Raw genomic sequence first — 57,671 nt, forward strand, 5'->3', positions numbered from 1 at the left:
ACAGCGAGAAGGAGGTGTTGCGCACCATAGAGCCCATCGACAGGTTCTCGACGCTCAGCACCTTTTTGCCCGGCTTGCGCGCGCCGTCTTCGGAGTGTTTGTGATAGAACAGCTCGTCCGAGAGGCTGCGCCCGACCATATGGCCGATGATGCTGTCGCGGTCGAATTTTTCGGTGGTGTCTGAGGCCACCAATTCGCCGTCGCGCAAGATGGTGATCCGGTCGGAAATCGCCAGCGCCTCTTCCAGTGCGTGGCTGATGAAGACGATGGACACACCGCGTTTACGCAGCCGTTCGATGAGCGAGAAGAAATAGTGTTTCTCCTCCGGCGTCAGCGTCGCGGTGGGTTCGTCGAAGATGATGACACGGGCGTTGAGACGCACCGCGCGGGCGATCTCGACCAGTTGTTTCTGCGCCGCGCCAAGCATCGAGACATTGGCCCAAGGGTCGACGTTGAAGTTCAAAGACGACAGGAATTGCTGCGCCGCAATATAAAGCCCGCGCAGACGGTTGAAGAGTTTTTCTTCGCCCAAGTAAAGGTTCTGCGCCACCGTCATCGAGGGCACGAGGCTGGTTTCCTGAAACACCATGGCGATGCCGTTGTCCAAGGCCTCGGCGGGGGTCGCGAAGTTGATCGACTTGCCGTCCAAAAGGATCTCGCCCTCAGAGCGTTGCGTCACCCCGGCGATCATTTTGGTCAGCGTCGATTTTCCCGCGCCATTCTCGCCCAGAAGGGCGTGGATTTCCCCCGCATGCAGGTTGAAATCGACATTGCGCACGGCAAAGACGCCTCGATAATCCTTCGAGACATTCTGCATTTCAATCAAAGGGGCGCTCATGATTGCTCTCCTTTTCGGGCTTCATCTGGCAGGGTCAACACCACGTCGCCGCCATAGGAGGTGACGAGCAGGCCCTGTTCCGTGGCGCAGGCGCTGGTGATGCCGTGGCGGGTGCCATCGGCGCGGCTGTGGAAGCTGCGACGCGGCAGAAAACTCTGGTCCAGCGCGACCAAAAGCCCGTAGGAGCGCGTCGGCGCCCAGGGTTTGAGGATGCCAAGCTGTTTGACCGCCCCGCCCTGAAGCGGTTCGCGGTAACTGTCGCCGGAGCGCAGCGCGGGCGCGACCCAGAATTGCGGCGGCACCTCCGCCATCATCCGCGTGCGATACGCCGGTTCGCGCAGCACGAATTCAATCAACTGGCTGCGCGGCGCGAAACAACAGAGGTAGGCGCCAGCGTCGGAGGCGATCAAACGCCCCGGATAGGCCGGAAGGTTGTCGAGCACCACATCGGGCACACCGCCGACCATCGGAAGCGCGATAAGACGATTGCGCCAGGCCTCGGACACGATGACACGGCCCCTGTCCTCCTGACACATGAGACCCGCAGGCCAGGCCAGCCCCTCCGCCAGACGGCGCGGCGCCTCGCCGGGTTTCACCGCCCAGACGGCGCCGTCGTGGCGGCGTTCCATCAGGTTGCGCGCCCAGTCTTCAGGGCTGTGACGCGTCGAGCCGCTGGCCAGAATAAGAGTGCCGTCTTTGGCAAAACTCATCGCGGTGAGGCATCCGGCACCATTGAAGGCCGTCGCAGAAACCAGTTCCGTCTCGCCCATCTCAGAGCGCAGCATCACGCCCTGCCCCGCGACGGCCACGGCCAGTGTGTCCCCCGCCGCCAGCGCCGTGATCGCGGCCCCATAACGTGCCACTTCGGTCAACGTACCCGCCGTGTCACTGCGGTACAGAACCGGCCCGCTCGACAGATACACATCACCCCGCCAAAGCGTGAGATTGTCCGGGGTCGGGATTTCCGCCCACACGGGCGCGTTCTCCAGCGCCATGTTGGCCTTGAACGCCCCGTCCATCGGCGGCACGGTGACCGCCGCCTCGCCCGCGCCGGTCACCCGGTCAAATACGCGCTTGAATGCCGTGATCATGTGCGCCCCCAATAGTCGTTCTGACTGGTCCATGTTTGGTCCGCCTCGGGCAGTTCATAGCGCCCGATCCGGTTGTTGTTGATGCCGCCCAAATAGAGCGCGCCCTTATGTTCGCGGATCGAGGTGATCTGCGGATGCGCCTCGCCGCTCAGGTCCCAAAGCGACTCCGTCACTGTGCCGTCCAAGGTCATCTTGAGCACGCAGCCGGTGTTGAGATTCGGGTAGAGCCATTCGTCCATGGCGACACGTTGCGCCATACGTTTGCGAAAGCCCGGCATCTTGAGGCTGAGATCGAAGGCCGGCGAGCGCATGCCCGCGAGCGCGACCCAATAGGTGCCGTCAGAGGCGCGGTTGATGTTGTCCGGGTAGCCGGGGATGTCTTCGATCACCGGTTCGACCTGACCCTTGCGGGGGCCTGCGAACCAGAACCGGCTGATGCGGCAGGCCCAGGTTTCGGCGAACAGCAGGGATTCCCCGTCATCGACCATGCAGATACCGTTCGGGAACACGCGGCCCGAAAGCACCGTGCGGGTCGAGCCGTCTTTCGGATCATAGGCCAGAATGCGCCCGTTGCCGCGCGCTTCCAAAGCGTCCACGGCCCAGTCGCTGACCCCGTAACGGATGGTGGCCTCGGAGAAATAGACCCGACCATCGGCGGCGATGTCGAGATCGTCGGCCATGCGAATGCGCGAGTCGTCGATGATCGAGAACAGGCTGCGGTTGGTCTCATCCGAAAGACATTTGATCTCGCGCGCGGGCGTGACCATGTAGAGGCCCATGCCCGCGACACAGGCGTGCAGATTGTCCTCCTTGTCCATCGCGAGGCCAAGCGGGAAGCCGCCCAAATGTACGAAGACCTCCGAACGGGTGTAATCGGGGGCAAAGAAGCGCACGATGTCGCCTTGGCGCCCGCCGGTGTAGAGGTTGTCCTGCGAGTCGAAGATCATGTCTTCCGGCCCGTCGAGATCGCCCAGACCGATCGCCGTCACATCGCGGAACTTGTCGTTCACCGCATAAGATGAGGTGGCGTCGACATTGGCAGAGGGGTCTTCCGGCAGGTCGAAATAGGTCGGCGAGACATAGACCCGCGACAGGAGTTTGTGACGGTTCTTGACCCAGCGGATGTCGACGGCCACGGCGAGCAACAAAAGCATGCCAAGGACGAGCGGCGTCGAGCCGGAGGGCATATTGAGGCGGATGAGACTATTGGTGACCATGAGCACGATGACCGTGCCGATGAAGGCCTTGAACACCGAGCCGCGCCCACCGCCGAGGCTGATCCCGCCCAGGACGCAGGCGGTCAGCACGGTGACTTCGAGGCCGATGCCAGTGTCCGGTCCGACGCTGCCCAGACGCGCGGCGTAGAAAATACCCGCCATCGCCGCCATCACACCGGAGATCACATAGGTCGCGCAGACCGTGCGGCGCACCGAAATCCCGGCATTATAGGCCGAGCGGCGCGAGCCGCCGACGGCGAGAATGTGCCAGCCAAAGCGCATCCGCGACAGCACGAGGTGCACGAGAATGGCCACCGCCACCAGCAACAGGAAGTTGACCGGAATGCCGAGGATAAAGCCTTCGCCCAAGTAGAACCAGGCCTCCGACAGGGTCATGCTCATCGCCACTTCGCGGGCATAGCTCAGGATCAGAAGATCGACCATGGCGCGCACGATGATCAGCGTCGCGAGCGTAGTGAGAAAGGCCCGGAGCCGCAAATAGCCGATTAGGATACCGTTCATCAGACCGATAAGCGCGCCCACGCAGAGCACAGCGGGCACCACGGCCCAGACCGGCCAACCGAGAGAATTGATCAGCGCCAGAGAGACGAAATTCGCCATGGCAAAGGTCGAGCCCACGCTGAGATCAATCCCGCCGGCGAGCATCACAAGCCCCAGCCCGATGGAAATCAGCGCCACTTCGCCCAGTTGCCGTGCCAGATCGGAAAAGCCAGCGGGGCTGAGAAAGCCGGGGATCAGCGAGCCGAACAGGGCCACGACGATCAAAAGGAAAGCAAAGGGGATCGCATTGTCGATCCAGTTCTTGGACAGCACCTCGCCCAGGAGATGATCCGGCACGGTGCGATAACGCCACTTTGCATAGGTGTCGGAGACGGACATATCGGAAAGCCTCTCGAAATGAGGTGCGCCCTTGCGCGGCCCCGAAGGGCCGCACGTCAGACGTCATGTGAGTGGAAAATCGCGGATCAGAACGGCGCCTTGGCGACGTCGTCCATGGTCCAGCAGGAATCGTCGCGCATCGTGTCTTTGGTCAGATCGCGGATCGGGGTGTAGAGCGCATAGGGTGCCTCGCCCGGTTTGAGATCGGACTGCATGACCTGCGCAATCGCATTGGTGAGATCGCGGGCCTGCCCGAAGGCGTCGTAGCTGACGTAGCCGGTGAAAGCGCCATTGGCGAGGCTGTCACAGGCCGGTTTCTGACCGCCGCCATTGGTGAAAAGCTTGATCTCGCCCACTTTGTCCGCCTCGCGGATCGCGGCGGACACACCGGCGTCCATGACCTCCCACAGGCCGATATAGCCGCAGAGGTCTGGGTTCTGTTTGATCACGGTCGAGGCCACGGAATGCGCCTTGGTCGCGTCCCAGTCGGCGGACTGGCTGGAGACCACTTCGATCTCCGGGTGCTCGGCCAGAACGTCCTCGATCGCGCTCATGGTGATGGCGTTATTGGGGTTCGTGGGCGTGCCCTGCATGATCGCGATCTTGCCGCTGCCGCCTGCATCGGGCGCACAGGCTGCGATCGCCATATTGGCCTGATGCACGCCCACCTCATACCAGTTCACACCGACATAGGCGTCCGTGGTGGCGACCGATTTCAGGTTGATCTGAATGACCTTGATCCCGGCCTTTTGCGCGCGGGCCAGAAGGCGGGCATAAACCTGCATGTCCGGGTTGTGCACGACCATGAGATCGGGCTTTTCGCTGATCAGCGTGGTCAATGCCTGCGCACCCACGTCACTGGACCAGTTCGGGTCACGGATCGACAGCTCATAGCCAAGGCGGTCGGCCTGTGTCTGCATCCCCTGCGCCCAGACCTGCGGCAGATCAAAGCTCATGGCAAGGGGCAGGAAGACCACTTTCTTATCCTTGAGCGCGTTGTAATATTGCGGCGCGAGACCGTCGTCGAATTGTTCGGCCTGCGCGACCTGTGCGGCTCCCCCCGCCAGTGTCAGCGCCATCAGCGCGCCTTTCAAAATGCCCTTCATGAGTTCCTCCCTCGTGTCCTAGAGCGTCATTTAAGTCTTTGAAGTGTGGTCAGATGTCCCCTTGCTGCGCGGTCTGTTCGTCGCGCGGGTTCACGAAACTGTCGACGATGATCGCCACCAGAAGCACCGCGCCTTTCACAAGGTTCTGAAGCGTGAAAGACAGGTCCATGATGGTCATGCCATTGAGCAGAATGCCGATCAGAACCGTGCCAACGATGACATTGCGCACGCCGCCCTTGCCCCCGCTCAGACCAATCCCGCCCAGCACGACCACAAGGATCACGTCGTAAACCATGGTCGATTGCGCAACACGGATGTTCACGGTCGCCAGAAGCGAGGCGGTGATGATCCCGGCGCCAAAGGCAATCACGGAGGACAGCAGATATTGCAGCACCGTCATCGGGCGCACCGGAATGCCGGTGATGCGCGCGGCTTCATAATTGTCGCCCATGGCGTAGATGTAGCGCCCGCGCCGGGTGAACCGCAGAAAGGCATAGGCCAAAAGCGCCACAAGCCCGAACCAGATCACCGGAAGTGGCACACCGCTCACGGAGCCGGAAATCGCGCGCAGCCAGTCGGCGTCTTCGGGCACGTAAATCACATCGAGATCGACAAGCGCGAGGCGGCCAAAGCCGTAGATCACCGTCGACATCGCGAGTGTGGCGAAGATCGCCGGAATTTCCACGTAGGCGATCAAAATGCCCATGACGATGCCGATCACGGCGGCAAATCCCAGCCCCAAAAGCACGGCGCTCACCGCATCCGTACCAGCATTCATCAGAGAAATCGTCCAGGCCGTGGACATCGCCATCGTGGCCACCATGGCAAGGTCGATCCCCCGCCCGATCACGACGATCCCCATCGCCACGCCCAGAATCCCCAAAACAGAGACGTTCTGCAGCAAAGACAACAGATTGTCCGAAGCCATAAAGCCCGGCAGCGTCACGGCGAAGACAGCAAAGAACGCAATGGCGATGAAAAATACGATGGTTTCCTGGGTCAACCCAAGGCGCGGCCACGCGGGCCCCGTCGCTTTGCGAGCGGCGGTCTCAGTCATGATATGTCCTCCCTGATGCGAATGACCGATCTCCCGTCGGTCGCCTCGCATGACGTTACGTTACAAAACGCAAATTTGTCTGACAAGCTGATAAGTTGAAAAACTTACAACCAACTTGCCTTCCTCCGTAGCTCCACCCTAAATTGCCAAGACCCGCAGCGAACCAACGGATGTCTGATGCCCCCTTCGACAGGTCAGAGACTCTCTGGCCAGAAAACCTCTGGCCCCAAACATAAACTCACCCCACCCCGCAGCTATGCCAGTAAGGTGGCGGATATTTTGCGCCGCGAGATCGAACAGAATGTCTTTCGCCCGGGTGAGCGCCTGCCGACCGAAGCGGTGTTGGGCGAAACCTTCGGGGTCAGCCGCGCAGTGATCCGCGAGGCGATTTTTGCGCTCAAGCAAGACGGTATCGTGCAAAGCTATCAAGGCCGCGGCATCTTCGTGGTCGATGAATTGCCGGAGGCCTCGTTTTGCCTTGCCCGCACAGAGCTGGACGACAAGGAAGAGATTGAGCGGGTATTCGAGTTTCTGCTCGCCCATGAGGCCTCCGCCGCCGCATTGGCCGCACAACGGCGCAGTCCGGCGGATCTCGACGCCATCGGCGCTGCTCTTGGTGCCATCGACGCCGCCATTGCGCGCGGCGAAAACGGCATCGAACAGGACATGGCCTTTCACTCTGAAATCCTGAAGGCGACCGGCAATCACCTGTTCATCTCTTTCGGCGCGTTTCTGGAAAATCGCGTGCGGCATCTGATCCGACAGGCCCGCACCAACAGCTCGCGCAAGGGGCTGACCGACCTTGTGCAGGACGAGCATCGCGCCATTTTCGCGGCCATCGAGGCCGGAGATGCCGAGCGCGCGCGTGAGGCGGCGGCGTCCCATCTCAAGAACGCGGCCAAACGCCTGACGCTTTATATGCAAGACGCCTGACACCCTCCTCCCTTCAAATATGCAGCGCCCGACCGTAAGCCGCCAACACCGCCTCATGCATCATTTCCGACATGGTCGGGTGCGGGAAGACCGTGTTCATCAGCTCTTCTTCCGTCGTCTCCAACGTCCGCCCGATCACATAGCCCTGGATCATTTCCGTCACCTCGGCGCCCACCATATGCGCGCCCAAAAGCTCGCCCGTCTTGGCGTCGAACACGGTTTTCACCAGACCCTCGGCCTCCCCCATCGCGACCGCTTTGCCGTTGCCGATAAAGGGAAATTTGCCGACCTTGATCTCGTAACCCGCCTCTTTCGCCTTGTCTTCCGTCAGCCCCACAGAGGCCACTTGCGGGTGGCAATAGGTGCAGCCCGCGATCGAGTTCGGCTTGATCGGATGCGGGTGGAGGCCCGCGATCAGCTCGGCCACCATGACGCCTTCGTGGGAGGCTTTATGCGCCAGCCAGGGCGCGCCCGCGATGTCGCCGATGGCGAACAAACCGTCGACGCCCGTGCGGCAGAATTCGTCGGTCACGACATGCGTGCGGTCGATTTTCACGCCCGCTTCTTCGAGGCCCAGGCCCTCGACATTGCCGACGATGCCGACCGCAGAAATCACCGTGTCGAACTCTTCGGTGGTGACTTTTCCGTCGGCTTCGAAATGCGCGGTGACCTTGCCTTTTGCGCGGTCGAGCTTCTTCACGGTCGTCTTTTGCAGGATCTTCATCCCCTGCTTTTCAAACTGCTTTTTGGCGAAGGCGGAGATGTCTTTGTCCTCGACCGGCAGCACGCGATCCATCACTTCGACGACCGTCGTGTCGGCGCCTAGAGTGTTGTAAAAGCTCGCGAATTCAATGCCGATGGCGCCCGATCCGATAACCAGCAACTTCTTCGGCATCCGCGTCGGCACCAGAGCGTGGCGGTAGGTCCAGACCAGATCGCCGTCGGCCTCCAGCCCCGGCAGCTCACGCGCCCGCGCGCCGGTGGCGACGATGATGTTTTTGGCGGTCAAAGTCTCGGTGCCCTTGTCGGTTTTGACCTCGACCTTGCCCTTACCGGCCAGCTTGGCCTCGCCCATGATCGCGGTGACTTTGTTCTTTTTAAACAAGCCCTTGATCCCGCCATTCATCTGCGCCGCAACCCCGCGCGAGCGCTTGACGATGGCGTCGAGATCAAAGCCGATGTCGCCCGCCGACAAGCCGAATTCCTTGGCGCGGTGCATCTGGTGATAGACCTCGGCCGAGCGCAGCAACGCCTTGGTCGGAATGCAGCCCCAGTTCAGACAAATCCCGCCCAGGTTTTCGCGCTCGACACAGGCGACCTTGAGGCCAAGCTGCGCCGCACGAATGGCCGCAACATAGCCACCAGGGCCGGCGCCGATCACGATGAGGTCGAAGTTTTGATCCGTCCCGCTCATGCGATGCCTCCCAAACACACGTATTTCAATTCAAGGAAATCTTCGATGCCGTGGCGCGAACCTTCGCGGCCCAAACCCGACATTTTGACCCCGCCAAAGGGCGCTTCGGCGGTCGAAATCAGCCCGGTGTTGACCCCGACCATGCCGTATTCCAGCCCTTCCGAGACCCGGAAAATCCGCGCCACATCTTGAGCGTAGAAATAGGAGGCGAGACCGAATTCGGTGTCATTGGCGGCCTGGATTGCCTCCGCCTCTTCCGTGAAACGAAACAGCGGCGCGACAGGACCAAAGGTTTCCTCACGCGCAACGGCCATATCGGAGGTCACATCGGCCAGAACCGTCGGCTCATAGAAGGTGCCGCCCAGAGCATGGGGTTTGCCACCGGCAAGCACGCGGCCGCCTTTTTCCACCACATCGGTGACGTGGCTTTGCACTTTTTCCAACGCGCTCTCATCAATCAGCGGGCCAAGCTCGACGCCACTCTCCATACCGTTGCCGGTGCGCAGGTTTGAGACCGCCTTGGCGAGTTTCTCGGAGAAGGCATCATAGACCGCGTCCTGCACATAGATGCGGTTGGCGCAAACACAGGTCTGTCCATTGTTGCGGAATTTCGCGATCAATGCGCCCTCGACAGCAGCGTCGAGATCGGCGTCATCGAAGACGATAAACGGCGCGTTGCCGCCCAGTTCCAGCCCGAGTTTCTTGATCGTCGGCGCCGATTGCGCATAGAGCATCGCGCCAATTTCCGTTGATCCTGTGAAGGTCAGTTTGCGCACCACCGGGTTCTCGGTCAGCTCCGCACCGATCTGCGCGGCGGAACCGGTGATGACGCTGAAGAGACCTTTGGGCAGTCCCGCGCGCTCGGCCAAAATCGCAAGAGCGATGGCGGAATAGGGCGTCTGAGAGGCAGGTTTCAACACCATGCCACAGCCCGCAGCAAAGGCAGGCCCGGCCTTGCGCGTGATCATCGCATTGGGGAAATTCCACGGCGTGATCGCGGCGACGACGCCGATAGGTTGCTTCATCACGAGGATGCGTTTGTCGGGCTGATGGCCGGGAATGGTCTCGCCATAGACACGACGCGCCTCTTCGGCAAACCATTCGACAAAACTGGCGCCGTAGGTGATCTCACCTGCCGCTTCCGCCAAAGGTTTGCCCTGTTCCAGCGTCAGGATTTGCGCCAATGCCTCGCGATGCGCGATCATCAGATCGAACCATGCGCGCAGCACGTTTGCCCGGTCTTTCGCGGTACGCGCAGCCCAGGTCTTTTGCGCCTCTTCCGCCGCCTTGACCGCCTTGGCGACCTCGGCCCGGCCCAGTTTCGGGACGTAGCCGATCAGTGACCCGTCGGCGGGATTGTGCACGGCAATGCCGGTCTCAGGGTCGGCCTCGATCCAGTCTCCGGCCACCAGATTGGCATCGCGCAAAAGCCCGGTGGCGCGCAGATCTTGCAAACTCAAACTCATTGTTCGTCCTCCTCATGCGTCAGAAACCGCAGCATCTCCGTCAACTGCGCCTCCAACATGTGATGCCCCGGATGGATCATGAGCCCGCGCGCCTCGGCGGCGTGCAAAAGCGGCGTGATCTCCGGCTGCATGATGACCTCGGCGACCAATGTGCCGGGGTCGAGTGTGTCGGGATTGAAGGGCAGTGCATCCTCGGGTTTGAGACCCAAAGAGGTGCCGTTGATCGCGATGTCATGCCCGACGGGGTCGGTGGCGGCAGCAAACGCCACATCGGGAAAATGCTCTGCCAGACGGGCGATCAGGGCCTCTGCCTTTTCAACGGAGCGGTTCGCGACGGTCAGCGCCTCGACGCCCCGTTCCGCCAGAGCAAATGCGATGGCACTCGCCGCGCCCCCTGCCCCCGCGAGGAACACCCGCTTGCCAAAAAGCGTCACGCCCGCCTGTTCCAACCCGCGCGCAAAGCCTTCGCCGTCGAGGATGTCGCCGTAGAACGAGCCGTCAGTTTCGCGCCGGATAACATTGACGCTTTGCGCCGCCGCCGCGCGCGCACTCAGCGCATCGCAGAGCGCAGGCACAGCGGTTTTATGCGGCACGGTAATCACGGCGCCCGCGAAATTGCGCACACCTGCGAGACCTTTGAGCATCGGCTCCAAGGCCTCGGGCGGCACTTCGAGCGGAACCAGAACGGCGTCCACGCCCTCCGCCTCAAACCGCGCGTTGAGCGCCTGCGGCGTGCGCACATGGGTGACCGGATCGGCGAGGATCGCCAGCGTTTTGGTGTGCCCCGTGATCATGTTACACCAACAGGCTCATCGGATTTTCAATACCGGCTTTGAAGACCGCCAACCACTGCGCGCCCACGGCCCCATCGACCGTCCGGTGATCGACAGAAAGCGTCACGCTCATGACCGGTGCCAGCACGATCTGATCGCCGCGCCCGACGGGGCGTTTTTCGGCGGCTCCGACGGCGAGGATACAGCTCTGCGGCGGGTTGATGATCGCGGAAAAGCTCTTGACCCCATACATCCCAAGGTTCGACAGCGAGAACCCGCCGCCTTGGTATTCATCCGGTTTCAGACGGCCCTCACGGGCCTTGGCAGCCAGCGCTTTCATCTCGGAGGACAGCGTGCCGAGGCTCTTTTGATCGGCATTGCGCAGAACCGGCGTGATCAGCCCGCCGTCAGTCGCGACCGCCACGGAAATGTCGATGGATTTGAGCTGCAACACCGCCTCATCGGTCCAGATCGCATTGGCGGCGGGTACTTTGGCCAGTGCGTTTGCGACGGCTTTGACGATGAAATCATTGACCGAAATTCGGTCCGCTTTCTCGCGCCCCTCGTTGATCTGGGACCGGAGCGCCATGAGCGCCTCGATGTCACAATCGGCTTCAAGATAGAAATGGGGCACGGTGGTTTTCGACTCGAGCAGCCGCCGCGCGATGGTGCGACGCATGCCGGTGTGGGGGATTTCCTCGTAGTCGCCGATGCCCACAAGGTTGGGCGCAGCGGTGGCCTTTACAGCAGCCGCCACCAGAGCGACAGCCCCGGCCTCGGCAGCGCGCTCGACGTCGATACGCACGATGCGGCCGCGCGGGCCGGACCCGGAAAGCCCCGACAGATCAACGCCTTTCTGTGCCGCGATCCGGCGCGCGAGCGGCGAGGCCGCAATCTTGTCGGAGGATTTCGCCACCGGGGCTGCTTCGACCGGCGCTTCGACCGTCTCCGCAGGCGCCGCCCCACCCGGTGTATAGCCGTCCAGCACAGAGGCGTCTTCGCCCTCCAACAGCAGAACCGCGATCACCGCATTCACATCGGCGCGCTCACCGGCGGGAGTGAGGATCTTGCCCAACACCCCGTCCGCGTCGGCCTCGAATTCCATCGTCGCCTTGTCGGTTTCGACCTCGGCCAATGTGTCCCCGGCCTTCACGGCCTCGCCTTCGGCCTTGAGCCAGTTGGCGATCACCGCATCTTCCATTCCGGCGGAGAGCGAGGGCAGTATGATTTCCTTGGGCATGTCTTCTCTCCTTATTCCGCAGCCTCTGCCGCGAGGGGCAGACCCTGATCGGCCATAACCTCGCGCAGGCCCGCTTCGATGTCTTGCGGACGGGCACAGGCCGCCGCCTCAAGGACTTTGGAAATGCTGGGCGAGGCTTCCGCGCCATGCACCCGTTTGATCGGCTGATCGAGCGCGTCGAAACAGCGGCGCTGAATCTCGTCAGAAAGCCAGCCTCCATAGGACGTGCCAGAGGCCCCCTGTTCGACGATCAGCACATTGCCGGTCTTCTCGATGGAGGCCTCGATGGTTTCCCAATCAAGCCCGGCGCGGTCGAGGCTGCGCAGGTCGATGATTTCGGCATCAATGCCCAGACGCTCGACCACCTCGCGGGTCTTTTCGACCATGGCGAGATAGGTCAGCACGGTGACGCGCGCGCCCTCGCGAACGACTTTGGCCTTACCAAGCGGGATCATGTAGTCGAGATCATCGGCCGGACCGACGCCTTTGGATGCGTAGAGATCGACATGTTCGATCACCAGAACCGGATCCTCGCATTGAAGCGCCGCATTCATCAACCCGACATAGTCATAAGGCGTCGAGGGCGCGACGATGCGCCAGCCGGGGGCGGTCGCGAAAATCCCCGCCGGGTCCATCGAGTGCTGCGAGCCATAGCCCGTGCCCATCGCCACTTTCGTGCGCAACACCAAAGGCATGGCATTGTCACCGCCGAACATGTGACGCGCCTTGCCGATCTGGTTGAACACCTGATCCGCGGCCACCCACATGAAATCCGGGTACATGAATTCGATCACCGGACGCACACGCCCGTCGGCGGCCATACCTGCGGCGAGACCCGTAAAGGCGTTCTCCGCAATCGGCGTGCCGAGGCAGCGATCCGGGAACCTGTCCGAGAGGCCTTTGGTCGCGCCATTGGTGCCGCCTTTGAGACGGTGCACATCCTCGCCCATGACGACGACACGCTCGTCCGTCTCCATCCGACGCATCATGACATCGGCGACGGCGTCGATGAATTTCACATTGTCTTTGAGCGTACCGGAAAACGCGTCTTGTTCCTCAAAACGCGCGCCGTCGAATTCCGACAGATCGCCGCGCAGTCCGAAATCGCGGAAGCTTTCTTCGGGCCAAAGCGCCGGTTTGATGCGGCGCTTGCCGTCGACCTCTTCGATCAGCTCGCCCGCGATCTCTTCCATCATCTCTTGCGCCTGGCTGCGCAGGTCTTCGACGGCTTGCGCGCCGATGATCTGACGCTCCATCAGGTCGCGCGCCATGGCGTCGAGCGGATCGCGGCCGCGCCATTCCTGCTCTTCTTCCTTCGTGCGATAGCCGAAGGCAGAGCCCGGAAGCGCGCCGTTCTGGTGGAAATAGCGGTAGACATCGGCCTCGATCACCACCGGACCTTCGCCCGCGCGCATGATCTTATTGGCTTCCTCGGCGGCCAGATAAACCGACAGCGTGTCCATGCCGTCCACCTTGAAGGCCGGGATGCCAAAGGCCAGACCGCGCGCAGAAAGCCGCGTCTCTGCGGTGACCTCTTCGACATGGGTCGACACGGCGTAGCGGTTGTTTTCAATGAAGAAACAGATCGGCAGCTTCCACGCGGCGGCGATGTTCATGGTCTCAAGCACAGAGCCGATATTGACCGCGCCATCGCCGAAATAGGTGTAGACGACATCGCCCGTGCCCGCCTGTTTGTGCGCCCAGGCCGCGCCCGCCGCCATGGGGACACCGCCGCCGACGATGGCATTGGTGCCAAGGTTGCCGCTTTCGGCCCAACGCAGGTGCATCGAACCACCGCGGCCTTTGCAGAAGCCTTCGGAGAGACCGAGAATTTCCGACAGGGTGCGTTTTGACAGGTGCCGCAGCGCCTCGCCAAAGCTCTTCTCCGGATCGATCCCCTCGGGCGCGGCATAGGCCAGCGCCTTGGCGAGGAACTGATGGTGCGCGCGGTGCGAGCCGTTCACCTGATCGGAGCCACGCATCGCTATGGCGGAGCCGACAGCACCGCCCTCTTGGCCAATCGCGGAGTGCGCAGGCCCGTGCACAAGCCCCTGCCCCGCAAGGTCCAACACCTTTTCTTCGAACGCGCGAATGAGGTGCAATTGGCTCAGCATGGTGCGCCCGACGGTGGGGTCAAGTTCGGTGCGATCCTCTTTGGAGGCTTTGATGTCACGCCAGAAGGCTTTCGGCGTCAGATCGTCATAGATCGGCATGAGAGATGTCCTTTACAAATAGCTGTAGGAGGACCAGCCACCATCGGCGACCAGCGTCTGGCCGGTCACATAGGCGGAGGCGTCCGAAGCGAGAAACAGGGAAGCGGAAGCGATTTCCTCGGGCGTACCGAGACGCCCCGCGGGCACCCGCGCGTTGAGCGCGTCAAGGTCCAGACGGCCTTGCGCAGCAAGATTTTCGGTCAGTGCGGTGCGCACATAGCCGGGCGCGATGGCGTTGACGCGGATGTTGCGGTCGGCCCATTCGATGGCCAGAACCTTGGTGAGCGCCACAACCCCCGCCTTGGCGGCGCAATAGGCGGCACGTTCCGGCGCCGCGACGACGCCATACATCGAGGCGGTGTTGACGATGCTGCCGCCGCCTTGTTCGGCCATGACGCGTCCGGCGGCCTGAGCCACGAAAAACGCACCGTTGAGATTGATGTCGATGCCCCGACGCCACGTCGCCTCGTCCAATTCAAGAGACGGCGCATTGCCGGAAATGCCTGCATTGTTCATCACCACATCGAGCCGCCCGCCAAAGGCCACTGCCGCCTCACAGGCCGCTTCCACCGCCGCAGGATCGGTGATCGAGCCCGCAAGGGCGGTGACCTGTCCGGGGTGATCCGCGTTCAACGCATCCGCCGCCGCCCGCACGCCGTCCTCATCCAGATCGAAAAGGACGGTCTTGGCGCCCGCGCCCACGAAAGCGCGCGCCATGGCAAGGCCGAGGCCCGAAGCGGCACCTGTCACAAGCGCGGTGCGTCCAGCGAAATCGAACGTGGTGGTCATGATAATTCTCCTCCGGTCCCGGAAACGCCCTCCTCGGGTCGCCGGGTTGAAAACAGTTAAATGTCTGCGCGTTGCGCTGGCTCAGCTCATGTAGAGCCCGCCGTTGACGTGAAGGGTCTCGCCGTTCACAAAACTTGCTGCCTCGCTGCACAGGAAGGCGATGACACTGGCAATCTCGGACGCCTGTCCGGTCCGCCCCATCGGCGTATGGCGCAGCGTGTCGTCGCCCCGTGTCGCGATCAACTCGCGCGTCATCGGCGTGTCGATCACACCGGGCGCCACGACATTGACCCGCGTTTTCGGCGCCAATTCATTGGCGAGCGCGCGGGTCATGGCGCTAATGGCGCCTTTCGACGCGCCGTAATGCGCGTTGGTCTTGGCGCCACGGTGAGCGGCGAGCGAGCTGAGGTTGACGATGGACGATCCGGCTTTCAAATGGTCGACCGAGCGGCGGGTGAGGTAGAAGACGCCATCGAGATTGATGGACAGGGTGCGGCGCCATTGATCGTCGGTCATCTCGGCGAAAGGCTCCGCCATATAGATGCCGGCGGAGGGCACGAGAAAGTCGATGCCGCCGAGTTTGGCCGCGACTGCGACGATCCGGTCGGCGTCATCGGGATTGGCGGCGTCCACGGCGAGCGTTTCAATCGTGCCGCCTTTTGGAGAGGTCAGCGTGGCGGCAAAGTCCGCCAGCGCGGCACCATCGAGATCGGCCAGCACCAGATTGGCGCCTGCCGCGTGGAACAGCTCGGCCACGGCGCGACCGATGCCGCCATTGGCCCCCGTGAGAACAAGCGTGCGGTTGGTGAAATCGAACATCATGCCGACACCTCCGCAAGGTCCGCGCGATACGCGGTGACGTCGGCATATTCGACGATCTCTACGATATGCCCCTCCGGGTCACGCAGGAAGGCGAGGAAGGTGCCGGGGCGCACCTCGACCGGCTCATCGCCCGTCATCAAAGTGCCGCCCGCCGCGACCACGCGGGCCACAACGGCGCGCAGATCGTCGACGATGAAGGTCAGGTACATCGCTTCGTGGCGGTCCAAAATGTGGTCCGTTTGCTCAGGGCGCTCGGCCGGGGCGATCTCGGGCGCGAGCAATTTGATCCGCTCGCCCCAAGGCGTTTGCAGCCGCACGACACGGTAGGCGCCTCGGCTCAGCGCCGCGACATTCGCTTTTTCGGCGGGGACGGTCACATCGGCGGCAATCGTGAAGCCGAAGGCCTGTTGATAAAACTCAAGCATCCCGGGCAGATCACGCACGGTCAGCCCCATTTCCATCGGTGCGGTCATGTTCATCGCAGATGTCATCACGCGTTCCTCCCTTACACCGCGAGCCATTCGTCGGTGATCTCCGGCTTGGCGTTCAATTCCTCGGGCGTGCCTTCGAACACGATCTGGCCGTGGCCCATGACACAGACCCGATGCGAGACCTGCATGGCGATGGTGAGTTTTTGCTCGACCAACACCACGGAGACGCCGTGTTTGTTGATGTCTTCGATCACCTCGCCGACGACCGTCACGATCTTGGGCGCGAGGCCTTCGGTCGGCTCGTCGATCAGCATCACAAGCGGGTTGCCCAGAAGCGAGCGGCACATGGTGAGCATTTGTTGCTCGCCGCCCGAGAGGCTTCCGGCACGGGTGTTGCGGCGTTCCTTGAGGCGCGGGAAATAGGTGAACATCTGATCGACGTCCCATTTCGGCGCGCCCTCCGGCCCGTTTTGGCGACCCATTTCGAGGTTCTCATCGACGCTGAGGTTCAAAAAAATCTCGCGCTCTTCCGGCACGTAACCGATGCCCCGCCGACAGATCGCAAAGCTGCGCTGTCCGGCCAGATCGACACCATCGAGACGCACGTGGCCCTCAGACGGCGGCACCAGCCCCATGATGGATTTCATCGTGGTCGAGCGCCCGGAGCCGTTGCGGCCCAGAAGGCTCACGACCTCGCCGCGCGCCACATCAAAGGTGACGCCGTGCAGGATATGGCTTTTGCCGTAATGGGCGTGCAGCCCCTCGACGGACAGAATGGTGTCGTTCACGTTGTCCATCACGCCGCCTCCTCGCCCAGATAGGCTTCTTTCACACGGGCATTGCCGCGAATTTCTTCGGGCGTGCCGGTGGCGATGATCTCGCCGTAGACCAGCACGCTGATGCGATGCGCCAGAGAGAAGACAACGCTCATATCGTGTTCGACGATCAAAAGCGTGCGGCCTTCGGTGATCTCGCGGATCAGGCCGGCGGTGTAATCGGTTTCCTCATGCGACATGCCCGCCATGGGTTCATCGAGCAAAATCACCTGCGGATCGGAAGCCAGCGTCATGCCGATCTCAAGCGAGCGTTGCTCGGAATACGACAGCTGGCTGGCGAGCGTCTGCGCGCGGTCCGTCAGGCGGATTTTGGTCAGAAGGTCATCGACCTCCTCATTGACCAGCCGCAGTCGCGCGGCCGAACGCCAGAATACGAATTGCAGGTTGTGCTTGCGCATGACCGCAAGACGCAGGTTCTCGAAGACCGTCACACCGGGGAAGATGTTGGTGATCTGGAACGAGCGCGCCAGACCGCGACGGTTGACCTCCGCCGGTTTCAGCCCGGCGATGTTCTTGCCGTTCAAAAGGATCTTGCCCTCGGAGGGCGCGAACTGGCCGGAGCAGAGGTGGAACAGTGTCGATTTGCCCGCCCCGTTCGGCCCGATCACCGCATGGCGTTCGCCGGGGATCACATCGAGATTGGCATCCCGGATGATATGGGCCTCGCCAAAGGACTTGTGAACATGTTGCAAAGACAGAATTGGATCGCTCATGCCTGTGCCTCCTTGCGCGCCGCGACGCGGCGGTTGACCATGGTGACCAAAGCGATGCCGATGCCGAAGAGACCGAGGCCAAAGGCCCAGGGCAGAACGGAGAGCGGCGCCCAGTCATAAGAGAAAAGCGCGATGTCGGGCCAGTTGCCGTCGGTGACACCCGCGCGATATTCCGGCGACAGCACGCGTTGCAGGAACTCGATCAGGAAGACGGCGCCGAAAGCGGCAATCGCGAGGCTCACAAGGCGCGCCAGCAAGGTGCTGAGCGTGCGGGCCAGGCCTTCGCCGCTGGGGTTGCGGATGCGTTCGACCAGCTCGCCCACGAGACCGCGCGGCAGGAACATCATGACGAGCACGAAGATGATGCCTTGGTACAAAAGCCAGACACGGGTCAGATCGGAGGTGACATGGCCGAAGAAGGTCATCACCGCACCACCGATCGCCGGGCCGAGGAAGACGCGCACACCGCCGATGAAGCTGTTAAGCACCACGGCCGTGGAGATGTGGGATTCGAGCACGACGTAGTTCGCGGCTTCGATGTTCATCGACTGAAGCGCGCCTGCGATGCCCGCGAACATGGCGGAGACAGCAAAGATCAACGTGCCAAGCGCATGGGTGTTGTAACCCAGAAAGCGCAGACGGTGCGCGTTTTCACGCAGGCCCAGAGCCAGACGCCCAAGCGGGGTTTTGCTGAAGAGAAAGAGCAAACCGATGCACAGAAGCGTCCAAACGAGCGTCAGGAAATAGACGTCATTGAGCGACCCGAAACCGATACCCCAAGCGGGCATACGGAAAGAGGACACGCCCGCCTCGCCGCCAAAGACGGTTTTGAGGTGCGGCGCCAAAGCGTGCAGCAACTCGGCCAGCGCCAGCGTGATCATGGCGAAGTAGACGCCCGTCCGCTTGGTGGAAAAATAGCCCGCCAGAAGCCCGCTCACGAGGCCCGTCGCGCCACCGACCAGCGGCAAAAGCGGCGTCGGCAAAAGCCCTTCGCCCCCAAAGGCGTTCATCGCATGGACGGCGGCAAAGGCGCCGACACCGAAGTAAGCGGCATGGCCAAAGCTCAGCATCCCAGCCTGCCCGCACAACAGACCAAAGGCCATGGCGAACAGAGCGGAGATCAGCATCTGCACGGCGGCGTTGAGCATGGAGCCGGAGACCAGCCACGGCAGGGCGATCAGCACGGCAACCGTGACCAAAAGAAGTAGAGGTGCGTATTTCATAGTCTTATTCCTTCTCGCCCATCAGCCCGGAGGGGCGCAGCACCAGCACCAGAAGCATGATGAAGAACGGCAGGGTGGCGGCGAGGCTGGACATGCGCATGGTCAAAAGCCCGCCGATCTCCTCGGCCCAACCGCCCATGCCGATGAGGATCAGAATATCCGCGATACGGAAATCGCTGCCGACCGCGAGCGAGTTGGTGATGCCGATCAACAAAGATGCCGCCATCGCGCCGCCCATGGAGCCAAGCCCGCCGACCACGACGACCACGAAGACCATGACACCAAGCTCCAGAGCCATGTTGGGATTGGTGGTGTAGAAGGCGCCAGCGACAGCGCCCGCAAGACCCGCCAGAGCCGCACCGATGCCAAAGACGCCCATGAAGACCATGGGAACGTTATGGCCCAGCGCCTCGACCATCTGCGGACGGTAAATGGCGGAGCGCACGACGATGCCCACACGGGTTTTCGTCAGCAAAAGATAGATCGCGATGAACATGACGACGGCGATGCCGCCCATGAACAGGCGATAGAACGGATAGTCGATGCCCGACAAAGAGAAGGCCGCAAAGTTCAGCTCGGCAGGCACACGGTAGTCCACCGCGAATTTGCCGTAGACCATCTTGATCATCTCGGCGATCACCACCGACAGACCGAAGGTCACAAGCAATTCATGCGCATGGCCGTGTTCGTGCACGTGGCGCAGGATAAAGCGCTCGACCAGAATTCCGACCCCCATCACAAGGATCGGCGCCAGAATGATCGCCAGCCAAAACCCGGTCAGGGGCTGAAGCGTGTAGGCGAAATAGGCGCCCAGCATGTAAAAGGATGCGTGGGCAAAGTTCAAAACCCCCATCATCCCGAAGATGAGCGTCAAACCGGCGGAAACCATGAAGAGCAAAAGCCCGTAAATGGTGCCGTTGAGCAAAGCGAAGAGTATCTGGTCCACCCTGACCTCCGTAGGCATCGGTATAGCTGTGCCATGGCCGGGGCGCGCTGGCCCCGATCACAACATGCGTTTCGTGTGTCGTGGAATGTCCGGAGCGTCAGCCCGGACGCTTCATTTTGCAGCTGTCCTGCACCGGCTGTTCGGCGTCTTCGGCTGCAATCACCTTGATCGGCACAAAGCCGAATTCGGTGTCATCGGATTTGTATTTCGCGTCGCGGCTGACTTCCTGAACGATCATCGACTGAACGATCTGGTGATCTTCCGCACGGATATAAACCGGCCCCATCGGGGTTTCGACACGCGCATTCTCCAGCGCCACGGCCAGATCGGCGGCGTTCAGCCCGTCTTCCGTCGGTTCAACCGATTTCAGCGCTTCTCCCAGAAGCATCATGCCGAACACGGCGGTCGGTTCAACATAGCTCGGATAATGCCCGGTGAAAGCTTTGTAATCCTCCATGAACACGGCGCTTTCCTCCGGATTGACCTCCGGATTGAACGTCGTCGAAAGGAAATGCCCCTCCGCCACGGCGCCCGCATTGCCGATATTGCCCGGCTGGTCGAGGAAGGCCGTGCCGAACCGCACGTCCAGCCCTGCCCCGCTTGTCGCCTTCATCAGCAAAAGCAGGTCATTCGACCAGTTTCCGGTGATAACCGTATCGGCATCAGCGGCCTGGATGCGTTGCACATAGGGCGAGAAGTCCTGGATTTTATTGACGTCGTGCAGCGTCGTTTCCACCACTTCGACGCCGAGGCGCCCGGCGGCTTCAACGGTGTTGTCCTGAACATCAATACCCCAGGAATAGTTCTGGTTCATCGCGTAGATACGTTCGCCCAGAACCCCCGCTTCCTGCATGCCGTCCATGATCGTGTTGACACGGATCGCGGCATTCGGCGTGGTGCGGAAATGGTAGTAATGACACTTGGCGCCGGTCAATTCCATCGCCTCGCCACCGAGGTTCACATAGAGCACCTCATTGCCGGCGTTGCGCAGGTTGTATTTGCGCACGTCTTCAGTCACCTGACCGGCCACAGCCGAGGACGAGCCCTGAAGAATAATGTCCGCGCCCTCGGAAATCGCCGCGCGCACCCGGTCGGCGGCGCCCACCGGACCGCCCTGGTTGTCGAATTCGAGCAGCTCGATCGGCGCCCCACCGAACCCGCCCGCCTCGTTGATTTTGCTGAGCTGGTATTTCACAGCATCGCGGTAGAGCAAACCGGTCGAGGCCTGCGGACCCGACAGGGTCTCCACAAGGGCGATCTTCAAAGGCTCGGCCTGTGCGGCCGTGGCCGCCCCCAAGACGAGCGCCATGGCCGCCGTTCCGCGTGCGAATTTCTGGAATCCCATACTGTCCTCCCTGACATATCTGATGCGAAGAGATCCTCCACCCCTTCGGCTTTTCATGTGATGACACAAAATGGTCTTACCAGTCAACAACCTAACTGACCAATTTTTCAAAACGAAAAAAACTGGGTAAAAAATCAAAATTCACAAATTATAATATTGAATTTATATGATAATTTTTTCTTTAACCTGTCAGACCAGTGATATATCATGACGGGGTAAAGGGGAAAAAATGTCCGTATCCAGTCAAATCACATCAGATCAATCGCGCAATGGTACAGGGTCCCGCAACGGGCATCTGCCCGACGAGATCGCACAGGACCTGAGCGCAAAAATTGCCTCGGGTGCCTTGTCTGTCGGGGATCGGCTTCCCTCCGAACGCGACCTTTGCACGCAATATGCGGTCAGCCGCGCCGTGGTGCGCGAAGCTCTGTCGCAACTCAAATCCGACGGTCTGGTCGCGGCGCGTGCGGGCAGCGGCGTCTACGTGACCCAACGCGATTCGACCAATGCATTCCGCTTTCAGAACTTTTCCGTCTCCGATCTGAGCCGGCTCGAAGAGGCGATGGAACTGCTCGTCACCATCGAAGTTGCCGCCACGCGCATCGCCGCGAAACGCCGCACGCCCGAGGATTTGAAAAGGATCAAACGGGCATTGATTGGCATGGAATATGCCATCGCCAGCGACCGGCTGGGCGACGAAGAGGACTATCAGTTCCACCAGGCCATCGTCGAAGCCACGCACAACCAGCATTTCATTTCTCTGTGCCAGCATCTCGAGGCCAGCGCGCGCAACATCATTCGTCAGGCCCGGAGCAACACAAGAACCAATCACGCCGAGCTTCTGGATGCGGTGCAGGATGAGCACAAGGCCATCTTCAAAGCGCTCGAAGACGGCGACGAGGAGGCCGCGGCGGAGGCTGCCGCGCGCCATCTTCGCAACGCCTCCCAGCGCATCCGCATCTATCTCGCGTCGTCATTCTGACCGGAGAGCCTGTCGCTGACAGACGCATCCGGGCACGTCCCGGTCTCGACCTCTGATGCCGTACAAGGACCGTTCGACAAGAGTGGTCGCGCGGTTTTGCCGAAGTGTCTCATTTGGAAAGGTTGCCGGTGAGGCCGCGATCCTGATGAAAGGCGGCCTCAGCCCAGTTTACGACAAGCCGCTTTGCAGGAACGGAAACGATCCGCGACACCTCTGGCAATGCAAAGCCGACAGAAGAGACCCGTTCTCGATTGCCCCCCTTCCCGGACCGCCAAACGTCCTGTGCCCGCAGTCGAGAGCACAGGCATCCGTTATCGTATTGTCCGCATCCCTTCAGACCGATGTCGGATTTACCCGACGATTTTCGCCTCGGTCGCGGCGCGCAGCTCTGCCTCAGACACGCCTTCGGCCAGTTCGACGATCTTCAACCCGCCCTCGACCACATCCAGCACGCCGAGATTGGTGATCACCCGATCCACCACGCCCTGACCGGTGAGCGGCAGGGTGCATTGGTGCAGAAGTTTGCTCTCGCCGTGTTTGTTGGTGTGATCCATCACCACCACCACACGGCCCACGCCCGCCACGAGATCCATCGCGCCGCCCATGCCTTTGACCAGCTTGCCGGGGATCATCCAGTTCGCCAGATCGCCCTTCTCGTCGACCTCCATCGCCCCCAAAATTGCCATGGCGATCTTGCCGCCCCGGATCATACCGAAGGAAAACGAGCTGTCGAAATAGGCGGTGTTGGGCAGTTCCGTGATGGTCTGCTTGCCGGCGTTAATCAGGTCCGGGTCCTCGTCGCCCTCATAGGGAAACGGGCCCATGCCGAGCATGCCGTTCTCCGACTGAAGCGTCACGGTGACGCCTTCGGGGATGAAATTCGGCACCAGTGTAGGGATGCCGATCCCGAGGTTTACATAGGTGCCGTCCTGAAGCTCCTGCGCCGCGCGCGCGGCCATTTGATTGCGGTCCCACATGATTATGCCCCCGCTCTCTGCCGTGTGGTGCGCTGTTCAATACGCTTTTCATGCGTGCCCTGAACCAGACGATGCACATAAACCCCCGGCAGGTGGATGCAATCCGGATCGAGCGAGCCGGTCGGTACGATCTCCTCGACCTCCATGATGCAGATCTTGCCGCACATCGCCGCCGGCGGGTTGAAATTGCGCGCGGTCTTGCGGAACACGGCATTGCCCGTCTCGTCCGCCTTCCACGCCTTCACGATGGAAATATCGGCGAAAATCCCCTCTTCGAGGATATAGGTCTCGCCATTGAAGTCCTTGTGCTCTTTCCCCTCGGCGATCACCGTGCCCACACCCGTCTTGGTGTAAAACCCCGGAATGCCCGCCCCGCCGGCGCGCATGCGTTCGGCCAAAGTGCCCTGCGGATTGAACTCCAATTCCAGCTCGCCCGAGAGGTATTGGCGCATGAATTCGGCGTTTTCGCCCACGTAAGACGACATCATTTTCCGGATCTGGCGGGTCTCCAGCAGCTTGCCGAGCCCGAACCCGTCGACGCCCGCATTGTTCGAAGCCACGGTCAGATCCTTGACGCCGCTCTCGACGATGGCGTCGATCAAAAGCTCGGGAATGCCACACAGCCCGAACCCGCCCGCAGCGATCAGCATGCCGTCCGTCAAAAGCCCGTCAAGGGCATCGGGGGCACTTGCATATGTCTTGTTCACTCTTCTCTCCCTTTTGAAGTCAGTCTTTGGGCCGCCCCGGGGAACCCGGCCATGCGGCGCCGGTTCGACACCGTGCGGCGCGACACGCGCAGGCCCGCCTCCGCCAGACGGGTGGCGAGTTCCTGATCGGTCAGCGGCTTGTCCGGGCGTTCCGCCGCGATCAACCCGGCGATGCGGGCCGAGATCGCTTCGGCGGGAACATGCGAGCCATCCCGGTGCCCTGCCCCGCCGCGGGCGAAAAAGGCGCGCAGAGGCATCATGCCCCGCGGCGTCTGGATCAAGAGCCCGTTGCGCACCCGGTTGATCGTCGTTTCATGCACCCCGAGGTTTGCGGCCACATCCGCACAGTTCAGGGGGTTGAGATACGCGGGCCCCTGTTCGAGGGCCTCGTACTGGACGCCGAGCACATGGGCTGCGACATCCAGCACGAGGCTGTTGCGACGCGACACCGTCCGCTCCAGCCAGCGGGCCTCTTTCAGCGCCGCGCGATGTTCGGCTCCCGCAACCGGGGTCACTGCGATGCGCGGCGCGCTGGCTGCGTTCAGTTCGACATGCCATTGTCCCAACTCATCGCGTTCGGCGATCAGATCCGGCGCCCGGCGCAGCTCCGGCGCGTCGTCGAAATGCGCCCCCGGTTTCGGGTCGAGCCGCCGCAACCGTGTCACCAGCGCGGCCAATTCTTCGGCATCAACCTCGCAGCGGGCGAGCAGCGCGGCGGTGTCGCCCTTGGCCAGAAGCGGCAGGGCGTCAAGCAGGCGCGCCATCGGCGGCGTCAGATCGCCCGCCTCTTCGAGTTGCAAGCGCAGGCATTCCGAGAGAGAGCGGGCAAACAGGCCCGCGGGTTCGACCTCATACAGACGGGTGAGCACCGCCTCGGCCTCTGCTGCCGGACACCCGGCCTGTCGCGCAATGTCTTCGAGCGGCGCACCGAGCCAGCCGCTGGGTTCCAGATGCTCCAGAAAGACCATCGCGATCTCCCGCGCCCGCGTGTCGCGAAAGATCAGGCCGATTTGCCGTGCCACATGCGCATGTAAGCCGTCGGCATGCGCCCGCAGCGTCTCGATCTCATCGCCGCTGCCGAGAAACGCCGGGCGCCACGGGCCGGGCACGCTCCGGCGCTCCGCCCCGGCAGGCTCGGGGGCGGCGCTGTCCGCATCGCCCTGTGGCAGGGTGAGCGTCAGACAGGGGTTCTCCGCCGCCTCTTCAATCAGCAGCCCGGCCAGTTCGGCATGATCCATCTGCAACAGCCCGATGGCGCGCTGCATCACCTGTGTGAGGCGCTGAGACGTGCTCTGGTGCAGATGAAGCCCGGTCATCTTGCAGCTCCTTTGCTGTGGCCCGGCTGCGGCTCAGCCATGACGCCCGCCCTCGCGCAGGAAACGCGGCTGGATGAGGAAGGCCTCCGAGGTCAGGCCCTCCTGCGGGGTGAAGGGCGCGCGTTCCAACAGCCAGTTGCGGGTGGGCAGACCCGGCGTCGCGGCGGAGCGACGTAGCGCTTCGCGATCTCCGGGCAGATGGGCCAGACGATCGCGAATGGTGGCTTCGTCCTGTTCGCTGAGGTTTTCACCGATGATCACCAAACGCCCGATGCCATCGGCCAGCGGACCGCTGGAGGGCCAGGCGCCGAGCTTGACCGGCGCATAGGCGACATCCTCAACACATTGCAGCGCCATCGGCACATCGAGCCCCGGCAGCGCCACGAGACCTTTCACCCGGAGCAGCTTTCCGGCGTATTTCGACAGGATTTCGCCCAGAACCACCGAAAGACCGCGCCATCTCGGTGCCGTGTCGAAGCGGACGACAAAACTGCGCACCTGACCGGAGTGCAACCCTGTCGGGGCATGCCCCTGTCCATGGCTCAGCCCAAAGCCCTGCCCGAAACCCTGTGTCGGCAGAGGCGCGTGCCCCCCGCCCGCCAGCAGGGCAGTCTTGTCGGGCGTCAACGCCGGTCCCAGCCAGTCATCGAGGCTCAGCGGCGCATCTTCCACGGCATAGAGACCGCTGGAAAACAAATCCGCCGGAGCACATGCCCCGTGGTCGAGGACCACATGCGGTGCCGTCGGGTTCAACGCGTTCAGCGTCCGGATCATGGCCTCCTGTTCGACCCGTCCGGCCAAATCGCATTTCGACAGCAACAGACGGTCGGCCATGGCAATCTGCGCCGTGGCTTCGCGGTGCCGGACAAGCTGATCGCGGATGCGGGTGGCATCGACCACGGTCAGCACCCCGTCGCAGCGAAAACGGGCCGAGACCTGACGGTCCTCCATCAACGCCCGGACCACCGGGCTGGGATCGGCCAGTCCCGTGGTCTCGATCACCACACGCTGCACGGGGGCGATCTCGCGCCGGGCCATTTGCCCGTGCAGGCGCATCAGAGCCGCGATCAGATCGCCCTGCACGGTACAGCACAGACAGCCGCTGTCGAGAATCACCAAGGCATCATCGATTCGCTCCACGAGGTGGTGATCTATGCCGATATCGCCCAATTCGTTGATGAACACCGCCACATCGGCCATATCCGACCGGGTCACCAGCCGGTTCAGCATCGTGGTTTTTCCCGCGCCCAGAAACCCGGTCAGGATCGTGACCGGGATGCGCCCGCCCGCCCCCTGCGCGAGGGCGCGTGCGAGGGGATGTGTGACCGTTTCCGTCTTCGTTTTCATCATGTCCTCCCTGTTCCTGCCCAAGGAGAAGCAGGTTTCTTACCGTGCCTTCCCTTGCCTCCTCACTCAAGGCGTTAGCGCAAGGCGGCGTGGCAGATCTTCCGCGTGCCCGACCGCCGGGCGTTCGAAATCCGGACACCCGGCGGTCGGGCACGCGTCGCCCCGGCAGAGCGGGACAAGCCGTCACGCGGTCCCTCCGACCGGCGCTTTCCGCAACGGGATCTGCCCTTGCAGATCACACCGCAGTCGCCCCGGCCGCCATGCCGTCACAGTTTCGAAACCGCCAGGTTTTTGGGCAAACTGTTTGGCCTGCCGGAAAATAATGCTAGGCTTCCGGCCTGATCATGTCGTGCCCACCAAACGGGCAGCGATCGCGGCCACGGTTCCGGGGAGGGAACCGCCGTGACGGTGCGGAGCAGAAACCGCCGACAGAATATGGGAGGAGACACCGAATGCCTGTCACGGCTTTGCGGCAAAGATTTTCGCAACCCGAAAACGAGCGTCAGGTTCAGTCCACATGGGAAAAGTTCCTGTCCGGACAAGACTGCGGCTCGGATGCCGTGCGACGGCTCATCGACGATTCCTGGAGGCGCTGCCATGGCGCGGTCGACCCCGGGCGCGGCAGTGCTCCGCCCCCGGCACAAGGCGATGCGCTTTACGATCTTCTGACCGACAGCAAGGATCTTGTGCGGGCCAGCAGCAAGGTCATCGCCTCCGCGCGGGACTTCCTGTTCGAAACCGGCACGGTGATGGTGCTGACGGATGCGTCCGGCATGGTGCTCAGCGTCGAGGGGGATGGCAACCTGCGCGATGGCCGCGAGGCGATCAATCTGATGCCCGGCGCGAACTGGAGCGAAGACACCTGCGGCACCAATGCCATCGGCACGGCGATTGAAATCGGACAACCGATCCAGATCCATTCCTATGAACACTATTGCTCCGGCATCCAGAACTGGTCCTGCTCTGCCAGCGTGATCCGCGACCCGGTGAGCGGCGGCATTGTCGGGGCTCTGGACATTTCCGGGCTGAGTGGAAGCTACAGCCGTCACAGCCTGTCCCTGGCGATCACCGCAGCGGGACGGATTGAAAACCGGCTGGCCCAGCGGGAAATGGATCTGCGTTACCGGTTGCTCGATCACTGTCTCGACCGGATGCAGCAGGCCGACCGGGACGGAATCATTCTGTTCGACCGCTCCGGCGTTCCGATCAAGACCAACGAACGCGCTGCGGCGGTGATGACGGAATGGGCCAAGAGCCGGGCCGCGAGCGACCCCGTGCTGCGGGATGTCACGATGCCCTGGCGCAATGGCCGGATTTCACCGGAGAACCTGCCGCACTGGGTGGATCGTGACTGGATCAAGCCGATCGAGATCGACGGCGAGCGGCTGGGCTCGGTGCTGGTGCTGCCGGATCGCTCGGCGGTGGTGCGGCGCACGCCCAAACGGGAGACCGCCCCGATCGGCGAGACGGGCACGGCAAATGCCTTTGCCCGGTTGAGCGGGTCGGCCCCGGCCTATCGCGACGCCCTGCAGCGGGCCTCCCTTCTGGCCAAAAGCCCGGCACCGGTTCTGCTGCTCGGCGAAACCGGGGTCGGCAAGGATGCCTTTGCCCAGGCGCTGCACGAAAGCGGACCGCAGGCCAGAGGGCCGTTCGTGGCGGTCAACTGCGGCGGCTTCTCGCGCGAGCTTCTCACGAGCGAATTGTTCGGCTATGCCGAAGGCGCCTTTACCGGCGCGCGGCGCGGCGGCATGAAGGGCAAAATCGAAGCGGCCGACGGCGGCACGCTGTTCCTCGACGAAATCGGTGAGATGCCGCTCGATCTGCAACCGCATCTGTTGCGGGTTCTGGAAAGCGGCGAAGTCTACCGGCTTGGCGAAAACACCCCGCGCAAGGTCAAGCTGCGCCTGCTCTCGGCCACCAACCGCGACCTGAAATCGGACGCCGCCGAAGGCCGGTTCCGCATGGATCTGTTCTACCGGATTGCCGTCACATCGCTGCGCCTGCCCGCGCTCCGCGAACGTCTGACGGATCTGCCGGACCTGTCGGAACATCTCCTGAGCCAGATCGCGAAACGGTACGAGACGACGCCCCCTGGCATTGCCCCGGCCCTCTATGAGCACTTCGCCGACTATGACTGGCCGGGCAATATTCGCGAGCTGCGCAATGTGCTCGAAGGCATGTTCCTCGAAAGCGGTGGCGGCGACTTAACCCCCGATCATCTGCCGTTCGACTGGTCGGTCCCGGCGCGAGGCCCTGCGTCCGAAACGGAAGGGCTGACCCCGCTGCAACAGGCCGAACGCAAAGCCATCGTCGCCGCCATCGAGCGCCACCGCGGCAATCTGACCTCGGTGGCCCGCGAACTCGGCATCGCCAAGAGCACATTGTATATCCGTCTGGACAAACTGGACCTGAAGGACACGCTTGAGCGGTTGCGGCCCTGACCGCGCCCCTCCCTGTCCCGCTCCAGCGGTCTCCAAAAACGCAAAACGGCCCCCCGGATTTCCGGGGGGCCGTTGCCGTCAGGACGTGCCGTTACGATTCAGGGCGATCAGACCGGCACTCCCTGCAGCCGTGCAACCGCGTCGAGCACGGCCTCCGGCGGATGGTCCACGGGCACCTGCGCATAGAGGAATTGCACAGATGTCGTCTTGGGCAGGTCCATCCCGCCGAACAGGGCCGCACTCACATCGCGGCCTTGCACCTTGTCGTCCGTTCCGATCACCGCATCGAACGGCGCGTCCTGACCGGCGGCAACGCCACGTCCGACCACGGCCCAACGGTAATGTCTGGCCGCATTGAACAATGGCGTATAAGCGGACACCTCGCCGGGTGCCTCGCCCTCTTCGAGCAACAGCCCGCCCACCGGGCGTTGCGCAACGCAGCGCATGAAATCGGCGATATACATGGCCGCATCTTCGGTCGTATCCGCATCCACCTCGGGCGCACGGCCCACAAGTTCCTGCGCCTCGGCCAGCCAGGCCCCCGGCGCGGGCATGGCGAGCACCAGAGGGGTCTGGCCCTGAAGATGCGCGCCGACCGCCTCGACCACCTCGTCGAGCAGCGCGCGCGGCCCCGCCTCTTCGAGCATCCGGCGCAGCGGATAGGTCGCGCGTGTCTTCGATCCCATCTCGGCGACGAGGCCCGGGTGACGTGCCATCCACGACCGGAACAGATCGCCAACATTCACCACCGCCACATCCGAGCGCAACAATCCCCGAGCCTGAGTGAAGAAAGACAGGTATTTCGCCGCCCCTTCCGCCCAGGGATCGCCCTCCCGACCCAGCAGAAGCCGCCGGGCATAGCCCGACGACTCCAGCCAGACCCGCAGCGCCTTCGTGCCCGTTGCATCGGGCAGATCATCTGCGAGATATTGGCTCATTGCAGTTCGCCTCCGTCGATCCCCGCATTGGCCAGACGGGCTTCGAGCTCGGCGATACGCACGTCTTTCGGATGCGGCATGTAATTGGGCTTCGGCGTATCGGCCCTGCGCGTCACATCCGGCGCGCCCATGTAGAGCGTGTCGATATCGTCCCCCCAGCAGCCGAAGTATTTCAGATGCGAAGGCGGTTTGGGTTGGGTCCAGTCCTTGACGAATTCGGCATAGGGCATCGAGCGGGCGATCCGCGCCTGCCGTTCCTCTTCCCGGGCGGCCTCGGTGGCGTCGAAGTCGATCGCCAGCGTCGCCGGATCGAACACCACCTTGTAGAGCCGGGCTGCGACTTCCGCCGAGATCAGCCCCTCTTCGATGTCCTTCACGACACCGACCGGATCGCGCTCCAGCAGGTCGCCATAACCGGCGCCCGCGCCCTGGCTGATCATGAACAGCTCACCGCGCTTCGAGATTTCAAAGCCCATGCCCATATGGTGCGTGGTGTAGCTCGCCTCTTCGAAAGGCCGCTCATTCATGATTTCCTCGATCGAGTGACGGAATTTCTCCGGCTCGCTCTGAAGGATCTCGTAGACATCGACATCCTTGACCTTGGACAGCGGATAGGTGCCACAGGCATAGCCGCCGAACAGACCCTGGATCGGCGGGATCTTCGCCCCCTGAGCCGTGGTCATGAAGCCCCATTGCTCCGAGTCCTTGGTCGCCACCATCATGGTGTAGCCCTGACCGCCCCGGTACTTGCCCGGCGCGATGGCGTCCCGCGTCATCTTCTTGGACACCAGTTGCAGGAAGGGCACGTCTTCCTCGTTCACCTCCTGCTCGCCGATGTCGGCCATGGTGGCGAAGATCGGTGCCAGCGCATGTTCGCCGTCACGGTTCGAGGTCGCCCCCGCGCCCATGCCGTTCAGGTCGGCGCAGAGGTTGCCGAGCGTCTCGCCATGCTGGCTGACCCCGCCCCAGATGAAGGTGTTGATCATGTTGAAGGTGGGCGCATGCACCTTGGTGTATTTCTCCGGGCAGGAGTAAAGGAACTTCGCCACCGCATGCTGACCCGCGGTGAAGCCGGTGAAGATCGACATCAGCGATTGCGAGTTCGGCGCATCGTAGGAACAGTTCAGGATCGAATGCGGATCGGTGATCACCTCGATCGGTGCCATCGCCGCCTGACCGCGCGGCAGGTCGGGCCAGATGTAGCACAGGAAGAGTTGCGACAGCATCCCTTTGAGCCCGCCGAGAATAGTGTTGGTGGCACGGTTGGTGAATTCCGGGCTCGATCCCCGGAAATCGAAGATCAGCCGGTCGCCCTTCTTGGTCAGCTTGCAGTTCACCTTGACCACACAGTTCTCGCGCAGGGTCGAATCCTGGATGATATAGGTCTGCACCGACATGTCCGGCCATTCCGTCAGACGACGTTTCACTTCGGTGCGCACATCCTCCATCGTCAGCCGCAGCATGGCGACCAGCGCCTCCGGGCCTTCGGTGTTCAGCGTTTCCTCGATACGCTGCTTGATGCGCAGACAGGCGAAGAGTTTGACCTTCATGTCCTCGAGTTGCAGCTTCGGCTCACGCACCGAGTTTTGCAGGAAGGTCAGCAGGTCGCGCTTGATCTGGTAGTTTTCGACCACCTTGAAGGGCGACATCTTCAGCCCCTCGTCAGACGGGCTTTCCGCCATCGACGGCATGCCGCCCGGCTCGATGGCGCCGTTTTCGCCCTCATGCACGGTCGAGGCGACCCAACACACCAGACGCCCTTCGTGGAAGATCGGCAGGATCATCGACTGGTCGGTGTTGTGCACATTGCCATAACGCGAGTCGTTGTGGATGAAACCGTCGCCGTCACGCACGCCGACGGTCGGTTCGTTCATCCAGTTCTTGACGATGAACTTGATCGGATGGTGCACCACCGACGAGAACAGCAGCACGCCGCCCGCAGAGGCCAGCGCCAGATCGCCGCTGGCCGTATAGATGCCGGTGATCACATCGCCCCATTTCGCGCCCGGGGCGGCGCCCATCTGTTCGACCATCTCATAGCCTTCGTCGCACCCCGATTGCAGCCGGTCGCGGATACGGGCGATCATGTGATGATCGAAATTCTGACCGATGGCGAGCTCCTCGTCGGGGCTGCGCTCCATCAGGTCGTGGTTCTGCATGATCTCGGGATCGGGCCCGAGAAACAGCGTGGTGTCTTCGAGAAACTGCTTGATCAGTTTCATGTCCTCGGCCGAGCGGGCCGGGCCGGTGGTGTTCAGGTCTTTCATGGTTTTCTCCTCCTGTCGGATCATGGGCCCCGGCGCTCCACTCGCCGGGGCTGCCGTTTTCAGTGCCTGATGGCCGGGGTTTCGTTCCGCAGGAACCAAGAGGCCCCCTGTTTCGCGGTCACGAAGGTCCAGCCCGGGTTCACGAGATAGGTCGTGACCTCGGAGGCGACGATTGCCGGTCCTTCGATCTCGACCCCCGGAACCAGGTCCTTGCGCGCCCAGACCGGAGTGTCGATGGCCCCGTCCTGCCCCACGAAGTGGCAGCTACGGGTGCTGGACGGGGACGGCGGCGTCTGGCGCGCGGCCTTGTCGACCGGCTTGATGTCCTCGAACTTGACCGTCTCGTGCCTGACATAGCTGGACACCCGAATGGTGTTGATCCGGATCCCGGCTTCGGGAGCCTGGCTGCCTTCGCCGAAGCGCTTGCCGTAATCGTTGGAGAACTGGGTGATCACCTGCAGCACATCGGCCGGGCTGTGAAGCTCATGGAACGGGATGACGGCGGTGGTCTGCACCAACTGGTTGCCATAGCGCATGTCCAGTTCCAGATCGAACAGGATCTGGTCATCGGGCACGCCCTGACGCCGCAGGTCCTGACGTCCGCGTTCCTTCAGCTCCGCCACGATGCCGTTGAAACGGTCGTAATCGCTGAACAGCTCGCGGGTGTTGCTGTCATAGAGCACCATGTAGAGCGATTGCTCATGGATATGAAGCTGATGCATGTTGCCCGCGCCGACCGCCGAGAACACCGAGCTGAGGGGCGGCGCCAGGATCTTGTCGATGGACAGGTTCTGGGCGATGCCGCAGCAATGCAGCGGGCCGTTGCCGCCATAGGCCAGCATGGTGAAATCCTTCGGATCATAACCGCGGGCCCGCAGTTCGGTGAACAGCCCGTTGGCCATGCTGTCATCGACCTTTTCGCGGATCAGCTTGGCCGCTTCGATCACATCGCAATCAAGCTCATCGCAGATCGTGTCCTCGATGACCGCCCTGGCCCGGCGCGGGTTGAGCGGAATGGAACCGCCGGCATAGTTCTCCGCATCCAGATAGCCCAGCAGAAGATCGGCATCGGTGACGGTGGCCTTCATGCCGCCACGGTCGTAGCAGGCCGGCCCCGGATCGGAGCCCGCGCTTTCGGGGCCGCATTTCACGGTCTTGTACATCCGGTCATAGGACGCGACCGAGCCCCCGCCCGCGCCGAGCGTCACCAGATGCACCATCGGCACCGACACCAGCCAGCGGTCGATGACCGGGTTGAAATCGTAGTGCTTGATGCCGCCCTCGACGACGATACCGATGTCATAGGAGGTGCCGCCCATGTCGGTCGCCACCACATTGCCAAGCTCGGCCTGCAGCGACAGGTGCTCCGAGGCGCCGATGCCGGAAACCGGGCCCGAGTGGATGGTCTGCAACGCGTCGGTCGAGTTGAGCTGCGCCATGCCACCGGAATTGTGGATCACCAGCATCGGCTTTTCATAGGTATGGGCGCGCAGGTTCTGTTCGAGCTGAGACAGCGCGTGATACATGGTCGAGTGCAGGTAGCCATCGACAATGGCCGAGGTGGAGCGGACATATTCGCCCTTCCGCCCGGCCACCTGATGCGACAGGATCACCGGGATCGCGCCCAGAAGATGCGAGGGGTATTCCTCAAGCAGGATCTCTTCGATGCGCTGTTCATGCACCGGGTTGACCACCGCATTCACCAGCGCGACGACGATGATCTGGGCACCGCGGTCGACCAGCTCGCGCAATTGCCGACGCAGATCCGGCTCATCCAGCGCCATCACCTCCTTGCCCTGGAAATCCAGCCGCTCCCGCACGCCGCGGATCATATGGGCTTCGACCAGCGGATCGGGGCGCTGCGCATTCGGCAGATCCTGCTGCCCCAGATTGTCGAGCCCTTCGCCATAGCCCCGCGCACGGCTGAGCGGCACGGTGGCCTCATAGCCTGCGGTGACCAGCATGCCGATCTTCGGCCCCTTGTGTTCTATCAGCGCATTGGTGCCGAGCGTGGTGGCGTAGCGGACGCTGTCCACCTCGGTCAGGACCTGTTCGAGATCGACGTCCAGCTCACTACAGGCCTTGCCCAGCGCTTCGTTGAACCCCATGGCGAGGTTGTGGTGCGTCGTGAGCGCCTTGGTCTCGATATACTGATCGCCCCAGACGACGAAACAGTCGGTGAAAGTCCCACCGATATCAACGGATACACGTTTCATTCTCTCTCCCTATCGTGCCCGGGATGCCGTCCTCCTCGACGGGCCGTCCCGGCACTGTTCTCTTGAAGATGTCGGATCGTCCGCCCGGGGCCGTGCCACGGGCCGACAGGATGATCTGGCTTAGTGGCTGTGCGCCCGGCCCGGGGCCACCACGGGCCCGGCGTCCGGCAGCATCTCCGAACCGCGCGCGGCCCATTGGGCTTTCAGCGCGGGCACATCGACCTGCATGTCCCACAGCGGCGGGTGGCCCGGGATCGCGTATTCCGTCTCGACCTGCGTGCCGCATTTCGGACAGCAGAATTCGAGGATGCGCACCCAGTCCGGGTCCGGCGCGAAAGTGTAGCGATACATCTTCGGGTCGATCACCGGCGGGTGGATCTCCTGCGGGTTGCGATTGTGAACCAGCAGGCCTTCCTTGTAGTTGCCGTCCGCCGGCGCGATCACATGATCGCAGACACGGCACTCCCATTTCTCCGTTTCAAGGTCGATCCGCAGATACTCAGTCATAGGAATTTTCATCGGCCTTACTCCTCCCGATCCAGAATGACATCACCGGCTTCGGAGACGGTGAAGGTCCAACCCGCAGGAATGCGGGCAGTGAAATAATCCTCTTCGAGGATCGCGGGCCCGGCGGCGAAATCGCCCGGCTGCATCGTGTTCAGGCGATAGACCGGCAAGTCGATCCGGCCCTGTTCCGGCACCAACACATTGCGCGTGCCATCGGCCTTGGCCGCGGCCTTGCGCGACACGGCGACCTGTTTGGCCTCGCCCTTGCGCAGCGATTTGACGGCGGAGAGTTCCAGTTCGACCGCATCCGCCCCGGCCATCTCCGCCGGGAAGCTTTCCGATCCGTTCAGTTCATGAACCGTCTCCCTGTCGCCGGACTGGGCCACCAGCCGCGCCGAGACCGCGTAGCTGCCTTCTTCGAAGCCTTCGGCGAACATGTCGCGGGCGGCTTTCTGCCTGAGACTGTCGAGCGTCGATTTGAGGGCTTCGCTGGTGTGTTCGGCCAGATCGACCGCATAGTTCTGCGAGACGTTGCACGAGCCGATGCCATAGGCCGAGAAGACCGCCGCCATCGCCGGAATGGCGACCCGCTTGATCCCGGCCTTGTCGGCCACGCCACAGGCATTGAGCGGACCGGCACCGCCGAAGGCCATCAGTACGGTATCTGCGGAAATCGTCGTGAACCGGTGCAATTCCGCTGCGATCTTGGTCTCGAACGCATCCGACATCGCCTGAACGGTCTGGTCGAGGTCGAGCCCCAGAGGTGTGCCGACATTGGCCATTACGGCGGCTTCCGCCCGCGCTGCATCGAGCCCCATGCCGCCGCCGAAATACGACCCCGGATCGAGCAGCCCCGAGAGCAGGCTGGCATCGGTGATCGTCGCCTCCTTGCCGCCACGGCCGAAACAGGCCGGTCCCGGCAGGGCGCCGACGCTTTCCGGACCGATCGCAATCGCACCGTCCTTCGCCTTGAACACAGAACTGCCCCCGGCCCCGGCACTGGAAATCTCGCACAGCGGGAAGGACACAGAGATGCCTTCGACATGGCCGCGCCGGATCTCGGCAACTTTGCCATCGGTGCATTGACCGATGTCGGTGGTGGTGCCGCCGACATCAATTGAGACCGCATCGCGGAACCCGTACATGTTGGCAAAGCCACGCATCCCCTCCATGCCGCCGCGCGGACCAGAGGAATAGGTCTTGATCGCCACGGTCTTGGCCACCCGCGAGGCATCGCCATCGTTGCGGAAGATCAGCAGCGGATTCTTGGTGCGATAATCGCGCAGCCGGTTTTCCGCCTGAAACAGGAACGCCTCCATCGAGGTGTGCAGGAAGGCGTTGATCAGCGCCGACCAGGCCCGGCGCTCGGGCGCGCGGTCCACGGTCAGATCTGAGGCATAGAGCACCGGCACCGCACCCAGAAGGTGGCGCGGATATTTGCGCAGCACGACCTTCTTGACCTTGTCCTCATTGGCATGGAACCCGGTGCCGCCGAACGACACGACCAGACGATTGGCGCCTTTGGCGGTAAGTTCGTTGATCGTCTTGACGATTTCGACCTCGGCCTCCGGTGCATCGAGAATGGCGGCGTCGATATAGGCCACCCGGTCCCCGACCAGAGCGTCATAAACATCCGGGTCATGGGCGCGCAGCGCCTCGGCCAGGTCCGTCGCCGCCTGGTCGAGAATGAGACCCAGTTTCGGCCCTTTGCGCTCGCAAATTGCATTGGTGCCCTGTGTCGTCGAATAGCGGATCAACTCCACCTCTTCGAGCAGACGTTTGACATCTTCGGCCCCGTAAAGGGTCTCCGATGCCTTTTGCAGACCTTCGAAAAAACATTTCGACAGATCGTAGGGCGTGGTCAGAACCTTGGTCTTCTTCACGCCCTCGTCGGACATGATGCAAACATCGGTCAGCGTCCCGCCGTTATCGATATTGATCTGAAATGCCATCGTGCATTTCTCCTCCCGTTTTTGATGCCTGGGGCAAACCGGCCCCTGCGGGCGCAGAACCTGCACCCGGCGTATCGAGACGGATCGACGCTCTCCTCTGTGTCGATCCGTTGAAACACGCCTGCCATTCGGTGAAGCAGAAACACTTCCGAACCCGGGAGACAGGTCGGAGAAACGGATCTTCACTCTGAAATATAAGGTTTTTTTATTTCACACAGTCGGACGGGCACGCCTCAATGAGGAGACCCCCGTCCATAATTCGAACGTTCGCGTCCGCAGTAGGCATTCTGTCCGGATGAATGTCCTGCGGGTCTAAGGCCGCTGCCGGGCGTAGCCACAGCCGCTCCCCCCAAAAATAATGTCGAGGAAACGGCCCTTGCTGGCCATCGAGATCCGCACGCCGGATCGGCAGCAAGTCATCCTCTCCGTGATCCCGAAGCGTTTGCGCATGACCATGGATTCGGTGAAAGCGACCTCTGCAAATGTTTTGCACACCGTCACGCCGCCCCTCCTCGCAAATCCGCATAGATGGGAGCGATCGAGGCGCCGTATGAGACAGTCGACGACGTTTCACAATTTGTAGCACAAACATGCGCACACAAATCACTCAAGTCATTGATTTAACTTGTGATGAGAAGGGAGTGGCGGACAGGAAGGGATTCGAACCCTCGAGACGGTTCCCCGCCTACACACTTTCCAGGCGTGCGCCTTCGACCACTCGGCCACCTGTCCGAGGCCGTCTATAGTGGAGGTGCCAAGGGGGATGCAACCCCCGGAATGACAGAAAATGAATGTTTTTTGACGCGCGCGGCGGAAGGCCTTTTTTCCATGGCTCCGGCGAAGATCAAACGCACCGATCGCATCGGGCCGGTCCCCGGTCAGTCGAGATGAATCGTCACGCGCCGGTTGTCGCGGCCCTTCTTCTCGACCTTGCCAAAGCGAATGCGGCCGATTTCCGAGGTCCGTGCCACATGGGTGCCACCACAGGGCTGCAAATCGACCTGATCCGCCGCCAGCCCGATCCGTACGAGCCGCACCCGGCCCTGCCCGGTCGGCGGCATGACCGACATGGTCTTGACGATCGCCGGATTGGCCAGCAATTCCTCATCGGTGATCCAGTCGTCCGAGATCACCAGATCGCGCTCGATCAAGGCGTTGAGCGCATCCTCAAGCCCCTGCTTGTCGGCGGGCGGCGCGTCCATCTTGAAATCCAGACGTCCCTTCTCCGACCCGATGGAGCCCCCGGTCACCGGCAGGGGGATCACCACGGACAGGAGATGCAGCGCCGTGTGCACCCGCATGTGGCGGTGGCGGCGCATCCAGTCGAGCCGCTGTGTGATCTCTGCACCAAGGGGCGGCAAGGCAGCAGGTTCGGCGGGCACGAGAACAATCGCATCGCCCTCCCCCTTGATCGCTGTCGCAATCGGAAGACTGCCCCCCGACCAGTCGAGCCAACCGCTGTCCCCGGGCTGGCCGCCCCCCGTGGCATAGAAGATCGTCCGGTCGAGAATCACGCCGCCCTCGGGCGTGTGGCCCGTCACCGTGCCGTAAGTCTCCTGCAGATAGGCATCCTCACGGAACAAGGGCTCGGTCATGTGCTTTCTCCCTCGCCATCCTCGACGGCCTCCCCTGTGCCCTCCTCGAGATCCGACGGTTCGATCATCGCCCGCTCGGGCACTGCGGCTTCCGGAACCGCAGACTGCGCCGGTTTCGGCTGCAAGGCTTCCGGGTTGCGCAGCCAGATGTCGCGCTGCGCGAACGGGATCTCGATGCCCTCTTCGGCAAAACGCTTGGCAATGGCATGGTTGATGTCGTTCTTCACCGCCAGAACATAGGTCACATCGCGCAGAATCGCGCGGATCTCGAACTCAAGCGCATCGGCGCCGAAATTCAGGAACAGCACCTGCGGCTTGGGATTGACCGCCACCATCGCATGATCCTCGGCGATCTCGCGCAGAATCGCCTCCACCTTGCGTGTGTCCGTGCCATAGGCGACGCCCACCGGAATGATCACCCGCCCGATCAGGTTGCCACGGGTGTAGTTGGTCACCTGATTGGAAATCAGATCGGCGTTGGGCACGATCAGGTCGGTCTTGTCAAAGGTCTCCACCCGCGTCGAGCGCACGGAAATATCCTTGACGATGCCCATCGAACCATTGCCGAGGTCGATCCAGTCGCCTTCCGAAATCGGACGTTCGATCAGAAGGATGATGCCGGAGACAAAGTTCTGCACGATGTTCTGAAGACCGAACCCGATCCCGACCGACAAGGCGCCTGCGACAATCGCCAGAGCCGAAAGGTCGATCCCGGCGGCAACGATCGCCATGATAGCCGAGAGCACCACGCCGACATAGCCAGCCCCCGCGACAATCGCGTTCTGACCGCCCTTGTCGATCTTCGTCTTCGGCAACACGGTCGAGGTCAGCGCCGTCTTCAACAGCCGCGTCAACCCCATGCCGATCATGAAGACCACGACAAGCGTGATGAAACTGGTCGGCGAGATGGTCACGCCACCGAAACTGATCCCCTCGCGCAGCCGTGCCCAAAGCTCCCAGAGCTGATCCTCCCGCATCCCCCAGAGAAGTGCGAAGAACGGCAGCGAGGCGAGCACGATCACGAAGGACAGAAGCACCGGCACCAGCGCGTCCTTCGCCCCGCCCGGCTGCCGGGTCACCAGCGCATAGAGGTCGTACCCCAACCGGGAGAGAATCGCGACGAAGCCCAGAAGGCCGATCGAGCGCAGCAGCGGAAAGACGATGCCCTTGCCCGCATTCATATAGCCCGCCGCCGCCAGCAAAAGTGCAGCAACCGAAGCCAGAAAGACCACGCGCGCTAGGGTGCGCAGGATGAGCTGGGCGAACCCGTGTTCCGTCTCCGGCTCATCCTTGTCCTCCTCGCCGCCCCGCGTCTCGCCCGGGGTCAGGATGCCCGCCAGCCGGATGAGCGCCAGACAGGCAATCGCCACCAGCGGAAAGGTCAGAACGGCAAGTGTCGCCTCGGAAAAATCGTCGATGTCCGCAAGCTGGATGAGCGCATCGTTGAGCACCGCCATGACGCCCGCGAGCGTCCCCATGGTCGTCGCCTCGGCGCGGCGCACCGCGCCCAGATCGAGGATCGGCTCCCCCGCCCCTGTCGGATAGAACAGCCGTCCGGCGATCCAGCGCCAGAAGAAATAGGCCAGACCGATTTGCGGAATGGAGCCGAAGACGATGATCCCGCGCGGCCCCAGAAGCCCCGAGGCGCCGGCGGCCAATGTGATGGCGATAAGACCGGCGAGCGGCACCACGATCTGGCCGATCGAGGCAAGAAACCCGGTAACCCCCTTGCCCGCATCGCCCGAAACGCGTTTGCGCACCCAATCGGTCATCCGCTCCGACCACAAGCGCCCTCGCGCCACCAGCACCAGCGCGATCACGAGGTAGAAAACGATGGAGGCAGTGTTGCTGCGCAGAATCTTCTGTCCGCTCTCCGAGCGTGCCGCCTCCGACACCGTGGTCCAGGCCGCCCCCGCGGTTTGCCCCAGCGCCTTGACCGCCGTCGGCCAGAGCGTCGGGTTGAGCGGGCTCGGCGCGCGCTGCATCAGCACATCGGCCTGCCGCTCCGTCAACACCTGATCAATCTCGGCAATAAGCCCGTTGGCCCGCGTATAGGCCTCTTCGGCGGTCTTCACAGGGGCCTGAGCCGCTTCGAGCTGCTTGTTCAGCTCTTTGCGCCGCTGCGCGATTTCCGCGCTTTCGGTCTCACCTTCGGCAGGCGCCACCCCAAGAGCTTCGATCTGGGCCTTGAGCGTGTCGATCCGTGTGCCGTTGGAATTCTCGGCCGCCAGAAAGCTTTCGCGCCAGACCACGAGATCGTCGCGCAATTGCTCTAGATCGGCATTGCTCGTGTCACTGTCGCCAATCCGGGTCTCGGCCGCGCTCGCGGCCTTGTCCCATTGGGTGTAATCTGGCGACACCCCATCCTGCGCCCGGGCCGCAAGCGGCAGCGCAAGACAGAGGATCAGGAAAAAGCGGGTCAGAAACTGTGCGATCATACTCCTTCATATACGTCAGGCAGAACGCGCGGTCCACGGTCTAGCCATTCGGGCACAGGAAGTTGTTTTTCCTTGAGGAACTCGGGGTTGAAGAGCTTAGACTGGTAGCGCGTGCCATAGTCGCAGAGGATGGTGACGATGGTGTGCCCCGGCCCCATTTCCTTCGCCATGCGCATCGCGCCCGCGACATTGATGCCGGACGAGCCGCCGACGCAGAGGCCTTCGTGCTCCAGAAGATCGAACACCACCGGAAGCGCCTCCTCGTCGGGGATCTGATAGGCGAAATCCGGGGTGAAGCCTTCGAGGTTTGCGGTGATCCGCCCCTGCCCGATGCCTTCGGTGATCGAGCCGCCCTCCGATTTCAGCTCCCCCGTGGTGTAATAGCTGTAAAGCGCAGCCCCCATCGGATCGGCGAGGCCGATTTTCACGCCCTTGGGCTGAAGCGCCATGCCGGTGCCCGCGAAGGTGCCGCCGGAGCCGACCGAGCAGATGAAGCCGTCGACCTTGCCGCCGGTCTGTTCCCAGATCTCCGGCCCGGTGGTTTCGATATGCGCCTGACGGTTCGCCGTATTGTCGAACTGATTGGCCCAGATCACGCCGTTCGGTTCGATTTGTGCAAGTTTAGCGGCCAGACGTTCGGAATAGCGGACGTAATTGTTCGGATTGGAATAGGGGGCGGCGGGCACCTGCACCAGCTCCGCACCCGCGAGACGGATCATGTCCTTCTTTTCCTGGCTCTGCGTCTCGGGAATCACGATCACCGTGCGAAAGCCCAGAGCGGAGCCGACGAGCGCCAGACCGATGCCGGTGTTGCCCGCCGTGCCCTCGACAATCGTGCCGCCGGGTTTCAGCGCGCCGCTCTTCAACGCATCCTGAATGATGAACAGGGCCGCGCGGTCCTTGACCGACTGGCCGGGGTTCATGAACTCCGCCTTGCCATAAATCTCGCAGCCCGTGGCCTCTGACGGGCCTTTCAGCCGGATCAGGGGCGTGTTGCCGATGCTGTCGATCATATCGCGTTTCAGGGCCGAAGGAGCAGACATAGCTATATCCTTTAAATCTCGCAGTCCCTGAATGTGTAGGACGCACATCCCGCGAACTCAAGAGAGCGGCAAACAGAGAGGGAGGGCGTTCCGGTTTTTCGCTCCATCCCGGAACGGGTGTTTTATCTTCACCCGTGGCGCCATGAGTATTTCCACCATCGGAAGGCCGCATCAGCGCGGCGCAAGACGGAGCCAGATTCCATCTCGCGCGCGCACAGTGAGATGGGCGACGGGCACCGGGGTTTTATCGGGGACAGTCTCAAGCCGGAAAGCGCGCAGGATCAGCGCGAGGAACAACGGCCCCTCAACCATGGCGAACCCGGCCCCGGTGCAAACACGCGGCCCAGAGGAAAACGGGATGAAGGCGTCGCGCAGGCAGGCCTTGCCATTCTCGGTTTTGAACCGGTCCGGGTCAAAGGCGTCGGGCCGTTCCCAGAAAATTTCATGCCGCCCGAGATGCCAGGGCGAGAGCACAATCTGCGCGCCCTTCGGCACGTCGCGTTCGCGAAACCGCACCGGGCATTTCGCCTCGCGCACCATCATCGGCACCGGCGGATAGAGCCGCAGGGTCTCACGGAACACATCCTTGATGAAGCGGAGTTTCGACAGATCGGAGAAGGTCGGCGTGCCCGGCAGGCTCAGCGCCTCCTCGGCCGCGCGGGCCTGAATGTCCGGGTTTGCGGCCAAAAGCCAAAGCGCCCAGCCAAGCGCCGTGGCCGAGGTTTCATGCCCCGCGAGGAAGAAGATCGCCACCTGATCGACCATCTCCTCGGTGTCGAACCGATCCCCGGTGACCGGGTCCGCTGTGGTCATGATCTTGGTCGCCAGATCGTCCGGGGCGGTACCCGCCGCGATCTCCGACATGCGTGCGCGCGTCAGATCGGTGATCAGCTTGCGGATCGCTTTCGCCCCCTCGCGGGTTTTCTTGCGATGAAACCGGGGCAGCCATTTCGGCAGTGGGATGAAAGCGGCGATGTTGAGAATGGGCTGCGCGCGTTGATAGCCTTGGAACTCGTCGAACACCTTCGCCGCCGCCTCATGGGTGATCGGGATCGAAAACAACGTGCGGAAAATCACATCCGCCGCGCCCTCCGAGGCGAAGGGTTCGATGTCGAAGGCGTTTTGCTGAGTTTTGAGCCTCGCCACCATCGCCTGCCCGGCCCCGAGCATCGCCGGAAACGTGTCCTTGAGCCGCCCGCCCTCAAAAGCCGGGTCGATGATGCGGCGTTGTTTCAACCATGTCTCGCCATTGGTGAGGAAGACCGAATTGCCCAGAAGCGGCCGAAGCCCCTCCGCCACGCGACCGGATTTCGGAAACTCCATCGGCTCTTCATTGAGCACGCGTTTTACGAGCGAGGGCTGATTGACCAGAAAACTGCGGAAAAACGGCGTTTTATATTCGGCCATCCAGGCGCGATAAAGCTTGGCCGGTTGCGCCGACAGGATGTCTTTGCGGAAAAGTTTGACGTAATTGCGCAGGCTGGTTTTCTCGGGGCGCGGCGTTGGTTTCGGCGGGATCACAGTTTTCCCTCCTCTGCCATTTCCGTGAACCGATTGGCCGGTGTGTCGATCCGCGAGGGGCTTGGCACGGCCCCGGCAAAGCGCGCTGCCAATGTCTCGCCGCCCGCTGTGATTTTGAAATAGTCATACTCTCCGGGGCGGTCGAAAGCGCAAAGATACTGAAAATGCAGGCGGAAGAAGCGGCGTTTCAGTCTGGCCTGTTTCTCCGGGCTGAGCGTCTGGGTGAAAGCCGCCGAGATCACGAGGGGCCATTTCTGATCTGCGGGCGCGACGCCCGACACCTTGATCGGATCGCAAAGCGCGAAAGAGCACGGATCGCCCGGTGCCGTCACATCGAGCCAGAACAGCTCATCACGGGTCGACAGATAGGCCAGATCGCGGCGCAACACCTTGGCTTCCGGCAGGAAGGAGACCATCGGGACGACATGACCGAGGCTGAGGAAGGACAGCACCGGCCCACGCTCCGGCACCTCGCCCGCGCGGATCAGATCGGCCAGAATCTGAATGCCGAGATGCGCACCAGAACTGTGACCGACCACCAGAACCTCGTCCCAATCCTCTCGCAAAGCCTCCGCAATCTCGGCGCGGAATTCGTCCATCCGCGCACGCAGAGCGGGCGGATCGGCCCCGCGCCAACGGGCCGAAAACCCGTAGTCATGCATCAGGTAATAGGCGAAAATCCTGTCATCTTTCGCTTTGAACCAGCGCAAGAGCAGAAAGGCCGCGAGGAGGCCCGGAACCAACCCGATCCATGCAGCCCCGAGGAGGCGTCCGCTCCAAGTGATCAGAGCGAGCAGCAAGACCGCGATCAGAAGCTGCGCCAGAAGCACGCCGATCGGGTAAAGCGCCGCAATCATCGGCCCGCGCCGGAGCTTCATCAGCCGAAACAGAGCGCCGGTGGAAACATAGGTCCATGCGGTGCGCGCAAGTATCAGATAGGTGCGGAAAATCCCCGCCGCCATGCTCTGCTGCACGATGTCGGACCAGACCAGCACGTCGATGTCGCTGCGGGTCTGCGCGCCCTCGATTTCACCCGCCACGGACCAGCCGAAATTGCGACCTTTTTTCGGAGCGAGGCCGAGCGTATAGCCGGACATCTCGGCCTGCGCCGCACCTTCTTTGCGGTAAAGCTCGCGGTAACGGCGCGGCGGAATCGGATCGTAGCCCGGGATGTAGAACACCCGGCGCCGCGTCACCTCTTTGCCCTGCTCGCTCATACCGAAAACCTTCAATGTTTCCGATAACCTAGCGCGGGTTTTGGGCGAAATTAAGCCCTATTAACCCAATTGGCTGAGCGCCGGGAAGGTTTCCAAAAGCCAATAGGACAGGCGCGAGAAAGCGCCCGTGACCATCATCAAACCCACGAGCAACAAAAGCCCCCCCATGATCTTCTCGATCAGCCCCATGTGGCGCTTGAGACGGTTCATCACACCGACAGCGCGGGTGATGAAAATCGCCGACAGAAGGAACGGCAGACCGAGCCCCACGGCATAGGTCGCCAACAACGTCGTGCCACGCGACACGGAGCCTTCAGACGCCGCCATAGAGAGGATCGCCCCCAGTTGCGGCCCGATGCAGGGCGTCCAGCCGAAAGCAAAGGCAAGCCCGAGGATATAGGCCCCGAATGCCGTGCCGCCCTTGTCGCCCGCATCCAGCCGTGCCTCGCGGTCAAGGATGGAAATGCGGAACACCGAGAGGAAATGCAGGCCCAGAATGATGATCACAACACCGGAGATACGCGAGAAAAGCACCTGATTTTTCAGGAAAAACATCCCAAACGCCGAGGCTGTGAAGCCCATGAACAGGAACACGGTCGAGAGGCCCAGAACGAACATCAGCGCGGGCAGGATCGCCTTGCGCGAGCCTTTGCCGCCGCCCGTGAGCTCATTCATGGAAATCCCGGACATATAGGCGAGATAGGGCGGCACGATGGGCAGAACGCAGGGGCTCAGAAACGACACCATGCCCGCGGCGAGGGCCACGAGCATCGAAGGCAGGAGCGTTGCGTCAAAAAGATCAATTCCGAACATGTGAGCCTCATGCCAGAAAACCGCCGCCCCGCCTAGCGCCTCCTGTGTCGCGGCACCTCACATTCCCGTTGGGGGATGTTTCAGAGCGGCACAGGGCCCCAAAGAGACGGCCAAACGAAAAACGGCCGGGACTGACCCGGCCGCTTTCTTAACTCTCTGCCTTAACTCTCTGAGCGGTGCTCAGCGGCTCCACCAGCCGCGGCGCTTCGGTTTGTCATCGTCCTCCGCGGCCTCCGGTTCGCCCACCTCCGCAAGCTCCGGCTCGGGCGTCGCGTCCTCGGCAACCACTTCGATCACCGGCGCGGCCACGACCGCCTCCACGACAGGCTCAGCTCTCACCGCCTCAGCCACAGGCTCGGCAGGCGCTTCGCTGACCGGCTTGGCTTCCGCGACAGGCTCAGAAACCGGTGCCTCCGTCTCAGACGCGGCCTCGACGGGCGCTTCCGCCTGCGGCTCGACCGGTGCTTCTGCCGCAGCCTCAGCCTCGGCGGCGGCTTTCGCGGCCTTCTCGGCCTCGATCTCCGCCTTGGTACGACGTTTGCGACGCGGCTTCGGTTTCTCCTCGGCAACGGCATCCGCAGCCTCACCCGTCTCCGCCGATGCCTCTCCTTCGGCAGCTTTCGCGGCCTTCTCGGCCTCGATCTCCGCCTTGGTACGACGTTTGCGACGCGGCTTCGGTTTCTCCTCGGCCTCGACCGGCGCGACTTCTTCGCTCACCGTCCCGGGGGCCTCACCCTCGGCGCTGTCCTCCTCGTCGGAGGCATCCTCGGCCCCGTTGTCCTGAGCCTCGTCCTGCCCGTCCACCGTATCGGTTTTCTTGCGACGACGACGACGGCGGCGGCGTTTCTTCGGCTTCTGGTCGTCGCCATTGGTCTCTTCCGAAACCTCTTCGGACACGGCTTCCGTGGCTTCTGCCTCGTCTTCCGTCAGATCCTCGTCCTCGATCTCCTCGTCGTAATCCGCCATCAGATCGGCAGAGGCGGAAATCACGGGAGCGACCACTTCGGGCACCACGCGGGTTGCCGTCTTGAACCGCTCCATGGAGAAGTCCGGCGAGATCAGGAACGGATCGGCCTCGATCCGCACTGCCATGCCATAGCGCGTCTCGATCTGTGCGATCTTTTCGCGCTTCATGTTCATCAGGTAGTTGACGATGGCGACCGGCGCCTTGAGCAGCACCTCACGGGAGCGTTTGCGCGTGCCCTCTTCCTCGAGCTGACGCAGGATCGTGAGCGCCATGTTGTCGTCGGAGCGGATCAGCCCGGTGCCGTGACAATGCGGGCACGGCTGTGTCGTCGCCTCGAGCATGCCGGGACGCAGACGTTGACGCGACATCTCCAACAGGCCAAAGCCCGAGATACGGCCCACCTGAATGCGCGCACGGTCGGTTTTCAGTTTGTCTTTCAGACGCTTCTCGACCGCCGTGTTGTTACGGCGCTCTTCCATGTCGATGAAGTCGATGACGATCAGACCGGCCAGGTCGCGCAGACGCGCCTGACGCGCCACCTCTTCGGCGGCCTCAAGGTTGGTCTTGAGCGCGGTTTCCTCGATCGAGCCCTCTTTCGTGGCCCGGCCCGAGTTGACGTCGACGGCGACCAGCGCCTCGGTCACGTCGATCACGATGTAACCGCCGGATTTGAGCTGCACCACCGGGTTGAACATCCCGGCGAGGTAGCTTTCCACCTGATAACGCGCAAACAGCGGCAGGCTCTCGGCATAGGGTTTCACGTTCTTGGCGTGGGACGGCATGATCATTTTCATGAAGTCCTTGGCCTCGCGATAGCCGCCATCGCCCTCGACGATCACCTCGTCGATGTCTTTCGAGTAGAGATCGCGGATCGACCGTTTGATCAGGTCGCCCTCTTCGTAGATCTTCGCGGGCGCCACCGATTTCAGCGTCAGCTCGCGGATCTGTTCCCACATCCGCTTGAGATAGTCGTAGTCGCGTTTGATCTCCGTCTTGGTGCGCTGTGCGCCCGCCGTGCGGATGATCAGACCGGCGCCCTGCGGCACTTCAAGTTCGCCTGCGATCTCTTTGAGTTTCTTGCGGTCTGCGGCATTGGTGATCTTGCGGGAGATGCCACCACCACGCGCGGTGTTCGGCATCAGCACACAATAGCGACCGGCCAGCGACAGGTAGGTGGTGAGAGCGGCGCCCTTGTTGCCGCGCTCTTCCTTGACGACCTGCACCAGCATGATCTGGCGCACTTTGATGACTTCCTGGATCTTGTACTTGCGCGGACGCGGTTTGCGACGCGGGCGGATTTCCTCGGTGGTGTCATCGTCGGCGACGCTTTCGATGCCGTCGTCGGCCTCGGCGGCGTCCGCCTCGTCCTCGTCATCGCCCTCATCAGCCTCTTCATCGTCACCCTCGGAGGTCTCGTCTTCAGACGTTTCCTCTTCGGAAACAGACTCTTCCGCGACGGTGTCCGACTCAGCCTCGCCCGCAACTTCGTCCGGCTCTTCGACCGGCGTATCCTGCACGGTGAACGCAGGCGACGTGCCCTCTTCGACAGAGCCATTCTCATCCGCATTCGCGTCGTCCGCGATCATCGCATCGGCCTCGGAGGCCTCCGGTTCGATCACATCCATCCCGGCGACAGAGGCGCCATCCTGTTCGTCGCCCTGTTCCGCCTCGTCGAGCGTGACCTCACGGGTCTCGACCGCATCCGCAGATTTGACCTCTTCGGCACGGGTTTTGGAACGCGAACGCGACCGCGAGCGGCGGGACCGCTTGGGCTTTTCCTCTTCCTCTTCCTGAGCCTTGGCATATTCCATTTCCTCTGCCAGCAGGGCTTCACGGTCGGCCAGCGGGATCTGGTAATAATCCGGATGAATCTCGGAGAAGGCGAGGAACCCATGACGGTTTCCGCCGTAATCCACGAACGCCGCCTGCAGGGACGGTTCGACGCGGGTTACCTTTGCGAGATAGATGTTGCCAGCGAGCTGGCGTTTGTTTTCCGATTCAAAGTCGAATTCCTCGACCTTGTTTCCGTCGACCACCACAACGCGGGTTTCCTCCGCGTGGGTGGCGTCGATGAGCATTTTCTTTGCCATTGAATTTGTCTTCCGGCACCCGAAACGGGCGCACCTCCGTATCCGAAGGTGACGCGTTGATCCGGGTGATATTTTGGGGCGAGCAGTGCGGGCAAGACGGCGGGGGCGCTGGCGCCCGCTCTGTGCTCTGATCTTGCCTCTGCGCGTTGCATCGCGGTTCTTCTCCGGCGCTTAGCGAGGCATCTGCCCCTCGGCGCCCGTTCAAATCCCTCTGACCTATGGATAAGGCTTCGGGCGGTTCGTGCCGGAGGTTTTGTCATGCCGCCCGGCGGTATCGGTCTGCTCTGCGGGGAAGCCTCGGGAATGGCCCTGAGTTCCAACACACGCATGCAGCGAATCTGTCTCACGCGGTTTCCGGGACGGCCAAGCGCCCGACGGACCTGCGTTTCTATATCAGTAGTGATGCCTGTGCCTTTAGACAACACGCAAATTCATCGAAACGCCATTTTCGCACCTTTGGCGGCCCTATCCGGCGGATTCGCCTCAAATTAACGGCATAATGGTTAACACTCCCTTGCGCATCCCCGGCGCACCGTCTGCGTCCCTCGCCGCAGCTCCCCGCCCCGTCCCCGGCCTCTCATATCCCGTCCTGTGCAGCAAAACAGAGACAGGGTGCCACGTCGCACACAAGTCGTTCTGTTCATTTTCGATCAAAAGTAATATTTTGATTTATGAAATAAGCAAAAACGCGCATATCCAGATGCGCCACCCGAAAGGACATATCATGACCCGTATCGCTCTTCTGGTCGGCTCGCTCCGCAAGGACTCCCAGACCCTGAAACTCGCCAAAGCCCTCACCAAACTCGCCCCCGAAAGCATGGAATTCGATTTCGTTGAGATCGGCGATCTGCCGTTCTTCAACGAGGATCTGGACACCGACACCCCGCCCGCAAGCTGGACCCGGTTCCGCAACGAGATCAAAGCCGCCGACGGCGTGCTTTTCGTAACGCCGGAATACAACCGCTCCCTGCCCGCCGCGATCAAGAACGCCCTCGACGTCGGCTCGCGCCCCTATGGCGCCAGCGTCTGGGGCGGCAAACCGGCGGGCATCGTGACCGCAAGCCCGTCCGGCATCGGCGGGTTCGGCGCCAACCACCACCTGCGTCAGCCGCTGGTGTTCCTCGACATGCCCGCCATGCAACAGCCCGAAGCCTATATCGGCAACCTGTGGAACCTGTTCGACGAGGAGGGCAAAATCGTCACCGAAGGCACCGAGGATTTCCTCAAATCCTGGATGGAAGCCTATGCGGCCTGGGTCAAAGCCCACATCTAAAGACTTTCCCGCCCCTAAAGCAGAAAGGCGCCCATGACCGGGCGCCTTTTTCCATTCAATATCCCGAGCAGTATGGATTGGCATCATCCCCGCAGATGAAACGATTGCGCCTCAGATTCATTTCATCGCCATCGGGAAAATAAACATAGTCTCCGAACATCCATACGATGCCATAGTTCAACTGTGCCTGCCCGTCTGCAAACTGTGCCACGGGACCCGCTTTTTGCGTTTTATCGAACACTTGAACAAACCGGACATGAAGATTTCGCGGCATGCGCTCTTTACGCTCCGCTTTTCGGTGCGGCCAAAATTCCCGGATCACAACGTCGAACTGTTCCGGCTTTACCTTCAGCTCTATCGGCGTCTGAACGACATTCGTAATCTCATGTTCATAGAACATTTTCGTCTCAACAGTCAGACGTTCAACCCTCTGATACGTGGTTTCCAAGTCGCCTGTATCATCGACGTCATCGGAAACCTGAACATGGATCATCTCGGAGGGCGCACGGTATTCGAGGAGATTTTTACAGACCGATGGCACGCCTTCACTCTCAGAAATACAAAGAACACTGCGCCCTTCCACGGTGAGTGGCGTCTCAGGCACCGCCCACTGCGACAAAGTGTAGGAGCGCATCGTCAGATACTGTACGCCAGCAATAACATTTGGGATGAGATAATACCCAATCGGAAGAACGACAAAGGCATAACCGATGCCCTTCTGACCACGCCGGATCAACCTAATCCCCCATAGGAAAAGAGCAACCGGCCCCAGAAAAACCAGCACGCCCATCAATAAAACAACAATCACGTCCCAAGTGCTAAAATTTATCATTTACGACCTTTCTGACTCTTGAGGCTTTGACACTGCCCCCTCCAAGACTGCAAAATCACAGGAGAAACGCCCAGACATTGGCAGACATCTGCCCGGAGCGCGGGATTTTCTCGACATCCCCGATGAACCAGAACCAACCTTTATGAACCTTCACATCACCTGTGACAAAACGAGCGACAGGCAGGTCTTTCACAGACAGATCATAGGCCTCGATTTTTTGGGAGGATGTCAGATGCAGCCTGTCGTTCTCCTCGGGTGCCAATGTCGACAGCCGCAGGATCACCTCGAACTCCCTCCCCATACCCTGTCCGGTCTCCGGATCGGACACGATCTCCTGATAAGCCCGCCCATCAGGCAACTGCCGCGCCTCAGTACGCAGCCTCTCCACCTGCACCCCGTTCAGATCGAGCGTCCCCGGCGTCATGGCTAGGTTGCTCTCAAAATCGCTCACAACGATCATGTCGGAGGGGGCATGGGCCTCAAACATACGTTCACAAAAAGAGGGAATTCTTCCCTGACCATCATCACCATGCGACATCAGACAAAGAACACGTCGCCCTTGCACGCCAAGATGTTCCACCTCTTGAAACGTCATGTCCGACAGCGCATGCTCGGAGGCACGAAGCTGGAAAAAAGAGTGGATTTGCGGCACGGTATAAAACGCGACGAAAGCGATTAAAATGATCCCACCCGCATCGAAACGCCTGCGCGAAAGCATCCAGCCCCCCACACCAACGACGGCCAAGTTGCTAAGGCAGAACAAAGCGAAAAGACCCACGAAAAATAAATCAGACAAATGGAAAATGCCCCGTCGCTAACCCGCTTGAAATTCGTTTTTCAAATTCTCAGATGAAAAAGCGGGCGCTTTCACACCCGCTTCGGCATGTTACAAATAATCCGAGCGCTGCAAGCCGTATTTGGCCATCTTCTCGTTGAGCGTCCGGCGCGGCAGGCACAGTTCGTCCATCACCGCCACGATCGAGCCTTTGTGACGGCGCATCGTGTTGTCGATCAGCATCCGCTCGAAGGCCTCGACATATTCCTTCAGGGGCTTGCCCTCGGTGGTCATGGTCTGCTGTTCCGGCGCGTCGCTTTCGGCCAGAAGAAGCGAGGTGATCGAGCCAGAGCCGCGACGGCTTTGCAGCACGGAACGTTCGGCGACGTTGATCAACTGGCGGATATTGCCCGGCCAGGGTGCTTGCAACAATTGCGCCGCCTCCTGCGCCGACACTTCCGGCGCGTCGCAGCCGTATTCCTCGGCGAATTGCTGACTGAGCTGGGTGAAGAGCAAAAGAATATCCTCGCCCCGTTGACGCAAGGGCGGCGTGGTGATCTTCATCGCCGCGAGGCGGTAATAGAGGTCCGGCCGCATGGCGCTTTCACAGGTCCGGCCCTGTTCTTGCAGATTGCAGATCGCGATCACCCGCGTCTCCGGCGGCGTGCCCTGTTCGTCGATCCATTTGAGCAACCGCGCCTGAAGCACCATCGGCATAGCCTCGATGTCCTCAAGCACAAGCGTGCCGCCGCGCGCCTCCTCGATCAGCGGCTGAATCTGCCCGTCCGGGTCCGGCCCGAACAGCCGTTTCGTCAGGTCCGCCTCATCGCGCCCCGCGCAGGCGAAGGTGATGAATTTCTTCGAGGCCCGCGTGCCCACGGCATGCAGCGCGTGCGCAACCAAGGTCTTGCCGGTGCCGGTCTCGCCGTCGATCAACACATGCCCGTCGGCTTGGCCCAGATCGAGAATATCCTCGCGGAGCCGCTCCATCACCGGGGACGCCCCGATCAGCTTGTTCATGATGCCGGTGCCGTCCGACAGCTCGCGGCGCAGCATCCGGTTGTCGAGCGTCAGGCGGCGCGCATTGGTGGCTTTCTTCGCCAGTTCGGTCATCCGGTCCGGGTTGAACGGTTTTTCAAGGAAATCGAACGCACCGATCCGCATCGCCTCCACCGCCATCGGCACATCGCCGTGGCCGGTGATCATGATCACCGGAAGACCGCTGTCGACACTCATCAGCTTCTTGAGAAACTGCATCCCGTCCATCCCCGGCATCTTGATGTCGGTGATCACCACGCCCGGGTAATCCGCGCCCAGCGATTTGACCGCGTCCTCGGCACTCGCAAAGGTTTCGGTGTCGAACCCCGAGAGCGCCAGCCATTGGCTGATCGACTGCCGCATGTCCTGTTCGTCATCGACAATCGCGATTTTCATTGCCGTCGCCATGGTCTCTTCCCTTCTTCTTCCGGCCCGCATCGGACCTTAAACGTCTGGACGGGATCATTCCGCCGCGTGTTTCGCCTCTTCCGACAGAGGCAGCACCATTTCAAAAGCCGCACCGCCCCCCGGACGGTTGCGCGCCATCAGCCGCCCGCCCAGTTCGGTGACGATCCCAGAGGAGATCGCAAGCCCGAGCCCCACCCCGTCGCCCGGAGCCTTGGTGGTGTAGAAAGGCTCGAACAAAGTGTCGAGGTTCTCGATCCCGGTGCCGTTGTCACGCACGGTCACGCTTGCTTGAGTGCCGCCCGCCACTCCACCCGTCACGAGGATCTCGATCTGCGGCTCGTCCGAATGCTTCGAGGCGTCAAAGGCGTTGCGCAACAGGTTCACCAGCACCTGCTCCAACCGCACCCGGTCGCCATCGACCACCACCGGTTCCGGCGGCAGGCTGCGGATGATCTCCACCGCGCCCTGTTTGAACTGCGGCTCCATCATCGACAGCGCCGAGGACACGCAGTCGCGCAGATCTATGGGATGCAACTGATCGGAGCCTTTGCGGGCATAGGATTTCAACTGTTTTGTGATCGCGCCCATGCGTTCGATCAGATCGTCGATCCGCCCGAAAGACGCCAGAGCCTCCTCCGACCGTTTGCGCTTGATCAGCAGACGCGCGCCCGCAAGATAGGTTTTCATCGCCGCCAGAGGTTGGTTCAACTCATGGCTGACCGCCGCCGACATCTCGCCCAGAACCGCAAGTTTTGAACTTTGCGCCAAGGTCTGCTCGGCGACCTCAAGACTTTTTTCCGCCCGTTTGCGTTCGGCGATCTCGCGTTGCAGCGCGGCGTTCAACTGCCGCAGTTCGGCGCTTTCACGCTGAAACAGCCCGGCACGCGACACGGCGCGGCGCGAGGTCAGATAGAACGCCCCGGCCAGAAGGATGGCAAAGCCCATGATTTCGAGTGCCAGAACCCCGTTCACCCGTTCGCGCACCGAAGCATAGGTGGTAAAAGACGTCATCCGCCAGCCGCGAAACGGAATACGGCTTTCCAGACGCATCACCGCTTCACCGCCGAGATAGGTCTCGTTCGGGTCCGCCGACCAATCGGTGGTGATCTGGAACGCCCGCTCGATGGCGGTCGGCGCATCGCGGGTGGCGAGCGCTTCCCCCTCCGATTTCGACCGCCAGCGCGGCTCCGTCGACAGGATGATATTGCCCTCGGAGTTCACCACGATGACGGCGTCGGAAATCCCCGCCCAGCTCTTTTCGAACTTGGCAAGATCGACCTTGACCACGATCACCCCGGCCAGCGCGCCATTGACGTCGATCCGGCGCGAATAGCTGAATTCGTAGGCATTGTTGTCCAGCGCCGTGCTTTTGAAAATCGTATCGTTGGAGCGCAGCGCGTCGATGAAGGAGGGCGACTGGCGGTTGTTGGCGCCCAGAAGCGAGCGATCCGTGGCAGCCACCACCCGTCCGCTTTCATCCAGAAGCGTGATCCCCGCGGCCCCGATCTCGTCGACATAGGCGATCAGATGTTGCGAGGTCTGGGAAAAGTCCCGCGAGGTCAGCGCGCCCACAAGGATCGGGTCGCGCGACAGCAGGATCGGCACGATGGAATTGCGTTGCAGCTCGCTCATCAGGTTGCCGGCATAAAGCGCCTGACGCACCTCGGCGCGGTTGCGCGTCTGTGTCGTGAAACGCTCGGTGAGCAACAGATTGCTGACCCAGATCACTCCGATCGCCACAGCGACAAACCCCACAAGCGCCAGCCGTCCGGCCCAGCCCATGGTGCGGGCCCGCCCGGACCGCCGTCCGGCGCCCCCTTCGGCCCGTGGTTTTCCCCCGATGATGTCGCGATCGCTCATGCCGTCCAGATTACCCGCGCCCGAAGGCGAGCCGCAAGGGGCCGCCGCAGGGCGATGGTCCCCGCAGCACAGGCAGGGGCCTCCATTTGAGCAAATTCCCGCCTGTGCGACAGGGGTTTGGGCGGAAACCGGTCAGCCCAAAGCCGATCAGGCGGATACCAGTGCGTCCGTCAGCGAAGTGAAAAACAGCTTGCCGTCCTGATTGCCATGGGCGGCCTCGGCGGCGCGTTCCGGGTGGGGCATCATGCCGAGCACCCGGCGGTTCTCCGAGAGAATGCCCGCGATGTCGCGTTTCGAGCCGTTCGGGTTGTCGAGATACCGGAAGGCCACACGGCCCTCGCCTTCGAGCATATCGAGCGTCTCTTCGTCGGCGGTGAAATTGCCGTCATGATGCGCAATCGGAATGCCGATGTGCTGACCTTGGGCGAAAGCAGAGGTATAGGGGCTGTCGGTGGTCTCGACGGCCAGCGGCACGGTCTTGCAGATGTATTTCAGCCCGGCATTGCGCAAAAGCGCCCCCGGCAGAAGCCGCGCTTCGGTTAGAACCTGAAAGCCGTTGCAGATGCCGAACGCATAGCCGCCGCGCTCGACGTGTTTCTTGAGCGAGGCCACCACCGGCGAATTCGCCGCAATCGCGCCGCAGCGCAGATAGTCGCCATAGGAAAACCCGCCCGGCACACCGACTACGTCGACACCCGCCGGCAGTTCGGCGTCCTTGTGCCAGACCATGGTGACATCGGCGCCAGCGGCCTTCAGCGCCATATACATGTCGCGGTCGCAGTTGGACCCGGGGAATTGCAGAACGGCGGCTTTCATCGGGCGGGACTCCTGTGAGGGCGGTTTACGCGCCTGATACGCCGGGGCGGAGTTCGGATCAAGTGGGTTGTGTCCCGTGGGGCAGGCCCGCGCCTGCCGATTGCGCCTGAAGACCGGGACGAGGCGGCGACATGTGCAACGCCGCAGCGGGATCAATGCCCTTCACAAGTTGTCCCGGATGCAGACCGATCCATACGCTGGCCTCGCGCGCTACAATCACCGCCCTGCTCGGTCAGATCAGCACTCCAACCGGGTTTTCCGTGTCTCAATCCGATCGCATCACCCGCACCTGCCAGCACGTATTGCGCGCAGAACGGATGTCGGCGAAAGCGATCTCGTCGCGGGCCAGAAGCTCCGCGCAATAGCGCTCGATCTCCGCCTGCGGCACGATCCGCCCGGTGCCGTAGACAATGCGCTCGTCGATGTCATAGCCCTTGACCAGATACTCGGGCGAGCTGGTCAGAACCTCCGGCAGCCCCTCCCCCCGGTAGGGCGCACAATGCGCGGTACAAAGAAAGATCGGCCCGGTTTCGGCGTAGGGATTGCGCGTCTCGAACGGCCGGTGCGCGCAGATCAGCATGCCGTGCCCCTTGGGAATGTTGCGCAGGCAATGACGACAAGGGGCGGCATCATAGGGGTTCAGAACGAACTCCGGCTCCTGACCGTTGGCATCCGGCTTGCCCAGTCTGAGCGCATGGGCAGTGAGCGTCGGCATTCCTTGAAAGATCATGGTAACATCTCCTTTTTTCTATCTTTTCAGATAGAAAACTACCGTCCCTCAAGCGACCCAGAACTTGTGCAAAACGCCCGCGCACCGATCCTGTGCCTGAGCAAACAGAGCGCGCCCTTGCCCCAAGCCCCTCCGGCTTCCTAGGTAGAGGGCAACACGCCGCCCCTTCCCGGCGGCGATGAAAGGATATGTCATGAAAAACCTCGGCTTCCTCTCCTTCGGCCATTGGGCCCCCGAGCGCGGATCGGCGGTGCAAACTGCCTCCGATGCTTTGCTGCAATCCATCGACCTCGCGGTCGCCGCCGAAGAACTTGGCCTCGACGGCGCCTATTTCCGCGTGCACCACTTTGCCCGGCAACTGGCCTCCCCCTTCCCGCTTCTGGCCGCCATCGGGGCGAAGACCTCGAAGATCGAGATCGGCACCGGCGTGATCGACATGCGCTATGAAAACCCTCTTTATATGGCCGAGGACGCAGGGGCCGCCGACCTCATTGCGGGCGGGCGGTTGCAGCTTGGCCTGAGCCGTGGTTCGCCCGAGCAGGTGATCGACGGCTGGCGGCATTTCGGCTATCAACCCGCCGAGGGCGAAGATGGCTCAGACATGGCGCGGCATCATGCCCAGGTGTTCCTGCAACAGCTCAAAGGCCGGGGCTTTGCCCAGCCGAACCCGCGCCCGATGTTCCCGAACCCGCCGGGATTGTTGCGTCTCGAACCGCATTCCGAAGGGTTGATCGACCGCATCTGGTGGGGCTCCGGCTCGAACGCCACCGCCGAATGGGCGGCCATGATGGGGATGAACCTGCAAAGTTCGACCTTGAAGGACGACGAGACCGGCGAGCCCTTCCATGTGCAGCAGGCCAAGCAGATCCGCGCCTATCGCGCCGCCTGGAAAGCCGCCGGACACACACGCGAACCGCGTGTCTCCGTGAGCCGCTCGATCTTTGCGCTCGTGAACGATATGGACCGGATGTATTTCGGCCAGGGCGGCAAGGACAGCGACCAGATCGGCATGATCGACCAGACCCGCTCGATCTTCGGGCGCGGCTATGCCGACACGCCGGACCGGCTCATCGACCAGCTCAAGAAGGACGAGGCGATTGCCGAAGCCGATACGCTCCTTTTGACCGTCCCGAACATGCTGGGCGTCGAGTACAACGTGCATGTTTTGGAGACGATCCTGAACGAGGTCGCGCCTGCGCTCGGCTGGCGCTGAACCGCATCGCGGCGTGGAACTCACGACGGACGGCCCCAC

General features: G+C 62.1%; 45 protein-coding genes and 1 tRNA gene (1 of these 46 only partly in view). 5 read left to right on the forward strand and 41 right to left on the reverse strand.

Annotated elements, in window-relative coordinates:
* The 5 genes from CEW89_RS05885 to CEW89_RS05905 form a co-directional block, all read right to left on the reverse strand.
* Nucleotides 1-838, reverse strand: the 5' portion of a protein-coding gene (locus tag CEW89_RS05885; protein ID WP_096805257.1) for a sugar ABC transporter ATP-binding protein. Its footprint begins 665 nt before the window's first position; the window shows 838 of its 1,503 coding nt (coding positions 1-838); it begins with the start codon at nt 836-838; its stop codon lies beyond the left edge, outside the window.
* Entirely contained in the window at nt 835-1,929 is a 1,095-nt protein-coding gene (locus tag CEW89_RS05890) for a strictosidine synthase (RefSeq protein WP_096805258.1), read from the reverse strand. The genes CEW89_RS05885 and CEW89_RS05890 overlap by 4 nt, the downstream gene beginning before the upstream one ends.
* Entirely contained in the window at nt 1,926-4,046 is a 2,121-nt protein-coding gene (locus CEW89_RS05895) for an ABC transporter permease (RefSeq protein ID WP_096805259.1), read from the reverse strand. Before CEW89_RS05895 ends, CEW89_RS05890 begins: the two co-directional genes overlap by 4 nt.
* An 86-nt stretch (nt 4,047-4,132) precedes the next feature.
* A complete protein-coding gene (locus CEW89_RS05900; protein WP_066705299.1) occupies nt 4,133-5,152 on the reverse strand; it encodes a sugar ABC transporter substrate-binding protein in 1,020 nt (339 codons plus the stop codon).
* Nucleotides 5,153-5,201: 49 nt separating this feature from the next.
* A complete protein-coding gene (locus tag CEW89_RS05905) occupies nt 5,202-6,209 on the reverse strand; it encodes an ABC transporter permease (RefSeq protein ID WP_066705301.1) in 1,008 nt (335 codons plus the stop codon).
* Between the two features lie 177 nt (nt 6,210-6,386).
* Between CEW89_RS05905 and CEW89_RS05910 the strand changes: the two genes are divergently transcribed.
* Nucleotides 6,387-7,142 (forward strand): FadR/GntR family transcriptional regulator, encoded by a 756-nt coding sequence (locus CEW89_RS05910; protein ID WP_096805260.1) that lies wholly within the window; start codon nt 6,387-6,389, stop codon nt 7,140-7,142.
* 13 nt (nt 7,143-7,155) lie between these two features.
* Here the strand turns inward: CEW89_RS05910 and lpdA are convergent, their stop codons facing one another.
* The 13 genes from lpdA to CEW89_RS05975 form a co-directional block, all read right to left on the reverse strand.
* A complete protein-coding gene (gene lpdA, locus CEW89_RS05915) occupies nt 7,156-8,556 on the reverse strand; it encodes a dihydrolipoyl dehydrogenase (RefSeq protein ID WP_096805261.1) in 1,401 nt (466 codons plus the stop codon).
* The gene (locus CEW89_RS05920) at nt 8,553-10,022 is read right to left on the reverse strand and encodes an NAD-dependent succinate-semialdehyde dehydrogenase (protein ID WP_096805262.1); all 1,470 of its coding nucleotides are present in this window, start codon (nt 10,020-10,022) and stop codon (nt 8,553-8,555) included. Before CEW89_RS05920 ends, lpdA begins: the two co-directional genes overlap by 4 nt.
* A complete protein-coding gene (locus CEW89_RS05925; protein ID WP_096805263.1) occupies nt 10,019-10,816 on the reverse strand; it encodes a shikimate dehydrogenase family protein in 798 nt (265 codons plus the stop codon). Before CEW89_RS05925 ends, CEW89_RS05920 begins: the two co-directional genes overlap by 4 nt.
* 1 nt (nt 10,817) lies before the next feature.
* The gene (locus CEW89_RS05930) at nt 10,818-12,035 is read right to left on the reverse strand and encodes a dihydrolipoamide acetyltransferase family protein (protein ID WP_096805264.1); all 1,218 of its coding nucleotides are present in this window, start codon (nt 12,033-12,035) and stop codon (nt 10,818-10,820) included.
* Nucleotides 12,036-12,046: 11 nt separating this feature from the next.
* Complete coding sequence (locus CEW89_RS05935) at nt 12,047-14,248, reverse strand: alpha-ketoacid dehydrogenase subunit alpha/beta (protein WP_096805265.1); 2,202 nt, start codon at nt 14,246-14,248, stop codon at nt 12,047-12,049.
* A 12-nt stretch (nt 14,249-14,260) separates the two neighbouring features.
* Entirely contained in the window at nt 14,261-15,037 is a 777-nt protein-coding gene (locus CEW89_RS05940; RefSeq protein ID WP_096805266.1) for an SDR family NAD(P)-dependent oxidoreductase, read from the reverse strand.
* Nucleotides 15,038-15,118: 81 nt separating this feature from the next.
* Nucleotides 15,119-15,859: an SDR family NAD(P)-dependent oxidoreductase gene (locus tag CEW89_RS05945; protein ID WP_096805267.1), complete on the reverse strand. Its 741-nt coding sequence runs from the start codon at nt 15,857-15,859 to the stop codon at nt 15,119-15,121.
* On the reverse strand, nt 15,856-16,350 hold the full coding sequence (locus CEW89_RS05950; protein WP_198403508.1) for a VOC family protein: 495 nt from the start codon (nt 16,348-16,350) through the stop codon (nt 15,856-15,858). Before CEW89_RS05950 ends, CEW89_RS05945 begins: the two co-directional genes overlap by 4 nt.
* 14 nt (nt 16,351-16,364) lie before the next feature.
* Complete coding sequence (locus tag CEW89_RS05955; RefSeq protein WP_096805268.1) at nt 16,365-17,087, reverse strand: ABC transporter ATP-binding protein; 723 nt, start codon at nt 17,085-17,087, stop codon at nt 16,365-16,367.
* Nucleotides 17,087-17,839 carry an ABC transporter ATP-binding protein gene (locus tag CEW89_RS05960; RefSeq protein WP_096805269.1) on the reverse strand — a complete coding sequence of 251 codons (753 nt, stop codon included), beginning with the start codon at nt 17,837-17,839 and terminating at the stop codon, nt 17,087-17,089. Before CEW89_RS05960 ends, CEW89_RS05955 begins: the two co-directional genes overlap by 1 nt.
* A complete protein-coding gene (locus CEW89_RS05965) occupies nt 17,836-19,062 on the reverse strand; it encodes a branched-chain amino acid ABC transporter permease (RefSeq protein WP_096805270.1) in 1,227 nt (408 codons plus the stop codon). Before CEW89_RS05965 ends, CEW89_RS05960 begins: the two co-directional genes overlap by 4 nt.
* A gap of 4 nt (nt 19,063-19,066) precedes the next feature.
* A complete protein-coding gene (locus tag CEW89_RS05970; protein ID WP_096805271.1) occupies nt 19,067-20,008 on the reverse strand; it encodes a branched-chain amino acid ABC transporter permease in 942 nt (313 codons plus the stop codon).
* A 97-nt stretch (nt 20,009-20,105) separates the two neighbouring features.
* Nucleotides 20,106-21,353, reverse strand: a complete 1,248-nt coding sequence (locus CEW89_RS05975; RefSeq protein WP_066705882.1) for a branched-chain amino acid ABC transporter substrate-binding protein — start codon at nt 21,351-21,353, stop codon at nt 20,106-20,108.
* A 229-nt stretch (nt 21,354-21,582) separates the two neighbouring features.
* Here CEW89_RS05975 and CEW89_RS05980 point away from each other — a divergent pair, with 229 nt between their 5' ends.
* Nucleotides 21,583-22,335: a FadR/GntR family transcriptional regulator gene (locus tag CEW89_RS05980; RefSeq protein ID WP_066705881.1), complete on the forward strand. Its 753-nt coding sequence runs from the start codon at nt 21,583-21,585 to the stop codon at nt 22,333-22,335.
* 350 nt (nt 22,336-22,685) lie between these two features.
* Here CEW89_RS05980 and CEW89_RS05985 read toward each other — a convergent pair whose 3' ends face one another.
* From CEW89_RS05985 to CEW89_RS06000, 4 genes are read right to left on the reverse strand one after another with little or no spacing between them, the layout of a single operon-like run.
* Entirely contained in the window at nt 22,686-23,315 is a 630-nt protein-coding gene (locus tag CEW89_RS05985; protein ID WP_096805272.1) for a 3-oxoacid CoA-transferase subunit B, read from the reverse strand.
* Nucleotides 23,315-24,019 (reverse strand): CoA transferase subunit A, encoded by a 705-nt coding sequence (locus CEW89_RS05990; RefSeq protein ID WP_096805273.1) that lies wholly within the window; start codon nt 24,017-24,019, stop codon nt 23,315-23,317. The genes CEW89_RS05985 and CEW89_RS05990 overlap by 1 nt, the downstream gene beginning before the upstream one ends.
* A complete protein-coding gene (locus CEW89_RS05995) occupies nt 24,016-25,335 on the reverse strand; it encodes an RNA polymerase factor sigma-54 (RefSeq protein ID WP_096805274.1) in 1,320 nt (439 codons plus the stop codon). The genes CEW89_RS05990 and CEW89_RS05995 overlap by 4 nt, the downstream gene beginning before the upstream one ends.
* A gap of 33 nt (nt 25,336-25,368) precedes the next feature.
* Nucleotides 25,369-26,682 (reverse strand): CobW family GTP-binding protein, encoded by a 1,314-nt coding sequence (locus tag CEW89_RS06000; RefSeq protein WP_096807145.1) that lies wholly within the window; start codon nt 26,680-26,682, stop codon nt 25,369-25,371.
* A gap of 452 nt (nt 26,683-27,134) precedes the next feature.
* On the opposite strand from CEW89_RS06000, the gene CEW89_RS06005 reads away from it, so the two are divergent.
* The gene (locus CEW89_RS06005) at nt 27,135-29,123 is read left to right on the forward strand and encodes a sigma-54-dependent Fis family transcriptional regulator (RefSeq protein WP_096805275.1); all 1,989 of its coding nucleotides are present in this window, start codon (nt 27,135-27,137) and stop codon (nt 29,121-29,123) included.
* A gap of 107 nt (nt 29,124-29,230) precedes the next feature.
* On the opposite strand, the gene CEW89_RS06010 is transcribed toward CEW89_RS06005, so the two are convergent.
* The 13 genes from CEW89_RS06010 to CEW89_RS06075 all read right to left on the reverse strand — a co-directional run bounded on the left by CEW89_RS06010 (nt 29,231) and on the right by CEW89_RS06075 (nt 48,687).
* Nucleotides 29,231-30,061 (reverse strand): hypothetical protein, encoded by an 831-nt coding sequence (locus tag CEW89_RS06010; protein WP_096805276.1) that lies wholly within the window; start codon nt 30,059-30,061, stop codon nt 29,231-29,233.
* Entirely contained in the window at nt 30,058-32,328 is a 2,271-nt protein-coding gene (locus CEW89_RS06015) for a hydantoinase B/oxoprolinase family protein (RefSeq protein ID WP_096805277.1), read from the reverse strand. The genes CEW89_RS06010 and CEW89_RS06015 overlap by 4 nt, the downstream gene beginning before the upstream one ends.
* 59 nt (nt 32,329-32,387) lie before the next feature.
* Nucleotides 32,388-34,544, reverse strand: coding sequence for a hydantoinase/oxoprolinase family protein (locus CEW89_RS06020; protein WP_066710569.1), 2,157 nt, complete (start codon nt 34,542-34,544; stop codon nt 32,388-32,390).
* 120 nt (nt 34,545-34,664) lie between these two features.
* Nucleotides 34,665-35,063, reverse strand: a complete 399-nt coding sequence (locus CEW89_RS06025; protein WP_198403510.1) for an acetone carboxylase subunit gamma — start codon at nt 35,061-35,063, stop codon at nt 34,665-34,667.
* A gap of 5 nt (nt 35,064-35,068) precedes the next feature.
* Nucleotides 35,069-37,003, reverse strand: coding sequence for a hydantoinase/oxoprolinase family protein (locus tag CEW89_RS06030; RefSeq protein WP_096805278.1), 1,935 nt, complete (start codon nt 37,001-37,003; stop codon nt 35,069-35,071).
* 642 nt (nt 37,004-37,645) lie between these two features.
* Nucleotides 37,646-37,735 (reverse strand) — tRNA-Ser (locus CEW89_RS06040).
* A 146-nt stretch (nt 37,736-37,881) separates the two neighbouring features.
* Nucleotides 37,882-38,598, reverse strand: coding sequence for an alanyl-tRNA editing protein (locus CEW89_RS06045; protein ID WP_096805280.1), 717 nt, complete (start codon nt 38,596-38,598; stop codon nt 37,882-37,884).
* Entirely contained in the window at nt 38,595-41,036 is a 2,442-nt protein-coding gene (locus tag CEW89_RS06050; protein ID WP_096805281.1) for a DUF3772 domain-containing protein, read from the reverse strand. The genes CEW89_RS06045 and CEW89_RS06050 overlap by 4 nt, the downstream gene beginning before the upstream one ends.
* On the reverse strand, nt 41,033-42,079 hold the full coding sequence (locus tag CEW89_RS06055) for a cysteine synthase A (RefSeq protein ID WP_096805282.1): 1,047 nt from the start codon (nt 42,077-42,079) through the stop codon (nt 41,033-41,035). The genes CEW89_RS06050 and CEW89_RS06055 overlap by 4 nt, the downstream gene beginning before the upstream one ends.
* 171 nt (nt 42,080-42,250) lie before the next feature.
* Nucleotides 42,251-43,600 carry a cytochrome P450 gene (locus CEW89_RS06060; RefSeq protein WP_096805283.1) on the reverse strand — a complete coding sequence of 450 codons (1,350 nt, stop codon included), beginning with the start codon at nt 43,598-43,600 and terminating at the stop codon, nt 42,251-42,253.
* Complete coding sequence (locus CEW89_RS06065; protein WP_096805284.1) at nt 43,597-44,817, reverse strand: hypothetical protein; 1,221 nt, start codon at nt 44,815-44,817, stop codon at nt 43,597-43,599. The genes CEW89_RS06060 and CEW89_RS06065 overlap by 4 nt, the downstream gene beginning before the upstream one ends.
* Before the next feature lie 60 nt (nt 44,818-44,877).
* A complete protein-coding gene (locus CEW89_RS06070; protein WP_096805285.1) occupies nt 44,878-45,630 on the reverse strand; it encodes a cytochrome c biogenesis CcdA family protein in 753 nt (250 codons plus the stop codon).
* A 180-nt stretch (nt 45,631-45,810) separates the two neighbouring features.
* The gene (locus CEW89_RS06075) at nt 45,811-48,687 is read right to left on the reverse strand and encodes an Rne/Rng family ribonuclease (RefSeq protein WP_096805286.1); all 2,877 of its coding nucleotides are present in this window, start codon (nt 48,685-48,687) and stop codon (nt 45,811-45,813) included.
* Nucleotides 48,688-49,411: 724 nt separating this feature from the next.
* Between CEW89_RS06075 and CEW89_RS06080 the strand changes: the two genes are divergently transcribed.
* Nucleotides 49,412-49,960, forward strand: coding sequence for an NADPH-dependent FMN reductase (locus tag CEW89_RS06080; RefSeq protein ID WP_096805287.1), 549 nt, complete (start codon nt 49,412-49,414; stop codon nt 49,958-49,960).
* Between the two features lie 55 nt (nt 49,961-50,015).
* On the opposite strand, the gene CEW89_RS06085 is transcribed toward CEW89_RS06080, so the two are convergent.
* From CEW89_RS06085 to CEW89_RS06110, 6 genes are all read right to left on the reverse strand, one after another.
* Nucleotides 50,016-50,792: a hypothetical protein gene (locus tag CEW89_RS06085; RefSeq protein ID WP_096805288.1), complete on the reverse strand. Its 777-nt coding sequence runs from the start codon at nt 50,790-50,792 to the stop codon at nt 50,016-50,018.
* Between the two features lie 55 nt (nt 50,793-50,847).
* Nucleotides 50,848-51,510, reverse strand: coding sequence for a phage tail assembly protein (locus CEW89_RS06090; RefSeq protein WP_096805289.1), 663 nt, complete (start codon nt 51,508-51,510; stop codon nt 50,848-50,850).
* A 168-nt stretch (nt 51,511-51,678) separates the two neighbouring features.
* On the reverse strand, nt 51,679-53,013 hold the full coding sequence (locus CEW89_RS06095; protein ID WP_096805290.1) for a sigma-54-dependent transcriptional regulator: 1,335 nt from the start codon (nt 53,011-53,013) through the stop codon (nt 51,679-51,681).
* A gap of 54 nt (nt 53,014-53,067) precedes the next feature.
* Nucleotides 53,068-54,873, reverse strand: coding sequence for a sensor histidine kinase (locus CEW89_RS06100; RefSeq protein ID WP_425321022.1), 1,806 nt, complete (start codon nt 54,871-54,873; stop codon nt 53,068-53,070).
* Between the two features lie 147 nt (nt 54,874-55,020).
* Entirely contained in the window at nt 55,021-55,689 is a 669-nt protein-coding gene (gene purQ, locus CEW89_RS06105) for a phosphoribosylformylglycinamidine synthase subunit PurQ (protein ID WP_066710601.1), read from the reverse strand.
* 265 nt (nt 55,690-55,954) lie between these two features.
* On the reverse strand, nt 55,955-56,419 hold the full coding sequence (locus CEW89_RS06110) for a DUF1203 domain-containing protein (RefSeq protein ID WP_096805291.1): 465 nt from the start codon (nt 56,417-56,419) through the stop codon (nt 55,955-55,957).
* Nucleotides 56,420-56,612: 193 nt separating this feature from the next.
* On the opposite strand from CEW89_RS06110, the gene CEW89_RS06115 reads away from it, so the two are divergent.
* Nucleotides 56,613-57,632 carry an LLM class flavin-dependent oxidoreductase gene (locus tag CEW89_RS06115; RefSeq protein ID WP_096805292.1) on the forward strand — a complete coding sequence of 340 codons (1,020 nt, stop codon included), beginning with the start codon at nt 56,613-56,615 and terminating at the stop codon, nt 57,630-57,632.
* Nucleotides 57,633-57,671 lie beyond the last annotated feature (39 nt).

Origin of the sequence: Celeribacter ethanolicus (genome assembly GCF_002407265.1) — a bacterium.
GTDB classification, from domain to species: domain Bacteria; phylum Pseudomonadota; class Alphaproteobacteria; order Rhodobacterales; family Rhodobacteraceae; genus Celeribacter; species Celeribacter ethanolicus.

What these genes read in the sequence shown, in the direction of transcription:
- CEW89_RS06050 (WP_096805281.1), bottom strand. Translation starts at nt 41,036, where the DNA reads ATGATCGCACAGTTTCTGACCCGCTTTTTCCTGATCCTCTGTCTTGCG.
- CEW89_RS06115 (WP_096805292.1), top strand. Translation starts at nt 56,613, where the DNA reads ATGAAAAACCTCGGCTTCCTCTCCTTCGGCCATTGGGCCCCCGAGCGC.
- CEW89_RS06065 (WP_096805284.1), bottom strand. Translation starts at nt 44,817, where the DNA reads ATGAGCGAGCAGGGCAAAGAGGTGACGCGGCGCCGGGTGTTCTACATC.
- CEW89_RS05905 (WP_066705301.1), bottom strand. Translation starts at nt 6,209, where the DNA reads ATGACTGAGACCGCCGCTCGCAAAGCGACGGGGCCCGCGTGGCCGCGC.
- CEW89_RS05950 (WP_198403508.1), bottom strand. Translation starts at nt 16,350, where the DNA reads ATGACATCTGCGATGAACATGACCGCACCGATGGAAATGGGGCTGACC.
- CEW89_RS05980 (WP_066705881.1), top strand. Translation starts at nt 21,583, where the DNA reads ATGTCCGTATCCAGTCAAATCACATCAGATCAATCGCGCAATGGTACA.
- CEW89_RS05895 (WP_096805259.1), bottom strand. Translation starts at nt 4,046, where the DNA reads ATGTCCGTCTCCGACACCTATGCAAAGTGGCGTTATCGCACCGTGCCG.
- CEW89_RS06005 (WP_096805275.1), top strand. Translation starts at nt 27,135, where the DNA reads ATGCCTGTCACGGCTTTGCGGCAAAGATTTTCGCAACCCGAAAACGAG.
- CEW89_RS06030 (WP_096805278.1), bottom strand. Translation starts at nt 37,003, where the DNA reads ATGGCATTTCAGATCAATATCGATAACGGCGGGACGCTGACCGATGTT.
- CEW89_RS05925 (WP_096805263.1), bottom strand. Translation starts at nt 10,816, where the DNA reads ATGATCACGGGGCACACCAAAACGCTGGCGATCCTCGCCGATCCGGTC.
- CEW89_RS06045 (WP_096805280.1), bottom strand. Translation starts at nt 38,598, where the DNA reads ATGACCGAGCCCTTGTTCCGTGAGGATGCCTATCTGCAGGAGACTTAC.
- CEW89_RS06075 (WP_096805286.1), bottom strand. Translation starts at nt 48,687, where the DNA reads ATGGCAAAGAAAATGCTCATCGACGCCACCCACGCGGAGGAAACCCGC.
- CEW89_RS05965 (WP_096805270.1), bottom strand. Translation starts at nt 19,062, where the DNA reads ATGAAATACGCACCTCTACTTCTTTTGGTCACGGTTGCCGTGCTGATC.
- CEW89_RS05920 (WP_096805262.1), bottom strand. Translation starts at nt 10,022, where the DNA reads ATGAGTTTGAGTTTGCAAGATCTGCGCGCCACCGGGCTTTTGCGCGAT.
- CEW89_RS05955 (WP_096805268.1), bottom strand. Translation starts at nt 17,087, where the DNA reads ATGGACAACGTGAACGACACCATTCTGTCCGTCGAGGGGCTGCACGCC.
- CEW89_RS05910 (WP_096805260.1), top strand. Translation starts at nt 6,387, where the DNA reads ATGCCCCCTTCGACAGGTCAGAGACTCTCTGGCCAGAAAACCTCTGGC.
- CEW89_RS06110 (WP_096805291.1), bottom strand. Translation starts at nt 56,419, where the DNA reads ATGATCTTTCAAGGAATGCCGACGCTCACTGCCCATGCGCTCAGACTG.
- CEW89_RS05930 (WP_096805264.1), bottom strand. Translation starts at nt 12,035, where the DNA reads ATGCCCAAGGAAATCATACTGCCCTCGCTCTCCGCCGGAATGGAAGAT.
- CEW89_RS05945 (WP_096805267.1), bottom strand. Translation starts at nt 15,859, where the DNA reads ATGATGTTCGATTTCACCAACCGCACGCTTGTTCTCACGGGGGCCAAT.
- CEW89_RS06085 (WP_096805288.1), bottom strand. Translation starts at nt 50,792, where the DNA reads ATGATAAATTTTAGCACTTGGGACGTGATTGTTGTTTTATTGATGGGC.
- lpdA (WP_096805261.1), bottom strand. Translation starts at nt 8,556, where the DNA reads ATGAGCGGGACGGATCAAAACTTCGACCTCATCGTGATCGGCGCCGGC.
- CEW89_RS05900 (WP_066705299.1), bottom strand. Translation starts at nt 5,152, where the DNA reads ATGAAGGGCATTTTGAAAGGCGCGCTGATGGCGCTGACACTGGCGGGG.
- CEW89_RS06095 (WP_096805290.1), bottom strand. Translation starts at nt 53,013, where the DNA reads ATGGCGACGGCAATGAAAATCGCGATTGTCGATGACGAACAGGACATG.
- CEW89_RS05890 (WP_096805258.1), bottom strand. Translation starts at nt 1,929, where the DNA reads ATGATCACGGCATTCAAGCGCGTATTTGACCGGGTGACCGGCGCGGGC.
- CEW89_RS06000 (WP_096807145.1), bottom strand. Translation starts at nt 26,682, where the DNA reads ATGAAAACGAAGACGGAAACGGTCACACATCCCCTCGCACGCGCCCTC.
- CEW89_RS05995 (WP_096805274.1), bottom strand. Translation starts at nt 25,335, where the DNA reads ATGACCGGGCTTCATCTGCACCAGAGCACGTCTCAGCGCCTCACACAG.
- CEW89_RS05940 (WP_096805266.1), bottom strand. Translation starts at nt 15,037, where the DNA reads ATGACCACCACGTTCGATTTCGCTGGACGCACCGCGCTTGTGACAGGT.
- CEW89_RS06070 (WP_096805285.1), bottom strand. Translation starts at nt 45,630, where the DNA reads ATGTTCGGAATTGATCTTTTTGACGCAACGCTCCTGCCTTCGATGCTC.
- CEW89_RS06015 (WP_096805277.1), bottom strand. Translation starts at nt 32,328, where the DNA reads ATGAAAGACCTGAACACCACCGGCCCGGCCCGCTCGGCCGAGGACATG.
- CEW89_RS06100 (WP_425321022.1), bottom strand. Translation starts at nt 54,873, where the DNA reads ATGAGCGATCGCGACATCATCGGGGGAAAACCACGGGCCGAAGGGGGC.
- CEW89_RS05960 (WP_096805269.1), bottom strand. Translation starts at nt 17,839, where the DNA reads ATGAGCGATCCAATTCTGTCTTTGCAACATGTTCACAAGTCCTTTGGC.
- CEW89_RS05975 (WP_066705882.1), bottom strand. Translation starts at nt 21,353, where the DNA reads ATGGGATTCCAGAAATTCGCACGCGGAACGGCGGCCATGGCGCTCGTC.
- CEW89_RS06020 (WP_066710569.1), bottom strand. Translation starts at nt 34,544, where the DNA reads ATGAAACGTGTATCCGTTGATATCGGTGGGACTTTCACCGACTGTTTC.
- CEW89_RS06055 (WP_096805282.1), bottom strand. Translation starts at nt 42,079, where the DNA reads ATGTCTGCTCCTTCGGCCCTGAAACGCGATATGATCGACAGCATCGGC.
- purQ (WP_066710601.1), bottom strand. Translation starts at nt 55,689, where the DNA reads ATGAAAGCCGCCGTTCTGCAATTCCCCGGGTCCAACTGCGACCGCGAC.
- CEW89_RS06090 (WP_096805289.1), bottom strand. Translation starts at nt 51,510, where the DNA reads ATGCTTTCGCGCAGGCGTTTCGATGCGGGTGGGATCATTTTAATCGCT.
- CEW89_RS06010 (WP_096805276.1), bottom strand. Translation starts at nt 30,061, where the DNA reads ATGAGCCAATATCTCGCAGATGATCTGCCCGATGCAACGGGCACGAAG.
- CEW89_RS05935 (WP_096805265.1), bottom strand. Translation starts at nt 14,248, where the DNA reads ATGCCGATCTATGACGATCTGACGCCGAAAGCCTTCTGGCGTGACATC.
- CEW89_RS06080 (WP_096805287.1), top strand. Translation starts at nt 49,412, where the DNA reads ATGACCCGTATCGCTCTTCTGGTCGGCTCGCTCCGCAAGGACTCCCAG.
- CEW89_RS06025 (WP_198403510.1), bottom strand. Translation starts at nt 35,063, where the DNA reads ATGAAAATTCCTATGACTGAGTATCTGCGGATCGACCTTGAAACGGAG.